The sequence below is a fragment of the Paenibacillus sp. FSL P2-0136 genome (assembly GCF_037975325.1).
Lineage (GTDB): Bacteria > Bacillota > Bacilli > Paenibacillales > Paenibacillaceae > Paenibacillus_AQ > Paenibacillus_AQ silagei.
Genome location: NZ_CP150244.1, coordinates 4,783,811 through 4,841,481 on the forward strand (window position 1 = coordinate 4,783,811; position 57,671 = coordinate 4,841,481).

General features: G+C 53.4%; 42 protein-coding genes (2 of these 42 running past the window's edge). 16 read left to right on the forward strand and 26 right to left on the reverse strand.

Annotated features, from left to right (window positions below; all coding sequences use genetic code 11):
- The 4 genes from NYE26_RS20485 to NYE26_RS20500 all read right to left on the reverse strand — a co-directional run.
- Window positions 1-840: the 5' portion of a carbohydrate ABC transporter permease gene (locus NYE26_RS20485; protein ID WP_036731709.1), read on the reverse strand. It extends 48 nt beyond the left edge of the window; 840 of the gene's 888 nt are visible here — the first part of the coding sequence; it begins with the start codon at window positions 838-840; the stop codon falls past the left edge of the window.
- Between the two features lie 13 nt (window positions 841-853).
- Window positions 854-1,849, reverse strand: a complete 996-nt coding sequence (locus NYE26_RS20490) for an ABC transporter permease subunit (RefSeq protein WP_339249682.1) — start codon at window positions 1,847-1,849, stop codon at window positions 854-856.
- A 125-nt stretch (window positions 1,850-1,974) separates the two neighbouring features.
- The gene (locus NYE26_RS20495; protein WP_339249683.1) at window positions 1,975-2,994 is read right to left on the reverse strand and encodes a LacI family DNA-binding transcriptional regulator; all 1,020 of its coding nucleotides are present in this window, start codon (window positions 2,992-2,994) and stop codon (window positions 1,975-1,977) included.
- A gap of 304 nt (window positions 2,995-3,298) precedes the next feature.
- Window positions 3,299-4,063, reverse strand: a complete 765-nt coding sequence (locus tag NYE26_RS20500) for a YheC/YheD family protein (protein WP_339249685.1) — start codon at window positions 4,061-4,063, stop codon at window positions 3,299-3,301.
- A gap of 217 nt (window positions 4,064-4,280) precedes the next feature.
- Between NYE26_RS20500 and NYE26_RS20505 the strand changes: the two genes are divergently transcribed.
- Window positions 4,281-5,096: a DUF6492 family protein gene (locus NYE26_RS20505; RefSeq protein WP_339257555.1), complete on the forward strand. Its 816-nt coding sequence runs from the start codon at window positions 4,281-4,283 to the stop codon at window positions 5,094-5,096.
- Window positions 5,097-5,112: 16 nt separating this feature from the next.
- Complete coding sequence (locus tag NYE26_RS20510; RefSeq protein WP_339257557.1) at window positions 5,113-6,438, forward strand: sugar phosphate nucleotidyltransferase; 1,326 nt, start codon at window positions 5,113-5,115, stop codon at window positions 6,436-6,438.
- 167 nt (window positions 6,439-6,605) lie between these two features.
- Here NYE26_RS20510 and NYE26_RS20515 read toward each other — a convergent pair whose 3' ends face one another.
- From NYE26_RS20515 to NYE26_RS20545, 7 genes are all read right to left on the reverse strand, one after another.
- Window positions 6,606-10,097, reverse strand: coding sequence for a sugar-binding domain-containing protein (locus NYE26_RS20515; protein ID WP_339249687.1), 3,492 nt, complete (start codon window positions 10,095-10,097; stop codon window positions 6,606-6,608).
- 24 nt (window positions 10,098-10,121) lie between these two features.
- Window positions 10,122-11,000: a carbohydrate ABC transporter permease gene (locus NYE26_RS20520; protein ID WP_339249689.1), complete on the reverse strand. Its 879-nt coding sequence runs from the start codon at window positions 10,998-11,000 to the stop codon at window positions 10,122-10,124.
- A gap of 12 nt (window positions 11,001-11,012) precedes the next feature.
- A complete protein-coding gene (locus tag NYE26_RS20525) occupies window positions 11,013-11,921 on the reverse strand; it encodes an ABC transporter permease subunit (protein WP_036731695.1) in 909 nt (302 codons plus the stop codon).
- A gap of 84 nt (window positions 11,922-12,005) precedes the next feature.
- Complete coding sequence (locus tag NYE26_RS20530; RefSeq protein WP_339249692.1) at window positions 12,006-13,616, reverse strand: extracellular solute-binding protein; 1,611 nt, start codon at window positions 13,614-13,616, stop codon at window positions 12,006-12,008.
- Window positions 13,617-13,789: 173 nt separating this feature from the next.
- Window positions 13,790-16,078 carry an AraC family transcriptional regulator gene (locus NYE26_RS20535; protein ID WP_339249694.1) on the reverse strand — a complete coding sequence of 763 codons (2,289 nt, stop codon included), beginning with the start codon at window positions 16,076-16,078 and terminating at the stop codon, window positions 13,790-13,792.
- 247 nt (window positions 16,079-16,325) lie between these two features.
- Window positions 16,326-17,120: a Nif3-like dinuclear metal center hexameric protein gene (locus NYE26_RS20540; RefSeq protein ID WP_339249697.1), complete on the reverse strand. Its 795-nt coding sequence runs from the start codon at window positions 17,118-17,120 to the stop codon at window positions 16,326-16,328.
- A 32-nt stretch (window positions 17,121-17,152) separates the two neighbouring features.
- Complete coding sequence (locus tag NYE26_RS20545) at window positions 17,153-19,237, reverse strand: alpha-glucuronidase family glycosyl hydrolase (RefSeq protein ID WP_339249699.1); 2,085 nt, start codon at window positions 19,235-19,237, stop codon at window positions 17,153-17,155.
- Window positions 19,238-19,539: 302 nt separating this feature from the next.
- Between NYE26_RS20545 and NYE26_RS20550 the strand changes: the two genes are divergently transcribed.
- Window positions 19,540-20,445 (forward strand): AraC family transcriptional regulator, encoded by a 906-nt coding sequence (locus NYE26_RS20550; protein WP_339249701.1) that lies wholly within the window; start codon window positions 19,540-19,542, stop codon window positions 20,443-20,445.
- A 207-nt stretch (window positions 20,446-20,652) separates the two neighbouring features.
- On the opposite strand, the gene NYE26_RS20555 is transcribed toward NYE26_RS20550, so the two are convergent.
- Window positions 20,653-21,306, reverse strand: a complete 654-nt coding sequence (locus NYE26_RS20555; protein ID WP_036731680.1) for a GntR family transcriptional regulator — start codon at window positions 21,304-21,306, stop codon at window positions 20,653-20,655.
- A gap of 227 nt (window positions 21,307-21,533) precedes the next feature.
- Between NYE26_RS20555 and uxuA the strand changes: the two genes are divergently transcribed.
- Entirely contained in the window at window positions 21,534-22,610 is a 1,077-nt protein-coding gene (gene uxuA, locus NYE26_RS20560) for a mannonate dehydratase (RefSeq protein ID WP_339249705.1), read from the forward strand.
- Entirely contained in the window at window positions 22,610-24,226 is a 1,617-nt protein-coding gene (locus NYE26_RS20565) for a mannitol dehydrogenase family protein (protein WP_339249707.1), read from the forward strand. The genes uxuA and NYE26_RS20565 overlap by 1 nt, the downstream gene beginning before the upstream one ends.
- 490 nt (window positions 24,227-24,716) lie before the next feature.
- Here the strand turns inward: NYE26_RS20565 and NYE26_RS20570 are convergent, their stop codons facing one another.
- From NYE26_RS20570 to NYE26_RS20585, 4 genes are all read right to left on the reverse strand, one after another.
- Window positions 24,717-26,039 carry an IS4 family transposase gene (locus NYE26_RS20570; RefSeq protein WP_339249709.1) on the reverse strand — a complete coding sequence of 441 codons (1,323 nt, stop codon included), beginning with the start codon at window positions 26,037-26,039 and terminating at the stop codon, window positions 24,717-24,719.
- A gap of 439 nt (window positions 26,040-26,478) precedes the next feature.
- Window positions 26,479-28,062, reverse strand: a complete 1,584-nt coding sequence (locus NYE26_RS20575) for a glycoside hydrolase family 43 protein (protein WP_339249711.1) — start codon at window positions 28,060-28,062, stop codon at window positions 26,479-26,481.
- A complete protein-coding gene (locus tag NYE26_RS20580; RefSeq protein WP_339257559.1) occupies window positions 28,059-30,014 on the reverse strand; it encodes a YjhG/YagF family D-xylonate dehydratase in 1,956 nt (651 codons plus the stop codon). The genes NYE26_RS20575 and NYE26_RS20580 overlap by 4 nt, the downstream gene beginning before the upstream one ends.
- A gap of 65 nt (window positions 30,015-30,079) precedes the next feature.
- Window positions 30,080-30,838 carry an IclR family transcriptional regulator gene (locus NYE26_RS20585; protein WP_339249713.1) on the reverse strand — a complete coding sequence of 253 codons (759 nt, stop codon included), beginning with the start codon at window positions 30,836-30,838 and terminating at the stop codon, window positions 30,080-30,082.
- A 96-nt stretch (window positions 30,839-30,934) separates the two neighbouring features.
- Between NYE26_RS20585 and NYE26_RS20590 the strand changes: the two genes are divergently transcribed.
- Both NYE26_RS20590 and NYE26_RS20595 read left to right on the forward strand, forming a co-directional pair.
- Window positions 30,935-31,849, forward strand: a complete 915-nt coding sequence (locus NYE26_RS20590) for a dihydrodipicolinate synthase family protein (RefSeq protein WP_339249715.1) — start codon at window positions 30,935-30,937, stop codon at window positions 31,847-31,849.
- Between the two features lie 296 nt (window positions 31,850-32,145).
- Window positions 32,146-33,174 (forward strand): sugar diacid recognition domain-containing protein, encoded by a 1,029-nt coding sequence (locus tag NYE26_RS20595; RefSeq protein ID WP_339249717.1) that lies wholly within the window; start codon window positions 32,146-32,148, stop codon window positions 33,172-33,174.
- 668 nt (window positions 33,175-33,842) lie between these two features.
- Here NYE26_RS20595 and NYE26_RS20600 read toward each other — a convergent pair.
- The 4 genes from NYE26_RS20600 to NYE26_RS20615 all read right to left on the reverse strand — a co-directional run bounded on the left by NYE26_RS20600 (window position 33,843) and on the right by NYE26_RS20615 (window position 39,239).
- Window positions 33,843-34,985 (reverse strand): glycerate kinase, encoded by a 1,143-nt coding sequence (locus NYE26_RS20600; protein ID WP_339249719.1) that lies wholly within the window; start codon window positions 34,983-34,985, stop codon window positions 33,843-33,845.
- 27 nt (window positions 34,986-35,012) lie between these two features.
- Entirely contained in the window at window positions 35,013-36,314 is a 1,302-nt protein-coding gene (locus NYE26_RS20605; RefSeq protein WP_339249721.1) for an SLC13 family permease, read from the reverse strand.
- 535 nt (window positions 36,315-36,849) lie between these two features.
- Window positions 36,850-37,182, reverse strand: coding sequence for a hypothetical protein (locus tag NYE26_RS20610; RefSeq protein WP_076081231.1), 333 nt, complete (start codon window positions 37,180-37,182; stop codon window positions 36,850-36,852).
- Window positions 37,182-39,239, reverse strand: coding sequence for a hypothetical protein (locus NYE26_RS20615; RefSeq protein ID WP_339249725.1), 2,058 nt, complete (start codon window positions 39,237-39,239; stop codon window positions 37,182-37,184). The genes NYE26_RS20610 and NYE26_RS20615 overlap by 1 nt, the downstream gene beginning before the upstream one ends.
- 850 nt (window positions 39,240-40,089) lie before the next feature.
- Here NYE26_RS20615 and NYE26_RS20620 point away from each other — a divergent pair.
- The 5 genes from NYE26_RS20620 to NYE26_RS20640 all read left to right on the forward strand — a co-directional run bounded on the left by NYE26_RS20620 (window position 40,090) and on the right by NYE26_RS20640 (window position 47,253).
- Window positions 40,090-41,880 carry a sensor histidine kinase gene (locus NYE26_RS20620; RefSeq protein ID WP_081751385.1) on the forward strand — a complete coding sequence of 597 codons (1,791 nt, stop codon included), beginning with the start codon at window positions 40,090-40,092 and terminating at the stop codon, window positions 41,878-41,880.
- A complete protein-coding gene (locus NYE26_RS20625) occupies window positions 41,873-43,465 on the forward strand; it encodes a response regulator (RefSeq protein ID WP_339249729.1) in 1,593 nt (530 codons plus the stop codon). Before NYE26_RS20620 ends, NYE26_RS20625 begins: the two co-directional genes overlap by 8 nt.
- Before the next feature lie 87 nt (window positions 43,466-43,552).
- Window positions 43,553-44,509, forward strand: a complete 957-nt coding sequence (locus tag NYE26_RS20630) for an ABC transporter permease subunit (protein ID WP_036731659.1) — start codon at window positions 43,553-43,555, stop codon at window positions 44,507-44,509.
- 12 nt (window positions 44,510-44,521) lie between these two features.
- Window positions 44,522-45,421: a carbohydrate ABC transporter permease gene (locus NYE26_RS20635; RefSeq protein ID WP_076081237.1), complete on the forward strand. Its 900-nt coding sequence runs from the start codon at window positions 44,522-44,524 to the stop codon at window positions 45,419-45,421.
- A gap of 77 nt (window positions 45,422-45,498) precedes the next feature.
- The gene (locus NYE26_RS20640) at window positions 45,499-47,253 is read left to right on the forward strand and encodes an ABC transporter substrate-binding protein (RefSeq protein ID WP_339249732.1); all 1,755 of its coding nucleotides are present in this window, start codon (window positions 45,499-45,501) and stop codon (window positions 47,251-47,253) included.
- 646 nt (window positions 47,254-47,899) lie between these two features.
- Here the strand turns inward: NYE26_RS20640 and NYE26_RS20645 are convergent.
- Window positions 47,900-49,105 carry a helix-turn-helix transcriptional regulator gene (locus tag NYE26_RS20645; RefSeq protein WP_339249734.1) on the reverse strand — a complete coding sequence of 402 codons (1,206 nt, stop codon included), beginning with the start codon at window positions 49,103-49,105 and terminating at the stop codon, window positions 47,900-47,902.
- Window positions 49,106-49,281: 176 nt separating this feature from the next.
- Between NYE26_RS20645 and NYE26_RS20650 the strand changes: the two genes are divergently transcribed.
- Together NYE26_RS20650 and NYE26_RS20655 are read left to right on the forward strand one after the other, a co-directional pair.
- Window positions 49,282-50,628 (forward strand): MFS transporter, encoded by a 1,347-nt coding sequence (locus NYE26_RS20650; RefSeq protein ID WP_339249737.1) that lies wholly within the window; start codon window positions 49,282-49,284, stop codon window positions 50,626-50,628.
- An 83-nt stretch (window positions 50,629-50,711) separates the two neighbouring features.
- A complete protein-coding gene (locus tag NYE26_RS20655) occupies window positions 50,712-51,500 on the forward strand; it encodes a nucleotidyltransferase domain-containing protein (RefSeq protein ID WP_339249739.1) in 789 nt (262 codons plus the stop codon).
- A 146-nt stretch (window positions 51,501-51,646) separates the two neighbouring features.
- On the opposite strand, the gene NYE26_RS20660 is transcribed toward NYE26_RS20655, so the two are convergent.
- Genes NYE26_RS20660 through NYE26_RS20680 form a run of 5 tightly spaced genes read right to left on the reverse strand, consistent with a single transcriptional unit; the run spans window position 51,647 to window position 56,579 of the window.
- Complete coding sequence (locus NYE26_RS20660; RefSeq protein ID WP_339249741.1) at window positions 51,647-52,672, reverse strand: Gfo/Idh/MocA family oxidoreductase; 1,026 nt, start codon at window positions 52,670-52,672, stop codon at window positions 51,647-51,649.
- A complete protein-coding gene (locus NYE26_RS20665) occupies window positions 52,669-53,862 on the reverse strand; it encodes a radical SAM protein (RefSeq protein WP_339249743.1) in 1,194 nt (397 codons plus the stop codon). The genes NYE26_RS20660 and NYE26_RS20665 overlap by 4 nt, the downstream gene beginning before the upstream one ends.
- Window positions 53,862-54,983: a UDP-glucuronosyltransferase gene (locus NYE26_RS20670; RefSeq protein WP_339249745.1), complete on the reverse strand. Its 1,122-nt coding sequence runs from the start codon at window positions 54,981-54,983 to the stop codon at window positions 53,862-53,864. The genes NYE26_RS20665 and NYE26_RS20670 overlap by 1 nt, the downstream gene beginning before the upstream one ends.
- Before the next feature lie 16 nt (window positions 54,984-54,999).
- The gene (locus tag NYE26_RS20675; RefSeq protein ID WP_339249747.1) at window positions 55,000-56,343 is read right to left on the reverse strand and encodes a hypothetical protein; all 1,344 of its coding nucleotides are present in this window, start codon (window positions 56,341-56,343) and stop codon (window positions 55,000-55,002) included.
- Window positions 56,340-56,579: an acyl carrier protein gene (locus tag NYE26_RS20680; RefSeq protein ID WP_339249749.1), complete on the reverse strand. Its 240-nt coding sequence runs from the start codon at window positions 56,577-56,579 to the stop codon at window positions 56,340-56,342. The genes NYE26_RS20675 and NYE26_RS20680 overlap by 4 nt, the downstream gene beginning before the upstream one ends.
- Before the next feature lie 156 nt (window positions 56,580-56,735).
- Here NYE26_RS20680 and NYE26_RS20685 point away from each other — a divergent pair, with 156 nt between their 5' ends.
- On the forward strand, window positions 56,736-57,656 hold the full coding sequence (locus NYE26_RS20685; protein ID WP_339249751.1) for an AraC family transcriptional regulator: 921 nt from the start codon (window positions 56,736-56,738) through the stop codon (window positions 57,654-57,656).
- Window positions 57,634-57,671: the 5' end (the start) of a hypothetical protein gene (locus NYE26_RS20690; RefSeq protein ID WP_339249753.1), read on the forward strand. It continues 949 nt past the right edge of the window; only the first 38 of its 987 coding nucleotides appear in the window; the start codon lies at window positions 57,634-57,636; its stop codon lies off the right edge, out of view. Before NYE26_RS20685 ends, NYE26_RS20690 begins: the two co-directional genes overlap by 23 nt.

Genomic DNA, 57,671 nt, shown 5'->3' on the forward strand with positions numbered 1-57,671 from the left:
AAGAATGGGATACATCGCAACAATCGGCAGTGTGGTAATGACAATGGTTGCCAGCTGAACTCCTTTGGTGGTGGTCTCAATGACGACGGAGCCGCCGATATTCTGCATGGACTGGGTCTGCGACTGCACAATAATCTCATACAGCTTCATCTGCAGCGGGTAGAGCGCCTGATCGGTAATGTACAGCTTCGTGGTCATGAAGTCGTTCCATTGTCCCACCCCGTTGAACAGGGCGATGGTGGCCATCGCGGGCATGGACAGCGGAATGAAGATTTTGAGGAAAATATGCCAGTCGCCTGCGCCGTCAATCTTGGCCGACTCCTCCAGCGAATCCGGCACGTTCCGGAAAAAGTTCATCAGAATCACCACATCGTAATAACTGAATAATGCGGGGATAATGTAGACCCAGAAGCTGTTCAGCAGCCCGAGCGATTTGATCAGCAGATACGTCGGAATCATTCCGCCGGAGAAAAACATCGTGATGACGCCCATCGCCACATACAGCTTGCGGCCGCGGATGTATCTTTTGCTGAGACCGTAGCCGATCATTGCGCAAAAGAACACGTGGGTGATCACCCCGAGAAACGTCTTGGCGACCGAGACAATGAAGGATTGACCGATCGTGCTGTCATTGAAGACCGCCCGGTAATTCTCCAGCGAGAATTCTTTGGACCAGAAGATGAATCCGCCCTCGGCAAGCGCCCTGCCCGAACTAAGGGAGGAGATAATTACGTTCCATAGGGGAACGAGGATAATAACCATGAAGCAGACCAACAGCACCTTATTCACCGCATCAAAGATCCGGCTGTCGAGATCTTCCCGTATGACCTTCCGATTCACTCTAACGCCCCCTCTACAACACGGATTGATTATCGTTCAATTTACTGGTGACCTTGTTGGCCATAAGCAGCAGGATTACCGACACAATGGAGACACCGAGGCCGACAGCCGTAGCATAAGAGAAATCGCCCTGCGTCATCCCCATGCGGTAGACATAAGAGTTGATAACCTCTGCTTTCTCCCGGTTCTGCGAGTTCATCAAGACCAGCGTCTGATCCAGATTCGAGCCGAGTAGGCCGCTTACCGTCAAAATCAAATTCAGGCTGATGATCGCCTTCATGTTCGGAAGGGTGATATTCCAGATCTGACGCAGCCGGCCGGCTCCATCAATCCGGGCCGCTTCGTAGTAGGTGGGGTCAATCTTGGCCATAATTGCCAGATACAGAATGGTGCCCCAGCCGGCTTCCTTCCAGATATCGGACAACGTAGCAATCCACCAGTACTTGCCTGCATCCAGCAGGATGTTGGAAGGCTTCGAGATCAGCCCGAGATTCAGCAGCAGCTCATTGAACAGCCCCGAGGTGGAAAACCAGGTGATCAGCATCCCGCCCAGGACGATCCACGACAGAAAATGCGGCAGATAGGAGATCGTTTGGACGAATTTTTTGAAGCGGCCCATGTTCAGCTCATAGATCATAATGGCCAGAATAATCGGAATGATGAACCCGATCCCAAGCTTCAGGAAGCTGATGCCCAGCGTATTGATGACAGCATCCCAGAAATATTCGTCCGACAGAATAATCCTGAAGTTGTCCAGACCCACCCAAGGTGCCGTGGACAGGGTATCAATGACCGTGTAATTCTTGAAGGCAATGGTCAGCCCGTAGATCGGTATGTAGCAGAAAATAATCATAAAAATAATGCCCGGAAGCACCATCGACTGAATCTCCCACTGCCTCTTGTAATCGGTTACAAATTCTTTGATCCGCTGCCCCTTGGGCTTCTTGGCGGACGGCGGAACAGCTGGCGGGATGGAAGCTGATGCAGTAGACGCTGATGGTTTATTCATGATCTTGTCCCCCTCTCCATTGAGATATCACGTTGGTGCTCAAATTGTTGCTCAAAGGAATAAAAACGTTTTTATTTTGGCGCAAAAAATCCCCCTCCTGCTAAATCAGTTTCATTCGCTGCCCTCTATCTGCGGTCCTTCCGCTCCAGCTTCACATGACTTGAGCCTCTTACGACCAGCTCGCCCTGCAGCTTCTGTGCTGCGCCCTGCTCCTTGTCTTGAATCATGCGGACCAGATGATCGATCGCCAGCATGCCCTGTCTTGCAATCTGATTCCTTACCGTCGTGAGCGGCGGCGAATAATAAGGAGCGATATCAATATCATCGAAGCCCATCACGCTGACATCCTGCGGCACTTCATACCCGTAGCTCTTGAGCGCTTGAATACAGCCCATTGCACTGATATCATTGCCGGCCAGGAAGGCGTCGGGTACTCTCGCGGGATGCAGGCGGAGGTAAGACTTCACGGCATTATAGGTGCTGTCCTCCTCAAAATACCCCTGAAGGATAAAATCCTCCTCCACCGGAAGCTGGTATTCACGCAGCGCGGCCAGATAGCCTTCCTTCCGCTGCACGCTGTCGAACATCGTATCCACGCCGGAGATATAGGCAATCCGCTTATGCCCCAGGCTGATTAAATACTTCGTTGCCTCATAGCCTGATTCGTAGGAATCAAAGATAATGCTGCCCATCCCTTCATCCTCCAGCACCCGGTCCAGAAACACCGCCTTGATCTTGTCTTTCTTCATAGCGGCAATATCCTGCTCGTCGATGCCCAGCTCCTCATAGATAATGACACCATCCACCCGCCGTCCGAGGATATTGCTCATAATGACTTGTTTGTCCTTGGTGACGAATACATTCAGGCCATAGCCCAGCCGGTCGCACTGACGGGACATGGATTCAACCAGCTTGTAGAAGTATGGACCGGATACACTTGTTGTGAAAAAACCCAGCATCTTCGTGGTACCCGATTTCAGCAGCTTACCGTTCAGATTTGGCACGTAATTCAGGCGCTGGGCCACCTTCAGAATATGCGCTTTGGTCTCCGGGCTCAGCACATCCACATCATTCAGGGCGTTGGAGACCGTGGAGATGGAGACCCCGGCTTCCCGTGCGACATCTTTGATCGTTATCTTAGCCATATCAATGTTCCTTTTTGATAAAAACGTTTTTATTGACTATAAAGTAACATGAAACCGCTTTAAATACAACACTTTTTCTCATGGGCTTGTCCTGCCACCTTTATATGCTTAATGATTACCTTTAATATCCGCCCTTCCGGGGGGAGGTACGTGGTTAAATTTATCTTATTTTACTATAAAGTACCGGGAGTTCGCTATGTCTTCTCAGGCAGGCGGCCAGGAGAAGACATAGCGGCGGCTCAGCAGTTGGGCGAACTTTCCCCGGTATTGATGTATTTGCTTTGCAGCATGAGTACTACGCAGCCTAACGGCATTTCCGCTTCAGACCCAGCCCACGGTATCTCATGACCCTGCGGTACATGGATTTATCCTTCAGCTGATTAAAAATGTAGGGATCGGGATTCATATTCACTTCAATGATCCACGGCTTCAGTGAGTGATCTAGTCCGACATCTACACCGAATTGCCGGTGGTGCGGATAAGTCTTTTTCAGTTGCCGCGCTATGCGTGTGCCCAGCCGGTTCATTTCCCCCTTAAGCTGCACAAGCTGCTGCGCAGACAGATGGGTGGAGAGCAAATGCTCCACTGCGGTCGGTTTGCCGCCGCTGTGGTAATTGGTCACAATTTTGCGCGGATGCCCCAGGCGCCCGATAATCCCGGTAGCTTCCCATACGCCCTTGGGACTGAGCTGCACCATCACCCGGATATCGAAACGTCGCCCGTGATGCTTCAGCAGGTGGATACCTTTTTGCAGCAGATAGCTCCTCTTCCCGATTCTTGTCGCCAGACTGTGATGAAAAGCCTCAAACGTAGCGAAACGGCGCACGGTCTCTTCATACTGATACATATATCCCTGCCGGTCCTTCCGCTCCGCGCGGATCACGCCCATGCCATACGTTCCCCGTTCCGGCTTGATATAGATCATTCCATAGCCGTGCATCATCTGCTCCAGATTACGCCTGTTAAATCTCCGGGTATCGGGGATGAACCCCTTAATGGTCTCGTTCTTAAGCAGCAGTTGTGTCTTATACCATTTGCTCAGTCCTGAATGAATTGGTTTGGCTGTCACTTATGCACTCTCCTGTCCGGGCTGGGAGCCAACGCTCCGTTTTAACATAAAATTACATATTCACTGCATCCTATGCCGCCGCAGGTGCCGTGGAATATATCATTTGCCCCGTATAGAAAGATTAACTTGTGCAGGATAATTGCCCTCTCCATAGCAGCTCAGCAGGCATACGCTAGTGAAGACGATCAAATGTCAATATATGTATGGAGATGAATCTATGTCCCTTGCAGCTGTAAGTGTAACCTCAAGCGCTCCACCGATCGACGTCCTGATTCCTGCTATCGAAAAGGATCTCGCCACCCTCCCTTATGTGATTGATAGTCTTCGCCGTTATGTCCAGCACTCTATCAGCAATATCTACATTGTCTCGCCGGAGAATAGTAGAATCAGACAGCTGTGCTCCCGGAAAGCTTGCGTCTTTGTCAATGAAACCACCGTCCTCCCATTCACCAAAAAAGCGATCCGCTATTCCTCCTCCCGCTGGAACCGGTCAGGCTGGCTGTATCAGCAGCTGCTCAAGATGAACGGGGATCAGGTGTGCCGTGAGAAGTATTTCCTGGTCATTGATGCAGATACGGTGCTCATCCGTCCCCATCGCTTCCGTGCCGGCGGGAAAAGCATCTTCTATTGCCGCAACTGGAGCCAGCCGGAGTATTTCCGCACCTACCGCAAGCTGCTCGGTGCCCCTGCGCCTTCACCCAAGTCGTTCGTGACCCACTACATGCTGTTTGATTCCGCAAAGCTGGCCAGTCTCAAACGAAAAATTGCAGCCCGCCACGGCATGTCCTGGCACGCGGCTATTCTGCACTCTATCAACAAGAAGCGTCAGTTCGGCTTCTCCGAATTCGAGACTTATGCCAACTACGTGTACAGCGCAGACCGCACCTCTGTGCTGCTCAAGAATGCCAATAATAAAGCGCTGAAGACCCCGGCGGGCTCGCTGACTGAGGCGCAAATCCGGAAGTACGCCGGGTCTTACCGTTCGCTCTCCTTCCATCAGCGCAAGGGATACTCCACTCCGGGCAAGCCTTAAGGAGGCAAGAAACGTGATGCATACTATTCTTCTGTGCGGCGGCTCCGGCCAGCGGCTGTGGCCCCTGTCCGGCAGCATCCGCTCCAAGATGTTCCTGCAGCTGCTGCCTGCACCGGGCGGGGGCACAGAATCCATGATCGGGCGGGTATGCCGTCAGCTCAGTCAGGCCGGACTGGATGAATCCCTGTTGCTCGTGGCCCATCAGGAGCAGGTAGCCCTCATACAGCGGTATACCGGGAGTAAATATCCGGTGATCGGTGAGCCTTGCAAGCGCGGCACCTTCACTGCTGCCGCGTTCGGCGCGCTGCACTTGCTTGCCACCGGAAAGGCACAGCCGGAGGACATCATCTGTATCGCTCCGGCCGACATGTATGCGGATGATGATTTCTTCCGCCAGTTCCATCAATTCGAGGCACTTCTGGCCGATTCTGGGGCCGAACTCCTCCTGCTTGGAACGAGGCCTTCCTATCCCTCAGAGCAATACGGCTATATCGTCCCGGCACAGGAGGAGGATGGCGGATATGCTCGGGTACTATCTTTTGCAGAGAAGCCGGATAAAGTTAAAGCCCTGGAGTTGATGCAGGAGAAGGCTTTATGGAATTGCGGGGTATTCGCTTCGCGGCTGAGCTTCCTGCTGGAGAATCTGGAGAGGCTGGGGCTGCCCGTGGAATTCGCAGCATTAACCGCACTGTATCCAGAGCTCCCGGTCCGCAGCTTCGACAAGGAAGTGGCAGAACGCAGCACTAAGGCTGTTGTCTTACGGCATGATGGGGAATGGTCCGACCTGGGAAGCTGGGATACACTGACGGCCCGGCTGCCATCGCAGGTTATTGGAGTAGGCGGGCTATGGGGAGAATGCGGAGACAGTCACCTTATTAACGAGCTGGAGGTGCCGCTGCATGTCATTGGGGTCTCCGGTATAGTCGCCATAGCCGGTCCCGAAGGCATCCTGATCGCAGATAAGAAGGACGCTAACACCATCAAGGATATTCTGGCGGAGAATTCAGTAACGGAGCCGAGGTATGGTGAAACGGGCTGGGGCAGCTATACCGTACTGGACCGGGAATCAGACGGCTCCCGGCTTGTCCTTACGGCAATGCTTACCCTGCTGCCGGGCCATAACATACCTGAGATGACCTGTGAGCATTGTGCCAAGTCCTGGATGATTGTGTCCGGCCACGGAGAGGTACGGGTGGATGGGTGCGCAGCTGAAGCAGCGGCAGGCGGGATCTATACCATAGCCCGGGGGCAACAGCATACGCTCAGAGCTTTCAGTGCAATGAAGCTGATCGAGGTACGGACTGGCGAAGGCGGAGACGACGGGCGGGTGTACGGCTGCTGATATGAAGCTCCAGGGCTTCTTCGCAGATCCCGCTGCCACAGGCAAAAGGAATATCGCAAACGACAGAATAGCTGGCCGTTTACGATATCCCTTATTAGTGGTGAAGGCTGTTGCCCACTATGTTAGGAGCAGGAGTGCTGCGGACGGATCACTGTATTGCGCAGATTCTAGACGGACGGCGGCAGGAACTGGAACCATTTGAAGTCAAACCGGCTGCCCGGCAGGAACAGGAAGGTAACCGTCCCGCTGCCGCTGACCGGCGGCTCCAGGGTGAATTCACGCTCAGTGTAGCTGCCGCTTCCGGCGAATTCTATCAGCTGCTTCGTTTCGCCGCCGGAACCGCTGAACAGGATCTGCAGTGTATTGTTCGCAAGCGCTGAGCGTCCGCAGATTACCACCCGTGAGCCTTCCGCTCCGCCGAAGTCCATTCCGGCAAATATAAGCGACACATTGTTGCCGATTCCCTCGACGGCATCCTCAGTTAGGGTGAAGGTATCCCCGTAGACCGCAGTGTTGGCCAGGGCATTCAGACGCTCGAACGCCTTAGGCTTACTGACAAAGTAGAAGCCCTTCAGATGAATCTTCTTGCGCAGCACGAAGGACAGAGAGGTGATACCCGTCAGCCGTCTGGGAAGCGTATAACGTTCTTCCTGATATACATTCCAGCGGGATGGCTTCTGGTAAGTCATGGTGGTGAGCCGCTCGGCACCAGGCTGCCCGGGCACGCCTTCCCATATCTCAATCGGGAATTCCTGATCATCAAGCGAGAAGATTGGCAGAATAATCTCATCAGCCCCATACTCCCCGAAGTCAATCCGTTCGAAGCAGATCCGGCTCTCCCCTTCGCGGGCAGTGGCAACACCCCGTTCATTGCCGTTGGTCAGATTCCGGCTGTGGCTGCTGCTGAACCCGGAGGAGACAAATTCATACGGATTCAGATAAGCTTGACCAAAGCCTGTCAGCCTGAATTCCATTTGTGAATAGAGCCGTATTCCGTCAGCGCCATTGGCTGTTCCGCAGCGGATATATACATCTCCGTCACCGAGAGCCGTAATGACCGCCTCATGCCCATCCGTCTCCATGGCAGCAATATTGGCATCAATCCCGGCAGCGTTCGTAAGCCGCCACTCGACATCCCGCCAGGAGGCACCCTGTGGATGAAGCTTGACGCGGACCGGAAGCGACGGCTGCTCCGGTGTCAGAACATTGCCTTCGGGACAGATAATCTCCAGCTTGCGGACCGGGATCTCTCCATCCCGGCCACTCTCCGGATATCCGGATGCCGCATCTGCCTCCAGCGGATTGTGCGCATACAGATACAGCTCATCCCCGGCAGCCGTTCCCGGTGCCGGCAGCACCGATTGCAGCGTAAGCTCGGCGGAAGCTAGTCCCCCCGAAGCTGCCCGCAGCGTAATTGTTCCAGCCTCCAGTGTACCGGCAATCACTGCCAGCAGCTTACCGCTGAACAACCGGCGGCTGACGCCTTTGTAGGAATCATAGTCCGTGCTGTCCCCGTTATCCAGACCGATCAGCCGTCCGGGGCCTTCAATACGGAGACGGACCCGGTTATTGGCATTCGCTACCGGACGCCCCTCCTGATCCAGGGTGCTGATCGTTACAAAGATAAGATCCGTACCGTCTGCCGTAATTATCTGTTTGTCGGGAGTAAGGACAATCGACGCTGCATCTCCGAAAGAGGAAATCTGATCTGTGGCAATAACCTCCCCCTGCTCATCATAAGCTACAGCCCGCAGAACACCTTCCGCATAAGGTAGCTGCCATTCTCCAAGCAGCTTATGCCCGTGAACATGATCAATCTCCACAATGCCCTGCGGGATTTCATTCATGAACAGCTCGATGCGCGGAGCATTGGAGCAGACACGCACATCAATCAGCTGACCCTGAGAGAAGTCCCAGTACGGGAAGATATGAACCATCGGATGTGTACGGTAATCCGTCCATTCCGCCTGATAAATATAATAGGAGTCTTTAGGGAAGCCTGCGGTATCCAGCTGCCCGAAATACGAATTCTTGGTGTGATACGGGGTAGGCTCCCCGATATAGTCAAAGCCGGTCCAGAGAAACTGCCCCAGCGAGAAGGCGGCATCCCGGTCTTCGGTGATGCAGACCTCCGTGCTCTTGGCTCCCCAGCTGGTAGAGCTGTTCCCGAGGGAGGAGCACTGCTGGTCATCATCGGCCAACACGGACTGGGCCAGCGGGAAATGGTAGACTCCCCGGCTCTGTACGGTCGAGCAGGTCTCGCTGCCGTAGATGATCCAGTCCGGATGCTCACGGTGATGCTGCTCATAATATTTCTCCGCATAATTGTAGCCCGCCACCTTAACGATATCGGCGCATTTCTGCGCATTCTCCCAGGGCATATAGTTCGAGCCGATGGTGACGAACGCATTGCGCCGCGGATCATGGATCAGCACCTCAGCCTGCAGCTCGCGGGTAAGCTCCTGGCCCCGGCTGTCCGCATGGGTATCATAAATCTCGTTGCCGATGCTCCACATCAGCAGGCTTGGACGGTTCCGGTCACGCCGCACCCAGCTGGCCACATCGCGCTTCCACCACTGCAGGTAGAAGCGTGCGTAATCATAAGGCGTTTTGCTGCGCTCCCACATGTCGAAGGCTTCTGATACGATCAGCAGCCCCATTTCATCGGCCAGCTCCATGAGCTCTACCGCCGGCATATTATGCGCGGTACGGATGGCGTTAACCCCCATCTCCTGCAGCAGGACGAGCTGGCGGCGCTGCGCCGCCTTGTTCACAGCAGCCCCCAGAGCGCCCAGGTCGTGATGCTGGCAGACTCCGTATATTTTGACATGACGGCCGTTGAGGAAGAGGCCCTTGTCACTGTCCAGCTCCAGGGTCCGGAAGCCGAAGCGCTCCTTCTCCGTTTCAATGACTTCACCCTCAGCCAGCAGCTCGGATTGCAGGCTATAGCAATTGGGACTGGCAATATCCCACAGCAAGGGCTGATCAACAGTCAGGCGGCTGTGGTTATGTACGGTTAATTCACCCTGTACCGTCACCTCAGTAACTAGCCCTGCAACTAAGGTTCCTGCTGCATCCAGAATGCTGTGCCGCAGCTTCAGCTTCGTTCTCTGTGCCGCAGCTTCGTCTGCGATACGCAGCTCCACATCGACATCCACCGTCCAGGTATCACCTTCCGCTGCTCTGGCTGCAATATAGATCCCGTCAGCGGCAATATGCGTCTTCGGTGTCGTCTTCAGCCAGACCGGACGGTAGATTCCAGCCCCGGAGTACCAGCGGGAATTGGGAGATTCGTGGATCACACGCATATATATTTCATTCTCTCCCTCTATCAGGTACGGGGTAATATCGAATTCAAAGGTAGAATATCCGTATTTCCACTCCCCCGCCTCCTGCCCGTTCACGTATAATGTGGAGTTCATATACACTCCTTCAAAACGCAGGGAAACGAGCTCATGGGCAGGCACTTTATCGAACTTAAGGCTGGTGCGGTACCAGCCCTCTCCGTTCTCATAGAGATTATGAGTATCATAGATCAGCCAGTCATGCGGCAGCGTAACCGGCATCCATTCCTTATCTGCGGCTACCTTGGCGAGCTCCGAATAAAGCGGTCGCTTGCTGAATTGCCACCCCTTGCTGAGTTTCCTTTTTAGACTCATTGCTGCACTTCCCCCTTAATAGTCCTACCCCTTTAATGCCCCTACCATCACGCCTTTAACAAAATACTTCTGCAGGAACGGATACAGCACCAGGATTGGGGCTGTACTCACGATAATTGCTGCATACTTCAGCGTCTCGGTCACATCCCGGCTATGGAGCAGTGTTGTGGTGCCCAGCATGCTGGCATTATCGTTCTCAAGAATGATATTTCTGACCACAAGCTGGATCGGGAACAGGCTCTGGTCCCGCAGGAAGATCATCGCGTTAAACCAACTGTTCCAGTGGCCTACGCCATAATACAGGATCAGCACAGCGACAACTGGCATAGACAGCGGAATGAAGATGCGGAACAGGATCGTGAAGTGACCTGCACCGTCCAGGAAAGCGGACTCCTCCAGCTCCCTCGGAATCGCCATGAAATAAGTGCGCATGATGATTAGGTTGAACGTACTAACTGCCGTAGGCAGAATCAGCGCCCAGAGGCTGTCGAGCAGGCCATAGGATTTCACGATCAGATAGAAAGGCACCAGTCCCCCTTGGAAAAACATGGTGAATACAATGAAAAACATGATCGGCTTTTGCAGCATGACCCCTTCCCGTGACAGGAAATAAGCGCCCAGGGAGGTAAGCGTCATGTTAATGCCAAGTCCCACCACCAGGATGAACAGTGTATTTTTGAAGCCGGTCAGAATGACTGGGTTGTTAAGCACCGCCTTGTAAGCTGCCAGCGAGAAGCCTTGCGGCCAGAGCAGAATGCCATCGAAGGAGATCAGGCGGTTCCCGTCACTTAACGAGGAGAACAAAATATACAGCATAGGATAAAGTGTCAGAATAATCATAAGCACCATAATAATCGAATTGCAAATATCAAAGATTCGTTCACCGAGCGATGCTTTAATCATAGTTGTCCCCCCTTACCAAAGACTGTTTTTACTTGCACGTTTACTGAAAGAGTTAGCGAGCAGCAGAATGGTGAAGTTGATGACGGAGTTGAACAGACCTACCGCCGCACTGTAGCTGTAGCTGAATTCCAGAATCCCTTTACGGTAAACAAAAGTGGATATGACATCAGCCGTCTCGTAAATACTGGCGCTGTATAACAGAATGATTTTCTCAAATCCGACATTCATAATATTTCCGAGTGCCAGGATCAGCATAATCATAATCGTAGGCAGAATGCCGGGCAGGGTAACGTGGCGGATCTGTTGAACCTTGGTCGCTCCGTCGATTTTTGCAGCCTCATACTGCTGCTGGTCAATGCCGGTGATGGCTGCCAGATAGATGATTGTTCCCCAGCCGATTTGCTGCCAGATCTCACTGATTATGTAGATGGGGCGGAAGGACTCGGGCTGTTGCAGAAATGAGATCCGGGTGCCGCCAAAATAGGCAATGACATCGTTAATCAAACCATCCGATAAGGTGAAGTAGCGCACAATTCCCGCCACAACTACAAGTGTAATAAAATGCGGCATGTAGGTAATAGTCTGAGTGATCCGGCGGAAAAGCGGGCTTTTCAATTCATTTAGCAGCAAGGCCAGAATGATCGGTGCCGGAAATCCGATGAGCAGATTGAAGAAGCTTAACAGAACGGTGTTCTTAATTACGCGGAAAAAGTAAATACTCGAAAAAAAAGCTTCAAAGTGCTTGAACCCCACCCATTCACTGCCCCATATTCCTTGGGAAGGCACAAATTGCTTGAAGGCAATAATCGTTCCGTAAAGCGGAACATAGTGGAACAAAACATAATACAGGATGACAGGCAGCATCATCAGATACAGCCATTTATTGCGCAGTAAGTCTTTTCCCAGTCTGGTTTTCAGCATATTTCCCTCTCCTTTGCTGCAATGTTTAACGCAGGGACTGCCCGTATCTGTTCTCTGTAGCAGCCCCTGCCGTTATAAGTTTAGTTAGCGGTTCAAATAACGTTCGTAGGCCGCTTGTTGAATTTCCAGTGCGCGCTCGATGCCCAGATCCTTCATTTGCTGAACAGCTTGATCGTATTTATCAACAGATTCGGTACCCAGGATGATCTTAATCTCCGTTTCTTTCACAAAGGCGTTGATATCGTTCATAATACTGCTCATTTCATCCGCTTCTTCGGCAGTTGGTGTTACCGGAGGAAGCAGGTGGCTCTCATGATTGGTCTGTTTCCAAATGCCGATGGATTCAGTAGTTGCCGGATATTTTGCCGGCAGGTTGTTGTCCTGCTGAATCATCGGGAAGTTGGTACCGTGAGAATATTTGGACATGACCTGATCACTGCCGAGGCCCTCCGGATTCTTAACTACAAGATCGGTATATACGGGCTTTCCGTCTTTGAGCGTGTAAGTAGTGCCTTCAACCCCATAGGTATTCAGCATTCTGCCTTCTTCGGTAAAAGCGTAATCCAGCCAGCGCATGGCAGCTTCGACATTCTTGGTGGTGGCAGAGATGGCCGCCGAGCTTGTCCCCGCATAGGCATTATCCAGCTGTCCGAACTCCGGAAGTCCACCTTTGACAGCAGACGGGTATGGAGCGGCTACGAAGTCAGCCTTCGGATCAGTTTGCTGTACGGCTGAATTATATTTCTCAATATAGTACTGCCAGCCAATCGTTGCACCGCTTACATTTGAAGTCATTTTTTTATCGACTGTAGCTGCATCAATAGAGGCGAAATCCTTGTCGATCAGCCCTTCTTTGTACCACTGGCTCATCGTAGTCAGGTAATCCTTGTAGCCCGGCTCCAGATAGCCGTACACTACTTTTCCATCATTGACATAGAAGTTCCCCATCACGCCGAAGGCTCCGGCGAATCCGCCTGTCCGTTCACCCAAAAACATCGTGCGAAAGGTTACAGGGGAGGCAGCATTCTTTTTCTCTTTAAAAGCAGTCAATACGGTGTGCCACTCTTCAATCGTTTCCGGGATGCTGAGATTCAGCTCTTTCAGCCAATCCTGACGGATAATCGGCCCGCCATAGACACGTCCGGCTTCCGAGCGGATGAACGGGAAGGCATAGTAGGTGCCGTCATCCGTTTTGATCATTTTGTCAATTTCCGGGTGCTCCTGGAGGGTCTTTTTCAGGTTAGGCGCGTATTGCTCAATCAGATCATTAAGCTTCAGAATATATCCCTGCTCTACAGCCTTGTCAGGACCGCCCGGATATTGCAGCCATGTATTCAGGAAGATATCCGGCAGTTCACCTGATGCCAGCAGCAGACTGAACTTCTGATCAGTCATGGGTGTTCCGCCCAGCTGTTTGATGATGATTCCTGTGCGTTTCTCGTATTCGTTATCGACCGGCAGACGTTCCGGCGTGCCTCCCAGCTGTTCGTTCATATAAGTCAGCTCTATTCCGCCCGTCATCGGATAAGTGAAATCTGCAGCGGCTTCATTTGAAGCAGGGGCGTTCCCTGCAGATGTGTTTGGAGCGCTCTCATTGTTCACATTCCTAGAACTGCTGCAGCCTGAAGCCAGCAATGTGAGACCTAACAAAACGACAACCGGTTTATGAAGCTTGTTCGTTCCAAATAATTTCATCGCTAATTCGACCTCCGTTATATGTTTAGTTAACGACTTGATGCCTCTACAATGTAAGCTGAATCTTGTATACAAACAATATTCAAAATGCGGAATCCATTGTTAAAAACGCAAAAGAGGATAGAATCAGCCTGCTTCTATCCTCCTGTAGAGAAATTGGGTATCCGGTTTGTTTATTGCAGAGTTTTGAACCTCCCAGGTGTGATGCCTTCATATTTTTTGAATACCCGGATGAACGCACTGCTGCTGGAGAAGCCCACACGGGAAGAAACCTCCTCAATGGTGACTCCTTCCTGAAGCAATTTTTTGGCCTCGGCAGTACGAACCTGACTGATGTAATCATGCAGCCCCTGACCCGTCTGTTCCTTGAACAACCGGGACACATATTGCGGAGTGATGCCGAAGTTGGCACCAATCATGGACACACTAAGATTGATATCCGCATAATGATTCTGCACATAGGCAGATACCTCGTCTCCGATTCCCGAATTTGAGACCAGTGCAAGCTTCTCCGTGGCTTTGCTGCAAGCCATTTGGATCAGCTCTGTCAGCTCATGACGAAAATCTGCGCGGGTGGAGCAGGCCAAGAGCCTTTTCATCGGACGCCATTCCTCCCATAGCTTCGAGCGCTTCGGTTCATGCGGGACAGCCTTCATAATGGAGCTGGTTAAATCAATCATGGCATATCTCACAAGCTCTATGGACGCCTGGGAACCGAAGAAGCGGGCCAGAATCTCATCTGCCATCACCGCAGCCTTCTCAAATTCACCGCTTTTGACCAGATTAATAAATACAACTTCATCATTGATTGTCAGATAATAATCCGTCTCCTGTGGTTCAATATCCCCATACCAGATTGATATATTCTCTTCCAGCACCAGCCGGTATTCCTGAGCCTCCAACGCCTGCAGATATCCCTGATGCAACCTGCCCATCCCATGAAGCAGCCCGCTGCCGGCCATCGCAATCTGCAGACCGTATTTCTGCTGAATGAAATCCAGGGTTTGGCCCAGCGCCTCTTCAATATCCTCCTTCCAGTTGCCGGAGCGGCCGGTGTTAATATTCATCACCGCCGCCAGCATACCGTCCATTTCGATGAAGCTCAGGCCGTGATTCGGACCTGTGAAATCCATAATGATATTGGACACGATGAAATTGGAAAGGCTTGGCGACGGACTGCCTTCTCCGTTGGCCTGAATGTAGAATAGAAGTACCGCAAAGTCCTCCGAATCCCACTGGAAGTGATGGACTCTCGCCGCTTCCTCCAGTGATAATCCATCTTCCACCTGCCCTTTGAGCAGCCTTGATAAGTAGTAGGTCTGTAACACACGCAGCTGCCTGAATTGCTGGCTGTTAATGTCATCCCTCTCCCGAATAGTAGCCAAGGCGCTCTCCCGGATGAAGGAGAATTCATCCAGCACCCGCTGTGTCTGCTCATCTGTGGAGGGAGAGAACATATTAACCAGCTCGCGGACAGGATTATAATTCTTGCGGGCAAAGTAGGAGATGACCACCGTCCCGATCAAAAAGCTGATAAATAGTCCCAGCAGGTTCAAATTGCGGATATGCCGCGCTTTTTCCCAAAATACGCTTGAAGGAAACACACTGATATATTTCCACTTGGTGTTATCGGAATCGATGAAGGATACCATATTCTCCGTACCGGCGATATCCTGGAACGAAGTGCCTGCTGTCTCATCCCCAGCCCGGGCGTCCGGCACAGCTAGCTGCGGAGCAGCTTCGTTATTCTGAAATAAAATCTGATTATGATCATCGGCAATGTAGACCTCGCCGTTATTCACCCAGTCCACATTCTGCAGCATGCTCTGAATCTTGCTGCCGTTCAGCGGCAGAACCAGCATCCCCTTTAGTCCATTGTCAGCAACGCTGCTGGTGAACGGCTTCATCATTACAACCTTATTCTCCCAGCGCCTAAATTTGATAAACAGCATGGGGGCCTCGCTAATGTCACTCTCACCGTTCAGCTGCGCCAGCCATTCTTCATAGGTCAAGCCGATCATCGTGCTGTTCATCGCATAAAAGGCTTCACTGTCTGTATACGTCTCATCCGTCAGCACCCTGTCCAGACTGCTAGAATACAGATAGATTCCATCAATGAAATCATTGGCGGATTTGTACTCGCTCAGTTCCTGCCGGGTTTGATAGATCTGAAAGGCCCCTGCTCCCTCAGTCTCAGGTGTAAGTGTTAAGTATTTATTCACACTGCTATGAATGGATAATTGCATCGCCAGCTTCTCAGCCTGATTAATCTCGCTGTCTACTGTATTCTGCATCTGCTTAAGCATGGCGCTGCCTGCACGTTCAATCTCATACTCAACAATCTGTTTTGTCTGCAGATAGATGATAGCGCTAACAATAAGCGGGATAAGCATGATCACAGAATAGGAGACGATCCATTTAAAGGCTATACTCTTACTGAACCTAAAGCGCTTGTAATTCATCTGCTGTGCTCCCTTACTGTTGCTTATCTGGATTCTGGATGGATCGGACTGAGAATTCTACTATATGATAGTTGAGCCCGGCGGGCAATCCGCAATATGAAACACATCGACAATTTGTAAACAGACCGCTGTAGTGCGCAATCCGGCCGAACAATCCAGTTGAACACTAAAAACCCCTTTGCCGGCAGAAGACCTGAAGGGACAGCCATTGTCCCTTGGTCTTACACCTTCAAAGAGGTTTCTCCAGTTATACAATCTGAAATACGGGCTGCTCCTGAATGTAATGCACCGGCACATCCGGGAACTGCCGGGCCAGCCGCGCCGCCAGCAGCTTCATTCCCGGCGCTTCGCTCTCGGCATGGCCGAGCATGATGAGTGCCCTGTCCTTGCCCTGCTGGACCGCATCGCGGATATACTCAGGCACCTCCCATTCGGGCCCTTCACCGGCGATGACCAGATCAAGCGACTCCTGCTCATACATCGGGATGACCGAATGGCCATTCCCCCGGTAACCGACCAGTACCCCCACTCTGGAGCAGGTGGCGGAGAGGTTCCCGGCAACGCGGACATAAGGGATATTCAACTTCTGCTTCAGATACTCTGCAACCCCGGAAACGGTCATCTCAGGAATGGAGAGGATCGACACCTCGGGCAGATGCCGCTCCACATAGGCTTCCCATTCCAGCTCCTGCAGCAGTCCTTCCACGATCCCGTCCAGCGCATAGCGGTGTATCGTGTCATGGAAGCGGTAGATGCCTACCCCGCTACTTGAAATCAGTGCAGACTTCTCCTGGTAGACGGAATCCTGCTCCAGCGCGCTACCGTGACCTTGGTGGCTATAAAATACACCTTCATGCGTGATCACCAGGTTGGCGCCAAGCCGGGCCGCCTGCTCCACTACATATTGCGAAGCGGCGAAGGCAGTCACGATTCCCTGCACTTCTGTTCCCGCAGCGTCCGGCTCAAGCTTATCCACCGTATTCACGGGCAGCTGTATCCCTGCGGCTAAATGCTCCATCACATCACTGAACGTCAGTGCCATGAGATCTTCTCCTCCTTGATGTTACCTATAACTTAATAGATGGTCCGTCCCAATGCATCTGCAACCCCACTCTTACGGTAGAAATACGTATTGATCTGGTCACGCCATTCCTTGGCATGGGCTGCCTGGCCCTTAAGGCGTTCCTCCACCTGAGTATACAGTCCGTCCGCGATGCTGCCCTTCAGTCCGCCCCATGCGTCCAGCAGCCCCTCGGCACGCTCTGCACCTTCGAAATGTGTATCGTAGATATGCTGGATTACGGTTTTGCCGGAATGCAGCACATGAGTATACGGTACATGGTGGAAGAACAGCAGCAGCTCATCCGGGCATTCCTCCAGCGAATCATAACGCGCGGCGTTGCTGCCCATGTACTGCGAGCTGTAGCCGGTACCGGTCGCCACGGTACGGTCTACCCCGATGCCCTGGTGATCGGCATAGTGGTAGGTGCCCCACATTGAATATTCATAGCCGTCCACATTCGGGCCGTAGTGATGCTCGGGATTGATCATCCAGCCTACGCCAAGCGGGGATGTATAAGACTCATAGATCTCCCAGGAATCCAGCAGAATCCGGCTGATCACTCCGGCAACCGCTGTGTCCGTGCCGAATGTCAAGGCGATCCACTCCGCCGCAATCTCCTCCGCACTCAGCTCAGGATTCCAGGCCAGCCGGCCGAAGCCGTAGAGATTCGCCTGGGACAGCAGATGGCCGGTCCAGTTCTTGTCATTGCCCACATTGGATACCGCCGCAATCCCGCTCAGGCGGTTGCCCCACAGCGATCCGTCAACGATCCGCTTAACAGGGGCCGGGCCGCCCTTGGCCTGCGTATCGAATTCCATAATCTCCTTCCACTGTGGAACGAGATAACAGACATGGCGCTGCTGTCCGGTATATTCCTGGGCGATCTGGAATTCGATCACATGGTTCGTCCGTTCCAGGGCGCCGAAGAGCGGAGATACCGGCTCTCTGACCTGGAAGTCCATCGGGCCGTTCTTAATCTGCAGAATGACGTTATCATGGAACTGGCCGTCCAGCGGCTTGAAATGGTCATAAGCCGCTCTGGCCCGATCCGTCTTGCGGTCACGCCAGTCCTGCTTGCAGTTGTATACAAAGCAGCGCCAGATCACGATGCCGCCGTAAGGCTCCAGAGCTTCCGCGAGCATATTGGCTCCGTCTGCATGGTTCCGTCCGTAAGTGAACGGGCCGGGACGGTTCTCCGAATCGGCCTTGACCACGAAGCCGCCGAAATCGGGAATAGCAGCATAGATGTCGGCTGCTCTCGACTTCCACCATTCCCGCACCCCTGCATCCAGCGGATCTGCCGTACCCACTTCCCCTTCATGCATAGGTCCGGCAAAGTTCACGCACAGGAACAGCCGGATGCCATAGATGCGGAAGATATCGGCGATTCTTGCCACATCAGGCAAATAGGTGGAGATAAACAGCGTCTCCAGCGCATGAACGTTCACGTTGTTGATCGCTATTGCGTTAATGCCGGCGGTGGACATCAGCCGCGCATAGTCTGTAATTCTGTCCATATCCTTCGTGAACTGGTTATTCTCATACAGGAAGGATCTGCCGGAATAGCCGCGCTCCACACTGCCGTCGAAATTATCCCAGTGATTGATCATCCGCAGCGAATTCACAGGATTCACTATTTCATCCAGATTCTCAATGTCCTTGCCGCTGGCAATCAGGCGCAAAAGATGGAAGACGCCGTATAACACACCTGCCTGGGAGGAAGCCCCTACAGCGATGCATTTAAGGGACTGGCTGGTTCGGATGGCGAACCCTTCTGCTCCTACAGCTTGGACGGTCTTGTCCTCGAACAAGCCCTGGATCAGCGGATGATCACCCGTGAAGGTGCCGAAGGCCACACTGAAATCTTCCGGCTGCGGCTTGGAGACAGCCTCAAGGTCCAATAGCGAGGCAATGCCTCTTGTCCATTCCTGAAGTGCAGCCTGGATGGTCTCCCCGGCTTCTGTAACGGATACTGCTCCGCACCATTTCGCATATTGCTTATATAGGGGGCCTTGTTGAAGCTTAGGATAGCTTAACCACGCATTGTATCCGCTGTCATATTGTGCAGCATACTCATTCCCGGATTGTTGTCTCATGTCCATATCTCCTCTGCATACATCTTGTATACTAGATTTCATTCAGGTTCATCCTACCACGCAGCCGCAGCCCCGGAACATTGTCAAATCACGCTAATATTTACCCAAATCAAGCAGAATCCTGTATACTAATAACAAGTGGAAACGGCTTTGCCGTCCTTTTAAAGGACGGTACTGTTTCAGCGAGAAATAGAAGGATAAGTTATCGTGTGCAACATATAAACTCTTATATTTCGGATAAAACAGGCACACAGCCTGAACATCCCTATCATGAAAACGCAAAGTATCAGGGGGCGATCCTATTGGTTGCAGCTTTTGAACCGCCGGTCCCGGGGCAAAGCCTTAGTGAAACTATCATCCCGGATGTGAAAACCACGCTCAACCTGTTCGGCATGCATCTGCGCAAGGTGAGCGGGGAATGGGATTATCCGCAGCACGCCCATCCCCAATATGAATTCAATTATGTGCTTGAAGGAGAGCAGCTGCTCACCGTCAACAACCACAGCTACCTTCAGCACGCCGGGGATCTGGTCCTCTTGAGGCCGGGCGACATCCACTCCAGCCGCAGCGGAAACGGCGGGGCCTTCACCTATTTCTGCATCCATTTCGATATTGATGACAAGCTGTTCATTTCACTTCTCAGCCGGTTGAATCATGTATTATTCACCTCAGAGAGCAATGTTGCCCACAGATTAGGACCGCTCCTCAGCAGGCTGGTGGAGATTTCCACCTCCGGCTCCGGCAGCATCACGATCTCCCAGCGCATGAGGCTGCAGTCTGCCGTCTTCGAGCTGTTCGCCCAGCTCTGGGAGGTCTTCTCCCTGGAGGCTGACAATTCCTCCCCGGGCACTTATGAGCGGATCGAGCTGGCCCACCAGATCCGCAGCCGTCTCCAGGGGCTGGTCTATCAGCAGTTCAAGCACGAGGTGCCCTATGACAGCCATTATGGCGTTGACGACATCGCCGCTGAGCTGGGGATCAGCCCCTCGCACTGCTACCGGGTCTTCCGCCAGGTATTCGGCCTCTCCCCCCGCGTCTACCTGTCGGAGCAGATGCTGCATGAAGCCAAGGTGCTGCTGGATGACCACAGCCTGAGCGTCAGCCAGATCTCCGGCTTGCTCGGCTACCGCGATATCGCCCATTTCAGCAGACAGTTCAAGCGCTGGAGCGGCCAGTCGCCGCGGGAATACCGCGAGGGCAGGAGCTAGGCAGAGCGCGGAGCCTGTACAGCTGTATATCAAGTAGAAGCGGCTTCGCCGTCCTTTTAAAGGACGGTACCGTTTCAGCGAGAAATAGAAGGATAAGTTATCGTGTGCAACATATAAGTTCTTATATTTTTAGTAAAAGCCTGCCTTCATCGTTGATGAGGGCGGGCTTTTTGCGCTATTGCGGGCGGGGCTTGCTGAAGGCCAGCCCTATTTTTTGATATACGTGGCGAAATGCTCCTGGAGGTTCTTGGAGTCGATATCCGCCCGCAGATGGTGGTGCAGCAGCTCGTCGATCCCGGCGGTGTCCCCCTGCACGATATAATCCAGCAGCTGCTGGTGCTCCTGCCGGATGGCGGCCAGCTTCTCATCCTTCAGCATGTGCAGCTTCCGGTAGCGGATATAGTGCACATTGAACTGCTGGAGCACACCCCACAGGAATTCGCGCCCGGCCAGGCCGAACATGGTGCGGTGGAACTGGTCATCAAGCTGCAGGAACACCTCTGCTCCCTCCGCCTGCTCAATACACTTCTGCTGCTGCGCAAGGTTGTCCCTCAGCTCATGCAGCCCTTTAAGCGGGATATTCCCGGCCAGCGATTTCATAATCTCCTTCTCCAGCACATTGCGCAGGTAGATAATCTGTTCCACGGACTCCAGGTCTATGAAGGATACGAGATTGCCTTTTTTGGGATAAATATCGACGTATTGCTCCAGGGACAGCTGCTTCAGCACATCACGGATCGGCGTCCGCGACAGCTGGAAGCGCTCGGACAGAGCCGTCTCACTGATCATCGCCCCCGGCTTCAGCTCAAGGGAGAGAATCTCCTGCTTGAGGTAGGCCATTATTTCTTTTTTGGAAGTCATGGGATAGACCAACTTTCTGTTCGGGATTGTTCTTCCCCCCATTATATAGAAAAGGGATATGAATTTCATTGACAAAGATGAACGCATATTCTATGATCATTACGAATCCTATCTTGTATACAAGATCATGTCACATGTAACGCTGGTTCTGTAAGGTCAATTGTCACAAGGCTTCGAATGGTTATCATTTGTATTTATGCTTATCTTACTTAAGGAGGAAAATGACAATGAATATGACTTGGAGATGGTACGGCGAGGGCAATGACAACATCACTCTTGACCACATCCGTCAAATCCCGGGCGTTATGGGCATCGTCTGGTCACTGCACCACAAGGTGGCCGGTGAGGTCTGGGAGATGGAAGACATCCAGAAGGTTGCCGATCAGATTACAGCCAAGGGCCTCAGCACAGCAGTTGTTGAAAGCGTCAACGTTCATGATGATATCAAAATCGGACTGCCGTCCCGCGACAAATACATTGACATCTATATCGATACGATCCGCAAGCTCGCCAAGGTTGGCGTCAAGGTCATCTGCTACAACTTCATGCCGGTGTTCGACTGGACCCGTACCGAGCTGTACAAGGAGCTGCCGGACGGCTCGAACGCCCTCTTTTATGAAAAGGCTGCCATTACTGATAATCCGCGCGAGATGGTAGACCGCATCCTGAAGGGTGCCGGACAATTCACGATGCCTGGCTGGGAGCCGGAGCGGCTGGCCAAGCTGGATGAGCTGTTCGCGGCCTATGCTGACGTTACCGAAGATAAGCTGTTCAACAACCTGAAATATTTCCTGGAGCGCATCATTCCGGTGTGTGAAGAAGTGGATATCCGCATGGCGATTCACCCGGATGATCCGGCCTGGCCGATCTTCGGACTGCCGCGCATTATCCGCAGCCGCGATACGATCCGCCGCTTCCTGGACATGGTGGACAGCCCGTATAACGGCCTGACCTTCTGCACCGGCTCTCTCGGCACCAACCCGGAGAATGATCTTCCAGCGATGATCCGCGAGTTCCACGACCGGATTTATTTTGCCCATATCCGTAATGTGAAGGTGTTCGAGAACGGCGACTTCATTGAGGTATCCCACCGGGGCCGTGATGGCAGCGTAGATGTTGCGGAGGTTGTTAAGGCGTATCATGAGAGCGGCTTCACCGGTTATGTGCGTCCCGACCATGGCAGACATCTCTGGGGCGAGGAAAAGAACTGCCGTCCGGGGTATGGCCTCTACGACAGAGCGATGGGCATCATGTATCTGCTCGGCGTATGGGACAGCCTGGAGAATGTCAAGGGGGCCAAGTAATGCTGAGTCTGAGCAGAAGCAGCATCGCGGACCGGGAAGCCTGGGAAGCCGCAGGGGTAGAGCTGCCGCAGTTCGATTTCGCAGCGGTAGCGCAGAATACGTTAGAGAAGCCGGAGTGGGTTCACTTCGGGGCGGGGAATATTTTCAGAGGCTTCGTGGCGAATGCGCACCAGAAGCTGCTGGACAGCGGCAAGGCCGATACCGGCATCATCGCCGCCGAGACCTTCGACTTCGAGATGATTGACAAGGTCTATAAGCCTTACGATAATCTGACCCTGCTGGTGCTGATGAATGCAGCCGGCGACTTCCAGAAGCGGATCGTCAGCAGCATTGTCGAAGGCATCACCGCAGATAAGACGAGGGAAGCGGACTACAGCCGCCTGACTGAGATTTTCGAGAATCCCAGTCTGCAGATGGCGAGCTTCACGATTACAGAGAAGGGATATTCCCTGACCGGTCCTGATGGGCAGTACCTTGGCATTGTGCAGAAGGACATCGCCGGCGGGCCGGAGCATCCGGTTCATGCCATGAGCATCGTGGCTTCCTTCGCCTACAAGCGTTACCTGAAGGGCCAGTACCCGATGACCTTCGTCAGCATGGACAATTGCTCGCATAACGGCGACAAGCTGAAGAACGGCATGGTTACTATCGCCAAGGAATGGGCCGCCAAAGGTCTTGTAGAGGAAGGGTTCGTGGCTTACCTGGAGGATGAGCAGAAGATCACCTTCCCGCTGTCCATGATCGACAAAATCACCCCGCGCCCGTCCGAATCCGTCCAGGCAGCATTGCTGGAACAGGGAATCGGCGGCATGGATGTGATCGTCACCTCCAAGAACACGTACACTGCTCCCTTCGTTAACGCGGAGATCAGCGAGTATCTGGTCATTGAGGATAAGTTCACGAACGGACGTCCGGCGCTTGAAGAAGCCGGTATTATCTTCACGGACCGCGACACGGTTAACAACGTGGAGACGATGAAGGTAACCACCTGCCTCAACCCGCTGCATACGGCGCTGGCGGTAACCGGCTGTCTGCTCGGCTATACGCTCATTGCCGATGAGATGAAGGACGCCACGCTTCGCAAGCTCGTGGAGACCATCGGCTACAAGGAAGGCCTGCCGGTTGTGGTTGATCCCGGCATCCTGAGTCCGAAGCAATTCCTGGACGAGGTGCTGCAGGAACGGTTCGCCAACCCGTTCATCCCTGACACTCCGCAGCGGATTGCTACGGATACTTCACAGAAGGTCGGCATTCGCTTCGGCGAGACGATCAAGTCGTATATCCTGCGCGGGGATCTCGACCCTAGGGAGTTGACCGCTATACCGCTAGCGATTGCCGCCTGGTGCCGCTATCTGCTCGGCGTGAACGATGAAGGCGCTGCGTTCACACTCAGTTCCGATCCGCTGCTGGAATCGCTGCAAGCGCGGCTTGCAGGAATTACGCTGGGCGCGGATGCTGCGAAGGCCGCTGGCGTGCGCGCGGTGCTGGAGGACCAGGCCATCTTCGGCGTGGACCTGTACGCCGCCGGACTCGGCGGGACGATCGAGGGCATGTTCACCGAGATGCTGGCTGGTCCGGGCGCGGTAAGAGCTACGCTGGAGAAGTATACAGCCTGAGTGTGGGCGGGTGTGCGCGAACATAAGTAGAAAGGCTAGGCTCTCCTTGAAAAAGGAGGGCCTAGCCTTTCTTGTATGGTGAGCGTTGTAAGGATGTCGGTGGCAGGGTGATAATGTATAAACCGGTCTGCTTAGCTGAGTGTTGCGTTTCTGCTGCACCAAATCACACTAGACTGCGGAAGTTGGCCCGCGCTGGCGGTGGAAGCGGAGGCACTCTGCTCTTCATTTACTCACTTTGCCCGCTTCCGGAGGATTCAGGGGCACTTGTGCTCCTCATTTACTTGTTTAGCCAACTTTTCAGGGATTCAGGGGCACTTGTGCCAATGTCATTAAGATAAGTTCAAAGATAAGTTTGGAATTAATAAAGAGAATCCAAAACGGTATGGGGAAACGTCCTATGCCGTTTGTTTTTGGTGTAAGGAAGGAAAAAAGCGCATAGCAAACAAAGCGGATGGAAGATCCACTTAAAAAAATGTTCATGCGAACCGAATTATGCTACTCTGTAGACGAAGCTAATGGCGGATTTGCTACGTATTCTGCGTGTATTCCTTTGCCCAGGACGGGTGAGACGAATCGGCAAAATATTTTTGCGAATCAAAGCTTCCACATCAGGCGGGGGTCCATCGCCCTTGGAGCGCAGGAAATGTCTACAGACGTGAACGGCTACCGTGAAGTTGACTTGGTAGAGGTGCCGTTTATCCTTTTGGGAAATGACTACGTGCGAGGTAATCATTTCAGCGAAGTTGTAGAGGATCATTCTTGCGAATATCTCTTGGGTAATGGACTCTTGCTTTTTTGCGTGAAAATGGGTCAAACCAATGGTGTATTTCAAAGCCCGGAAAGAGGTCTCAATGCCCCATCGCAGATGATACAGATCCCGGAGTTCATCCGGTGAGAATTCAGCAGTAGACAGATTGGTAATGACGGTTTCATAATCGCCACTGGGCAGGAGGAAACGAACCACCCGAAAGGAAATGGGGTAAAACAAGTTCTCTTGCATGTCCAGAAAATCAAAGCTAGAGGTAGCCGGAAGAACTTTATAGATTTCGGGGCGATTCCTGAACTCTTTTGTTTGTTTTTTAGTCAGCGTCAGGTGAATCTCCTGATCAAACGCTCCGTCCAAGGTCAAGTGCAAACCCGAAAGAATACCATTCGAATGCAAATCCTTGACGCGTATGACGTAATTCCATCCTTTCCGTTCCAGATGTGCGAACGTATTATAGCTTTCAAATCCTCGATCCCCCGTCACAAGGACGTTACCCTGAATGGGGGAGCGATCCACCATTGTGGCCAGTGCCCTTCCTTCGTTGCGGAACTTTCGAGGTTGAACAATGGCATCCACATAAAGCCGGTTACAGAGGTCATAAGCAGCGTTCAAGTGCAGAAGGTTAAAGCCTTTCGAGTGGGGCTGACTTTGAGAATAGGTCAACGGGTCCGCAGGATCTGTTGCAATATGCAGATCGGAACCGTCAATGGCCAATAATCGATAGCCTCGATAATCCTTGAATTCCGTATGGGACGCGGTAAAGGTGTGAAACAAAGATTCGACCGCAGACGGCAAAATTTTATTTCTTTGCTGAACAAAAGCAGAAGAAGTTGCGGTGTTAACGTCATAGCCCTGCGATTCCAACAGTTCCTTATAGAGGCTATTGCCGCCCATAAAGATCAGGGTTTGCATAACCGTTTCAAAGGGTAGTTTTTTCGTTCGGGTAAAATCCTTTCCCGGGTTTCTGACGTAAGGCGCGGGGGCAGCCGCCATCTCTCGGATAAGAGAAGTCAGTCTGTCTTTCAGCGAATTTGCATAAGCATTCATTGGCGTAACCTCCTCGTTTTTTCAAGGGGCTTCGCCACACGTTTTCTACGGATTGTCAAGATTTTTTTTGTGCAAAAAAAGAGCAGGCTATCTTTTCGATAACCTGCCTTTTTCTTGTTTTGGCTCTATATCTTAACTTAATGACATTGGCACTTGTGCTCCTCATTTGCTAGATTAGCCAACTTTTCCGGGATTCAGGGGCACTTGTGCTCTTCATTTGCTAGATTAGCCAACTTTCCAGGGATTCAGGGGCACTTGTGCTCTTCATTCGCTCAATTGGCGCGCATCTGAGTAATCAAAGCGATTTATCCCTCTCATTTCCTCCTCACGCTCACTTTTGGCGAATTAAAAGGGGTTTTTCCTTTTCAGTTATGCTAGTTTCCCCTTCAGCCTTAGCCTCATGGGAGCATTATTTTCGAAGCTACAGCTATAGGCCGCCCTACTCCTGCTCCAGATACTCGAAGTAATCAAAATCCGCCGGATGCAGCGTGCCGCTGAGGTCCTGGGCGCATATACCGATGAAAGTTCCGGTAAAACGGATATAGGCCGGGAAGTCATCGGACAGATGATAGATTTCCAGGGCCGGGCCGATCTGCTCCCAAGTGGATTCGCTAACCTTGTAATAGAACTGGGCGAACTCGCCGTCGATGATGACCTTAAGCGACACGCTTACTCCGGCAGGCAACAGAATCTCAGGTGTCAGGGTGTCTTCATAGACCCCGTCCTTGGAGCGGATGAGTCCCAGGGTTCGACCAAGGACTTCATCGTGCGTGATCCGCAGATAGAGGTAATCCTTCGTGTCGTAATAGACGATCAGGCCGGCCATCTGCTGGAAATGCTCCGGCTCAAAGTCGACCGAGGTCTCGGCGCTGCAGCGGAAGGCCTGCTGACGCATGGCGACCAAGCTCTGGCGGTGCATGGAGCTCATCGACTCCCTGCCCTTCAGGCGCAGATAGCCGGGACGCTCCTGAAGCGAGAGCCAGGATTCATCCGCAGGCACCCGCAGGGTGCTCCAGCGGACATCCAGCTGCGGAGCCTCGAAGTCGTCACGCGGAGCCGCTGGCGCAAAAGGATGCGCCGGAAGATCCGGGCCCTCCACCGTCAGCGCCGGGGTATTGCCGCCCCCGGACAAGGCCAGCCAGCCGTCTGCTGTAAATTCAACCTGCTGAATCGCCGTCTCCCGGCCGAGGTTGCAGTAGTTGTCCTTCACAGGACGGCCGCACAGATGGACCATGTACCATTCGCCGGTCTGCGTCTCGACCAGGCTGGCATGGCCTGCTTTTTGCAGCGCAAGCTCGGGGTGGCCGGCAGAGGTCAGCAGCGGATTAACCGGAGCGGTCTCGTAAGGACCTTCAATCTGCTTAGCGCGGGCTACAGTCACCGCATGGTTATACTGCGTACCGCCCTCTGCGGTAATCAGATAATACCAGCCGTCCTTGCGGTACAGATGCGGGCCTTCGGTTAGGGCCAGCTCCGTTCCCTTATAGATCGGAGTAACCGGTCCGACCAGGCGCTGCTCTTCCACCGAATATTCCTGGAGCACAATACCGGCGAAGCTGTTGCGGCCAGTGCGGTGATCCCACAGCATATTGACCAGCCATTTGCGCCCGTCTTCATCATGGAACAGCGAAGGGTCGAAGCCGCTGCTGTTCAGGTACACAGGCTCTGACCAGGGGCCTTCGATATTCTCCGCAGTCACCAGATAGTTAGGTGTATCCTTGAAGGCACCCTGGCGGCTTTTGACATCGGTATAGATTAGATAAAAGAGTCCATTATCGTACGTGAGGCAGGGCGCCCATATTCCGCCGGAATCGGGGTCCCCTTCCATATTGAGCTGCGAGCTGCGGGTCAGCGCATACGTAAGCGGCCGCCAGTTCACCAGATCGCGCGAATGATGAATCCGCACGCCGGGGAACCATTCAAAGGTTGAAGTAGCAATGTAGTAGTCATCTCCAGCCCGGCAGATCGACGGGTCCGGATGAAATCCGCGCAGAATCGGATTATGAATCAGATTTCGGCTCATAGTTTCTCCTCCAATGCTTGCCGTCCTGCTTCCAGTAAGGCAATGATTTTGTCAGTGTCGTAAATGCAGCCCTTCCAGGTTCCGCCGCTGGCCGCCTGCAAAGCAGCCCACAGCCGGGTGTCCTCCGGCAGACCCGGGTCTACCGCCAGGCCCGGATGCGGCGTCCGCGAAGCCAGAATCAGCGTCCCCGCTTCCTTGGTCAGCGGCTCATCTCCCTCACCGACCAGATTCACGCTTCCTTCAAGAGTCACCGTATCAATCCGCACTTCCACCCAGTCATTATCGCGCAGCTTGCCGAGCGGGCCGCCAGCCAGCGCTTCAGGGCCCATGTGGCCGATGCAGGCGCCGGTGGATACGCCGGAAAAGCGGGCATCCGTGATCAGCGTGACATATTTGCCGTAAGGCAGATGCTTGAGCGCCGAGGTGAGCTGATAAGTCTCCTCCATCCCCGTTCCACTCGGTCCGCGGCCGATAACGGCCAGAATATCCCCGGCATGAACCATACCCAGCTTGATACTGCGGATGGCGGCTCTCTCTGTGGTGAACACCTTCACTCGTCCGGTATGGCGATAGACACCCTCGCTGTCCAGAACGGCAGGATCGATCGCGGCCGATTTGATGACTGCGCCTTCCGGGCAGAGATTCCCGACCGGGAACGTCATGGTGGACGCCATGCCCTGGCGCTTGGCCTCTTCCGGGCTCATGATTACAGAATCCGGGTCTACGCCGTCCGCTTTCAGCAGCCGCTGGCGCAGCTCCGTCCGGCGCTCTGAGCTCTCCCACCAATCCAGATTCTCGCCCAGTGTCCGCCCGGTCACCGTCAGCACGGACTCGTCAATCAGTCCCAGCTTGCGCAGATGGAGCATCACCTCAGGAACGCCCCCTGCCAGGAACACCCGGATGGTCGGATGCGGTACCGGACCATTCGGCAGTACGCTGACGAGGCGCGGAACCATCCGGTTCACCCGGTTCCAGTCCTCGACGGTCGGAACCTTCAGCCCGGCGGCATGAGCGATGGCCGGCAGATGCAGCAGCAGATTCGTGGAGCCGCCGAAGGCAGCGTGCAGCACCATCGCATTCTGGATCGACTGATCTGTCAGAATGTCGCTCATGACGATTCCGTTCTGATCCAGATGCTGAAGGGCCCGGGCCGACTGGCGGCCGATGTTCTTCCAGATCGGCTGCCCCGATGGGGACAGGGCCGAGTGCGGCAGCGCCATGCCCAGCGCCTCTGCGATCACCTGTGCGGTTGCGGCGGTGCCGAGGAATTGACAGCCGCCGCCCGGCGTCGCGCAGGCCCGGCAGCCGAGATCCGCCGCTTCTTCGAGGGACAACTCTCCGTTGCTGTACCGTGCCCCGATGCTCTGTACCTTACCTGCGTCTTCCCCCTCCACCGGCGGAAGGGTTACGCCGCCGGGGACGATAACTCCGGGCAGCTTATGCATACCGGCAAGAGCCAGCAGCATGGCGGGCAGGCCTTTGTCGCAGGTAGCTACGCCAAGCACACCCTTGCGGGTAGGGAGTGAACGAATCAGCCGCCGCAGCACGATGGCCGCATCATTGCGGTAAGGCAGGGAATCGAACATGCCTGTGGTTCCCTGGGAACGGCCGTCACAGGGATCGCTGACATAACCGGCGAACGGAATCCCCTCATTCGCGGTAAGCTCCTCCGCAATCTCTTCCATCATCACGCCGATCTCCCAGTGTCCGGTATGGTATCCGAGCGCCAGCGGAGTGCCGTCCTCACGCCGGATGCCGCCCATCGTTCCGAGAATCAGGTACTGGGGCCGGTTCAGCAGCAAAGGATTCCAGCCCATCCCGGCATTCTGTGTCATGCCAAAAATCTCTCCGCTCGGCGCATTCCGCAGCACCTCCCCGGTGATCGGCAGCTGGCCTGCCGGACCTTCCGCAGCGGTATGTACCGGAACAGCTTCGATGATGTCTTCCTTCATAATCTCTTGTACGGTCAATTTCATATGAATCCCTTCTCTCCCTCAGAATGAATGTGCCCGGATGTCTATGACAACGAGAGCTTCGCCGCAAGCAGGGTTACCTCCCGGACCGCAGCTTCCTGCTTCGCGGTGAAGGCATGCTGAAGCATCGAAGTACTGACAGCGGCAACAGCCTTGCCTGAGGCATCCAGTACCGGTGCAGCGGCGCAGCTGATGCCTTGGATAATCTCTTCGCGGTCCATGGCATAGCCAGTTCTGCGAATATCGGCCAAGGCCGCTGTGAATTCAGCCCAATCCGTCAGCGTATGTGAGGTGACTGCGGATAAGCTTTTGCCGGAATATCGCCGTTCCAGTTCTCCCTCCGGCAGCAGCGCCAGCATCATCTTGCCCATCGCCGTCGCATGTGCCGGAAACCGCATCCCGGGGCTGGACTCCAGCCTTACCAGGGATTGCCCCTCCTGCTTGGCCAGATAAATAATCTCATCGCGGTCCAGCACCGACAGCTGAAAGGTCTCCCCCACCGCCCCGACACTCTGCACCGACTCTGCCAGAAACCGCTCTACCAGATTCATATTCTGCTTAAGCGAATCATTATAGACGGTATTATAATAGGAGATCCCGGCGCCAAGCACATACCTCTCGCCCGCATCCTTCACCACCCACCCCAGAGTCTCCATTGTGCGCAGCAGCGAGAACATCGAGCTTTTGTTAATGCCGGTCTCCTCGCAGAGATCTGTCATTTTGAGCGCTCCGGTCTGTCTTGAGATGGCCTTAAGAATCAGATCAGCCCGTTCCAATGCCGGAACCCAGTACTTCTGGTCCACACCTTCATTCCCCTCTCATAAATCCATTGATTAAGCCTTCCAAGTTCACTATAATAATCATATGTTTATAATACCAAACCAGGAGGCAAAAATAAAATGAAACTTAGCCACCCGAATGCAGGTGTCATTCCTCCCGTCCCGACCATTCTGGATTCCGCCGGAAAATTCGACCGTGACGGAATGAAGCTGCTGATCGACAGCCTGATCGCCAAAGGGGTTCACGGTCTGTTTTTCCTTGGAACGGCCGGAGAATTCACCCTGTTCACCGCAGAGCAGCGTGAGGAGATCGCAGAGCTATGCCTGGAGTATACGAATGGCCGTCTTCCGGCCTGGATCGGCACCGGCAGCAATACCGTTGCTGAGACCCTCCGGCTCTCCCGGCATGCCGCTGAGCATGGAGCTACCGGCATCGTCATTATGAATCCGTATTACTACAAGCTGAGCGGGGACGCCCTGTTCGCCCATTATGCCGCTGTGCTGGAAGCGGTCGATGTGCCGCTCATGCTGTACAACTTCCCGGCCATGACCGGCCAGGATCTGACTCCGGCGTTCGTTGCCCGCCTGGCCGCACATTATCCGAATGTACTCGGCATCAAGGATACCGTGGACCAGCTTAGCCACATCCGCCAGATGATCATGCAGGTTAAGGCGGTTAGTCCGGACTTCTCTGTCTTTTGCGGCTTCGACGAATATTTGCTGCCCACGCTGGCTGCCGGAGGAGACGGGGCGATTGCTGCCAGTGCGAACTTCGCTCCAGAGCTGATGCTCGGCGTGTATGACAGCTTCAAGCAGGGGGACTTAGCCGGAGTGCTGTCCTTCCAGCAGCGGCTGATTGAGATTCCGGCGCTGTATGCCATCGATGACCCGTTCATCGCTTCGATCAAGGAAGCCGTCCGCTTGTCCGGCGTACCGGTATCCACCTTCAGTCTGGCTTCGCCTGGGATATGGAGTGCGGAGCATGAAGAGAAGCTGAAGTTGATTTTCAGCCGGGCGGGTATTGCCCAAGGGTAAGCGATATTTATAGCGCGGACTCATCCATTCTTATTTTTCACAATTACCCCTTCTATTAAGGTCAGCCCGTATTGGGGCTGGCTTTTTTTGGTGCTGGGCGGTGCTATGTACTGTTCCTAGTACGGCTTCTTGCACGGTTCCTTGTAAGGTGCCTAGTGAGGCTTCTTGCAAGGCTCTTAGTGAGGTTCCTCCTTTCTTCGCGGTGAAGGTTGGTCTATAATTTTGTTCAGATGCACAATGAGTGAAGTAGAGGCAATATTGGCGGTTACCCGCTCAAGACGAGGAGGGCGTTCCGGTTGTTTCAGCTATCGGAGAAGCAGGCGCAGGAGATTGTAGACAAGATGATGATGGACATCCCTTATAACATCAACATCATGAATCATGAGGGGATCATCATCGGCAGCGGACATAAGGCAAGGGTCGGCACCGTTCATCAGGGGGCTGTCGAGGCGCTGTCCACCGGGCAGAGGGTCGAAGTCATGGAGGACGGGCGATATGAGAAAAAGGGCACCAACGAACCGATTGTCATCGGCAACACCCGCGTAGGTGTAATCGGGATCTCCGGCAGCCCGGAAGAGGTCCGGCCCTTCTGCAATATCGTAAGAACCACGGTATCGCTGCTCATTGAACAAAGAAATACGCTGGAGCATCTGGCCAGCGAAGCCAGTCGCAAGAAGGCTCTGCTGGAGATGCTCCTTGACCATCAGGGAGCATATTCCCAGAAGCTGCGGAAAGAAGCCGCAGCCTATCAGATAGATCTTCTGCTGAAGACCACCGTGCTGTATCTCAAGCATGTGCAGCCGGAGCTGGATGAGGCGAAGCTTCTGTTCCTTCACCCGTCCTTCCAGCTCGACGGGGATACATGGGTAATCCTAGTCCAGAACCGGCCGGACTGCAGCCGATTAATTGCGGAGCTGATGCATAATCAGCCGCAACTCCTGCTGTCTTCGGGCCGGCTGGAGGCCAGTATCGCGGAGGGCTACCGTCAGGCCAAAGCTGCCCTGGGTGTTCTTCTGGCACTCCGCCCTGCTGTGCAATCGATCCGCTACGAGGATGCGGAATTTCTGGTGAAGCTCAGTCAGGCAAAGCTGTCAGACAAGCCCGGAACGGTGATCAAGCTGGAGGATACCGCCGATCTGCTGGAGACGCTCCGCAGCTTCATCAATCACAATTGCAGCGTCTCGCAGACGGCTGAGCAGCTGAACATCCACCGCAATACGCTGCAATACCGCCTAAAGCGGATCGAGAGCATCACCGGCAAGGACCCGAGGAATCTGCTGCAGCTCTTCGAGCTTACGCATGAGCTGCTGGCGCTGTATAAGTAGATACTATAAAAGAAGCACTTGCGATTAGAACCCAAAGCCTGGTCGTCGCTGCGGTGAACATTTGGACTTCCGGCCACATCTCATATAGTTGAAATTTCAGCACGATCATAGGTGGATTAAGTACATCTAATTTCCGGCTAAATGACAAGCTGGGGAGTTTAATTGGAAAAAAGGCATTTAGTTCAGCCCAACTCCCGCCAAACGCAGGTTTCCGGCTAAGCAGTTGTACTTTTCCATTTAAAATGCCCCAATGTACGGATTAGCGAGAATTACTTTAACTAATGGCTTGCTCAGGGGTTACCTCACCCGATTAGGGGCGAGGGGTAGGCCTAACTGCAATTCGTACAACTAAATCGTCCGATGTGCCTCCAAATCTCCGTTTAGATGTAGTTCGTGCAATTAAAATGCCCCTATACCTGGATTTTCGCCCATCCGGGCAAATGTAGTTGCACAAAATACAATTAGAAAAGGAAATCCATCCGTTACACTGTTTTTAGTTGCACAGAATACACTTATCCCTGTTTTTCACTACGGACGCAACTTCATACCTTACCGCTTTTATGGAATGAAATCACTTGTTTAATTCTGATGGTCTATTAGGCAGCCTTCAGCCGCTCAACCACAAAACAGTGGCCCCGGGGAAATTTTATTCCCGGGGCCACAAGTTTCTATTCGGCTAGCTTCAGCAGCCTGGCGATATTCTCGCAGGTCCGCTCGACATTGGCGGGGCCGTCAGCCAACAGCTTCTCCAGGCTCGAAGCGCCGGGAACGATGCCGAAGACGGCGTCGATCCCTTCGGCGTAGAGCGTCTCGATTCCCTCACCGATATAACCGGCCAGGGCGATGACTTTTTTGCCGCCGGCTTTGGCGGTGCGGGCTACGCCGTACGGCGTTTTGCCGAATTTGGTCTGGAAGTCAATCCCGCCTTCTCCGGTGAAGACGAAGTCCGCCTGCTCCAGCTTCTGCTGAAGCCCTGTGTATTCAATCACGATCTCGATTCCCTTCTGCAGCGTGGCCTGCGTGAAAATCATCAGACCAGCGCCCAGTCCCCCCGCTGCACCAGCTCCGGGAAGGTCGCGGACATCCTTGTGAAGCTGCTGCTTCACCACCGCCGCATAATGGGCCAGATTGGCGTCAAGCTGCTGCACCATATCGGGCGTGGCCCCTTTTTGCGGACCGAATACGGCTGAAGCCCCCTGCTCCCCGCAGAGCGGATTAGTCACATCACAGGCAACGATGAGCTGAACCTGCTGCAGTCTCGCATCTAGCCCGCTAACATCTACATTCGCCAGCCGTCCCAGGCTGCCGCCGCCGCGCGGAAGTAAGTCCCCCGCTTCATCCAGGAATCGGGCGCCGAGCGCCTCCGCCATTCCTGCACCCCCGTCATTGGTGGCGCTGCCGCCGATGCCGATGATGATTTTGCGGATACCACGGTTCAGACATTCCAGAATCAGCTCGCCCGTGCCATAGGTAGTGGTGATCAGCGGATTCCGCTCTGCCTTGTCCACCCGCTGAATGCCGCTGGCCGAAGCCATCTCGATTGCCGCCGTCTGGCCGTCACCGAGAATGCCGAATTGTGCCGTCACCGGCTGTCCCAGCGGTCCTGCAACTTCCAGATAATGAATCTCTCCGCCGGATGCGTCGACAAGGGACTGTACGGTCCCCTCCCCGCCGTCCGCCATCGGAACATGGATATAGGTTGCTTCAGGGTATATTTTGCGGAGCCCGGCCTCCATCGCTGTACATACTTCCTTCGCAGTCATGCTCTCCTTGAAGGAATCCGGCGCCAGTACAAAGGTTCTCTCTCTCATGTCCACACCTCATCTATATTATTGATCTTAGAGTAAAAATCCGTAAACCAGCGTAGCCACAATCGTCATTGTACCGCCAACTATGGCCTCATACGGGATGAGTCCCATGCGCTGCTTGATCGACATTTTCATACTGTCCGCTGTTACATGGAAGTAAGTGCCCTGCGGCAGCGAGTCGATGACCGTAGCTCCGGTATGAACCATCACAGCAGCAGCCAGCGGAGCCGTGCCCATATTCAGAATGGCCTGCCCGAAGGAGCCGGTAGCAACAATAACACCTGTGGATGTTGAAGCGGTAGCCGCAGCCATCAGTATCCCTGAGATCGGTGCAAGGAACGTCCCGGAAATCCCGGACAGCTCAATCAGATGCACCACCTGGGCGGACAGATCGGAAGCGGAGATCAGACCGGCGATGCCGCCTGCCCCGATTAGAATCAGGACTGTTGCAGTCATTTTGCTAAGGCCGGAGGATGTATATTGCAACACCTTGTTGCCTTGTCCCATCGCCAGCATCCCGATAGTCCCCGCCAGCGGCAGAATGTAGAGTGCATCCACCTTAAGCTTGGTCAACGCTTCGATCCCGGAGATGGATCCAATCGGATTAATCATGAGCAGGACGATGGCCACGAGTGGAGCCACAATCGCTCTGCTGAGCGGCGGATAAGCGTCCGTATTCGCGTTGTCTGCACCGTTTGCAGCTTCTGCCGTGGTAACCATGACGCCTTTTTTCTTCAGCAGGGTTGCTAAGATAACGGTTACAATTAATCCGCAGATTGCCGGAATCACGCCTGCCAGCATGACATTGCTCAGATCAAGATCAAAGCCGCGCGCAGCAGCAATCGTATTCGGATTCGGTGAGATAATGTTACCTGCCTTCCCTCCGCCTGACAAGGCCAGCAGCAGCGCCAGCTTCGAGATCTCCATTTTGTTGCCTACAGATAAAGCAATTGGAGCCACAATCAGCACCGCTACCGGGATGAATACGCCCATTGCCGTAATGACCATAGTTGCCAGCGCGAGGGCCAGAATGGCCTTGCTTCCGCCGAACTTTCGGACAATAGCCTGGGCTATGGCTTCAGCCGCACCCGACTCCATCATCACACCAGCGAGCACACCGGCGGCCAGCACCCGCAGCACCGTGCCCATTACACTTTGTGTACCGCTTACAAGAACACTTACGGTCTGTTCGAGATTGGCTCCGCCGATCAGCGCTCCTACAATGGCACCCAGGAACAGAGCGTAGACCGGATTCAATTTTCTAAGGATCAGAATAATGGCAATTGCCAGTCCTGCGAGCGCTCCATACCAACCAATGATTAATCCTTCCATTTCAAATATCCCCCTAACAACTTGTTGAACACGCTCTCATTATAAGGTCTGGGAGGAGGAAAAGAATATTGATGAACGGACGAAATGCATTGTGCAAGTGACCAACGGATTAGGGGGTATATCTCAATTTTGGAATAGGTGCTCTGCAAAGAAATACGGACGGTTCTCTTTAATGATGTCATCAACCGTATCCTGATAGAAGTCAGCAAACCCACTTTTCAACTTCCCTGCCGAGCTCCTGGTGCTGGCCATCTCCAGCCCTCTTCTCCTCCAACTGTCCTAATATCATCATTATATTTCATTACTTCCCTCATCATAAGGCTTTAAAGTTCAGTCAGGGTTGCAGGAGTTTAGGTATATTGCTTATACAAACTGAGTGAGAATGATTACTTAAGAAGGTACAGCCAATATATACTCAGACATATAGTTCAAAATCTAAAGAAAAGTATTCAGTTCTTCTTCAGTTACGAGACCTTGAACATGCAAAAAAAGCTCATTCCTACTCATCGTTCAAGTGGAAAAGAGCTTTTAAAGTTTACCCAATAAAAATTATTATTCCATCTCGATGGCTAAAAGCAATAGGCACTTCAGTCTCAATCAATTCGATTCTTTCAATAATTTTTATCTTCTTTTCGTCAGGTAAGTTCTCCTTCGCCCATTCTTTTATTTTTGATAATTCTTCTAAAACAAATGGAAAATCTTCTTCAACTAAATCGATCCCAACGGAAAATACTTTAGTCCACTTTAATCCTAATTGTTCGATTGCTGGTTCCCAACATTCATTGAAGAAAGACTCAGCAGCAACAGGAATAAGAAATTTCTCTTCAAACTCATCTTTTGCATCTAAAACCATAACACTAATTGACATTACTTTTTCCCTCCAAACAATGCATCAAAAGTGTAACCAGGAAATTCTTTTCTTAATTGTTCCAAGCTATTCTTAACAGCTTGCCTTAATTCAGGAGTATCTCCATCTAATCTGAAGATGAATTTCCGGATGTCTTTTATTTGATCTAACAAAGGCACATCTGGAGTCCCATTCTTAGTAGCTCGTGTAGCTGTAGCTTCTGCAATATTATTTATTCTTTTTCTAGTTTTATCCAGTATTTGTTTATCTGTAAATTGCTGAGGTGTTTGAGCAGGTAATCCAGTTTTAGGATTGATGACATCAAGCCCCTTCGCTGCTTTATCCTCATAGAAAACACCATTTTTCAAGTCAATCTCGTCAAATTCGCCAATCGGTTTTCCAGTGCGATCAACAATTTCAACTTCTTTTATTGGTCCAGCTTTTGGCGTCCCCTCAACCCTATCACTCTTCCCCTCCAAACCATCCATATACCGCTGCTGCACCGGCGTCTTCGGCAAGGCTGGAGTATCGGGAATCTCTCCTATCTTGAAAATAAACCCTTCCGGCGTCTGCACTGCCCGTCCCAGATCCGGGAGCTTTTGCTTAATCCCTTGCAGGGCATCCTTCGCCGCTTGGCTGACGGCGTCTTCTACCTCACCCAACACTTTCCCCACTTTGCCTGCTTTGGTGACCTGGAATCCGGGGACCAGAATCGACGCGACCGAGCCCAGCATTTTCGCCTTCTCTTCGGGTGTACCTTCGTCAAACTGATGATACGCCATCTTTGCCGCTTCCACCAGTACTTCCGGATGCTCCATGAGATATTGAGCTTGCTGCTTTATTTCTGTGGTGGTTTTGACCGGGTCTACCACTAGCTTGAAGGCAAAGGTTGCCGTATCCGCCACGCCCATGACGACCTCTTTCACCAAGCCTTCGGTAAAAGCCAGCACTACATCTCCCGACTGACGGACCTTGCTCTCCCATTTCGTGAGGCCGTACGTCTTATCCAGCCACCCCAGATAACTGGTGTACATGGGGGTGAGATATTCATTCGGCACATAGACTTTCGCCTGATAAAAGTCCCAGGTGGTCTCATTTTCCTTGTTGTCTGCGGTAATTGGCGTGCCGTCCGGCAGCGTAAGCGGCGGCCCGTTCAACCGCCGCTCCGCTTCGATCTGCTCCTGAACCTGCTTAAGAGCCGCTGCGATCTGAATTTCCTGCCGCTTGGCTGCAAGCTGACCCCGCGCATACGCTCCGGCGGCAGTCTTCTCCATCGCCAGCCGCAGCAGCAACAGATATTCTTCGTTATGTAGTAAGGGGACCTTGTCCGCCGTAATGGACGGATCATACTCGCAGGCTGTAACCGCTGGTTGTCTGTAGTGGGCGCTTAGATCCTTGCCGGATTCATAGTAGATCTTGGCTACGCCTAGAGAAACCAGCTTCTGCCGGGCTTCTTCGGCCTGCGCGTGGACAGCCTCCATCTGGGCTTGATTGCCGAACGCCTGATACACTTTGAAGGCCATCTGGGCCTTGGCGATCTGATTCCGCGCCGCGAAGATATCGTTCAGCTTACTTTGTGCAGCGATACTTTCTACGGTCAAGAGGCCGGAGGTTTGAATAACATTCCTGAGCTGCTGCACCACGGGGTCCCTGCTCAGCTCATCTTTTCCCGAAAGAGCGGCAATGGAAGTGATGAGATTCGTCGCACTTCGCTGCACGGATTCGGGGATGGAGAACCGTCCTGTGGCTAATTGCAGCCCGAAGCTGCCGAAGGCTGCGAGCAAAAGACTAAACTGCCCCGCCAGCTTGTCCGCCTGCCGCTTATTCTCTTCCTGCAAGTCCGAGACGCCTCTCAGGGCGACCCGGATAATATCCTCTAATTTCTCCGCTTCTACGGTTAATTCATTGATCAGGACCTGGGCCTTGATCATATGATCGCCCATCGGAATCCCGCCCCAGCCGCTGGACTGGCCCTTCAATTGAAGATATAGCCGATTGGTGTCCTGACTCACTTGGCCGATCTTCGTTTGCAGGCGCCTGACTTCATCTTCGTTAAATACTAGCTTTGTTGATGCCATCTTCACCCTCCCGTCGTACACCATACTTACCTGTATGTTATGTACACAAATTCATAGAATCATGGACTTGCAACTTCTTGCAAATATACGGAGTTCTAAGATAATTCATTAACTCGCTTGAAAGATACTTTTTCTGGTATTGATCCAAGGTTGTATTTATGATTACGTTACCATCCAAGTAGAAGTCACCGGGCCAAATGTATGTGGAAAACCGAATACAATGTGCTTCCGCGAAGGGATTCGGGCCAATGTATGCCAAAAACAGCATACATTGCGCTGGTGAGCAGGTGTGTGGCCCATATGTATGACAAAAACAGCATACATTTGCTTGCACACAGGCGCTCGGGCCGAATGTATGCCAAAAACAGCATACATTCGGTGCTGGTGCGTAGTTGTGGCCCGTATGTATGTGGAAAACAGCATACATTTGCTTGCGCACAGGCGCTCGGGCCGAATGTATGACAAAAACAGCATACATTTGGTTCTGGTGCGCAGGTGTGGCCCGTATGTATGTGGAAAACAGCATACATCTGCTAGCGCACAGGCGCTCGATCCGAATGTATGCCAAATACAGCACACATTGTGCCGGTGCGCAGGTGCATAGGCCAAATGTATGCGATAAACCGAACACAATAGATGGTCCCGCGTACTTCTTCAGAATGGAGTTCCAGTATTCCATCTAAGTATTCAATAATTATCCAATATTGATGTTCAGATCCCTTTATTATCGGAATTCGTTTCCATAAAGTTTATCAAAAAAATATTTTCATGACATATATTGGCTGACGGTTTCGCGCTATACTCTATTGTAAGCGTTATTATATTTGTGCTTACGGAGGCGATTTCATTCGTGTATACCCGTATCATCACCTTCATGAACAACCTGAAGCTCAGGACCAAGCTCTTTCTCTCTTTCGGCAGCGTCGTCCTGATTCCGGTGCTCATTGTGGGAGTGTTCCTGACCAGTGAGCTGCGGAATATGGCGATGAACAATGCGCTGAAGCAGATTACGGCGAATGTCGACCGTGTGAAAAAACGGACCAGTGAGATGCTGAACGTTCCGGTGGATATCGTCTACCGCCTGTCCAATGACAGCCGGCTGGAGGAGGCTGCGAATCACCGGTACGAATCAGTCTATGATGTGGTGCAGGCCTATTGGGATTATCCCGACTTCCGGGATTTCGTCCGCCTGTACAAAGAAATCTCCAGCATCCGGCTGTATATCGACAACCCAACGGTGCTTAACAACTGGGAATTCCTCCAGGCTGATGCCGCGGTTACCCGGGAGCCCTGGTACCAGCTCGCCCTCGCCCAGAAGGGACTCGCGTTCTGGAGTTATATCCCCGACAGCCGCAACGGCCAGTATTATCTCAGCCTGATCCGCAAGGTGGACTTCCTCAAGCAGCGCACAACCGGTGTGCTGGTCGTGAATGTCAATTCGGATCAGCTCAGCAGCATCCTGAAGCAGGAGACCTTCGAGACCTTTATCGTCGATGAGAACGATCATATTGTCGCCTCCAACCGGGCAGGTACCCTCGGCAAGTCGCTGCACGAAATCAACCTGAAGCCGCTGTCCACCCTTGCCGGGCACGGGCCTGCGGATATCACGATCGACGGGCAGTCCTTCAAAATGCTGATCGACGATTGGCATCCTGTGGGCAGCCTGAACAGCCTGCGGATCATCTCTATTTTCTCCGTAGAGAGTATTGTAAGTGAGCCTAACCGGATTATTTCCCTGGCTTCTTCCGTCATTATCTCCTCCCTATTCCTTGCAATCATCCTAATCTACTACTTCTCCCGCCTGCTCACCGGACGCATGCTGCATCTCAGCAAGCATATCTCCAAGGTTGCCTCCGGCAATCTGGAAGCCCGGCTCGTGATCGACGGCAAAGATGAGATCGGCCAGCTGGCCCGGCAGTTCAACCACATGGTCCGCAATGTCAACGAGCTGATGAGCGAGGTGCAGGAGTCCAACCAGCAGAAGAATGCTATCCTGCTGAAGCAGAATGAGATCAAATTCAAAATGATGGCCAGCCAGATCAACCCCCATTTCCTGTTCAATGCCCTGGAGTCGATCCGGATGAAGGCCCACACCCGCGGCCAGACCGATATTGCACAGGTCGTCCGGCTGCTGGGCAAGATGATGCGCAAGAATCTGGAGGTCGGCGGGGGCAGAATTACCCTGCAAAGTGAGCTGGAGACCGTAAACTGTTACCTGGTCATCCAGAAATTCCGCTACAATGACCGGCTCGCCTACGAGCTGTATGTTGATCCGGCAGCGAATACCTTAAAAATTCCGCCGCTTATTATTCAGCCGCTGGTGGAGAATTGTGTCATACACGGCCTGGAGGACCGGATGGACGGCGGAATGGTCCGGGTGGATATCCGGGTGGAGGATGCCCTGCTTAAGGTTCAGGTCTCCGATAACGGAACCGGAATCCCGCCGGCCCGGCTCGCAGAGCTGCGGCAGATGCTGGACAATAACGATGACTATGAGACCCACAGTATCGGAATGCGTAACATCCATCTGCGGCTGAAGCTGACCTACGGCCCGGAATGCGGCCTGGTTCTGTCCAGCCAGAGCGGATACGGCACACAGATCAGCTTCGCCATCCCTATAAGGAGTGATTCCTATGTATAGTGTGTTAATTGTTGATGATGAATTGTCTATCCGCGAAGGGCTTGTTACTCTGTTGGATTGGGAGAGTCTGGGCTACCGGGTAGTGGATACAGCTGCCAACGCGGTTGAAGCCAGGCATAAGGCTATGCTGTATTCTCCGGACCTGATGATTGTCGATATCCGTATGCCCGGGAAGGACGGGCTGGAGCTGATCGGCGAGCTGCGGGAGGATCATGAGGAGCTGCATATTCTCATCCTGAGCGGCTATGCCGACTTCAGCTATGCCAAGCGTGCACTGTCTTACAATATCGATAACTATCTGCTTAAGCCAGTCGATGAAGAGGAATTGCAGCTGTATCTTACGGGCCTATCCACCGTACTGAATGCGCGGCTGACGCACCGCAAGAATCATGAGGCTGTTAAGGTCTGGAGCCGGGAGATGCTGGTTCAGTCCCTGCTGATGGAGAGCAGTCTGCATCCCGCCCCGGCGCTGATGGAGTCGGCGCTGGAAGCAGGGCTGCTCTGGGATGCCTACCAGATCGTGCTGATCCGGCTGCTGCTCCAGGATCATGCGGACAACGGACCTTCCAGCAGCGTCAAGTCCCGGCTGACGTCAAGCTTCGAGGACAATAGCCGGGGCATCGTATTCGCGCTTGATTCTTATCTCGGGGTGCTGCTTCAGCCCTCTTATCAGAAGGAGCTGGTAAGCAAACGGATGGCCCGGCAGATCCGTGAGGCCGCTGCCGCTGAAGGACTGGAGTGCATCATCACCGCCGGGGATATGGTGGACAGTCTGGCGGAGCTGCAGCTCTCCCATCAGTCGGCGCTGGCGCGGATGAAGGATCACTTCTTCTATGATGAGCCGGGGATGATCGGCCCGGATTCGCTCAAGCTGAAGCAGGGGCTGCCTGCGAACCCCCAGGATACGGAGAGCAGGCTCGCCCCTGTGATGGACCGGCTCTATTTCGCCATGGATACCGGCAATCTCAGCGTAATCTCTGACCTGATCCAGGAAGCAGGGGACCTTATGGCTGCTGCGGGATTATCCGAGATGGCGGTGAAATCCTACTATGTCCGGGCCGTTACTACTATGTCCGGCAAGCTCTCCGTTCATTATAAGGAGCTTAGCGCTGCGCAGAGCCTGATGGAGGAGCAGATTCAGCAGATCTACAGGCATACCTCCCTCCCCCAGCTCCAGCGTTATATCTCAGGTCTGCTGGAGGAATACGCTGGCGGGATTATACGCGACGATATGGATGTCCTGATGAAACGGATGGTCGATCTGATCCACCGGCACTATGACGAGAATCTGAAGCTGGAGACGCTGGCCGATGTGTTCACCTATAGCAGTGCCTATCTGGGTAAGCTGTTCAAGAACACCATGGGCTGCTCCTTCAACACTTATCTGGATACGATCCGCATTGAGAAGGCCAAGGAGCTGCTGGATCAAGGCTGCAAAATCCATCAGGCTGCCAGCAGTGTCGGCTTCAGCGATGTCGATTATTTCCGCGAGAAATTCAAAAAAATCGCAGGCATCTCCCCTTCCGCTTACCGGAGAAAGGAGCCGGAGAATGTTTTTTCAGAAAGCGCTTACGAAAAAGACTGATTTTCCCCTGTTTTTACACTCAAATCTTCGGGTGTTTCCCGTCCTGGCGGCAGATTATGATAAAGCTATATCGAAGGAGGGACATAAATGAAAGCGATTACCACCACGATGAAGCCGGAGCCGAAGAAATCTGCTGCAAGCTTCTGGGGGAAATTCCGGCAGCAGAAATACCTCTATATGATGGCTGTTCCTTTTGTCCTCTGGGCCTTTGTCTTCAGCTATCTTCCGTTATGGGGGTGGATGATGGCCTTCCAGAAGTATAAGCCGGGCAAATCCTTTTTCGAGCAAAAATGGGTCGGCCTCCAGTACTTCCGGGAGCTGTTCCAGGATGAGCAATTCTTCAACGCCCTGCGCAATACGCTGGCCATGAGTATTATGGGACTGCTGGCAGGCTTTATCATTCCGATTATCTTCGCCATTCTGCTGAATGAGGTACGGCTGCAGGTGCTGAAGCGCTTTGTTCAGACGGTGTCGTATCTGCCACACTTTGTGTCCTGGGTGGTTGCCGCCGGGATCATTACCAAGATGCTCTCCACGGACAACGGCGCAGTCAATGACCTGCTGATGGGTCTTCATATCATCAGTGAGCCGATCCAGTTCATGGCGAAGGGCAATCTGTTCTGGGGCATTGTTACCGCCTCGGATGTCTGGAAGGAGACGGGCTGGAACACCATTATCTATCTGGCCGCCATCTCGGGCATCGGGCCGGAGCTGTACGAAGCAGCCAGGGTGGACGGAGCCAGCCGGCTCCAGCAGGTGCGTCATATTACTTTTCCGGGCATCCGGGGTACCATCGTGATCCTGCTAATCATGTCCATCGGCCATCTGATCAGCATCGGGTTCGAGAAGCAGTTCCTGCTCGGCAACAATCTGGTGCGTGATTACTCGCAGACTCTCGACCTGTATGCCCTGAATTACGGGCTGGGGATGGGACGGTTCTCCTTCGGGACGGCGATTAATATTTTCAATTCTGTGGTGAGTGTAATTCTGCTCTTTACAGCCAACGGCATCTTCAAAAAAATAACCAAGGAAAGCATCATATAGGAGGCCCTGCTCATGATTAAAAAACTGGCTGCGGCATCCTGGTCGGACCGCATCTTCGATTTGGTTGTCTATCTCGCGATTACGGTGGTTACCGTTGCTACGCTGTACCCTTTTCTGAATGTACTGGCGATCTCCTTCAATGACTCGACGGACAGCATCAAGGGCGGGATTACGATCTATCCCCGGGTGTTCACCTTCAAGAATTATGAGACGATCTTCGCCTTCTCCGGCCTGATTACCGGCTTCAAAATCTCGGTGCTGCGCACGGTTATCGGGACTCTGCTCGGACTGGTCAGTGCCTCCATGCTGGCCTTCACCTTAAGCCGGGTGGACTTCCAGGCCCGCAAGTTCGTCTCTACCTTCCTGGCGCTGACGATGTATGTATCGGGAGGCCTGATCCCCTTTTACATTCTGATTAAAGATCTGCATATGATGGGCACCTTCGGCGTGTATGTTCTGCCCGGTCTGGTGAGCGCCTTCAATGTGTTCGTGATCCGCTCCTTCATCGACGGTCTGCCTTACGCTCTTCAGGAATCCGCTAAGCTGGACGGAGCCAATGACTTCACCATCTACTGGCGAGTTATTCTACCGCTGACCAAGCCTGCGCTGGCAACCATCGCCCTGTTCCTGGCCGTCGGCCAGTGGAATGCGTGGATTGACACCTATCTGTATAACGGCTCGAAGGACTCGCTGACCACGCTGCAATTCGAGCTGATGAAGGTCATTCAGAGCACCACGACCAACGCGGATAATTTCCGCGGACGCAATATGACAGAGGTCATGGCCCAGATCTCCCCGGAATCGGTCAAAATGGCAATCACCATTGTCGTCACCGTTCCCATTCTGATTGTCTATCCGTTCCTGCAGCGCTATTTCGTCAAAGGCATGACGCTGGGTTCGGTCAAAAGCTAATCGGCTTAAGCGGTATCTTCAGGCTGCTGCCTGTGAATACAATATGTTTCTACCAGACAAAGGGAGGGTTTCTATTCATGACAAGAAAGACGGCGAAACCGGTTGTGGCGCTGATGGTGCTAACCTTGCTGCTTAGTGTGCTGGCAGGCTGCGGCGGAGGCAATAATAACGGCAACAAGAATACGGCTGAGAATACCGGGGCCAAGGCTACGAACAGCGGCAATGCCACGGCAACAGCTGAGGCTACGGCGGCGGCTGAGGACCTAAGTCCCCTGACACTATCCTTCTTCGCGGAAGACCCTAATCCGAACTGGAACAATATGAAGGATGAGGTCAGCACTGTCATTACGCAAAAGACCGGTGTCACCCTCGATGCCGAATTCGCTGTCGGTGATCCGCAGCAGAAGATTGCCCTCATTGCAGCGGGCGGGGATTATCCCGACATTATCTCGGCTAAAGGCGACATTGGTAAGCTGGTGGATGCCGGCGCGGTCCTTGATCTGACTGATCTAATCGATAAGCATGCCCCTAACATTAAGCGCGTGCTCGGCGATAATCTGGCCCGGGCCAAGTACACGAATGAAGACCAGTCGATCTACGCTATTCCAACTTGGGCAGCAGTGGATGAGAAGAAATTCGTAGCGGGCGGCGGCTTCGAGCTGCAGCACCGGGTATTGAAGGAAGCCGGGTATCCGGAGATCCGCACGGTGAAGGATTATGAGAACGTAATCAAAGCCTATCTGGAGAAGCACCCTACGGATGAGAACGGCAACAAAAACATCGGCGTCTCCCTCAACGCGGATGACTGGCATATGTACATTTCCGTTACCAACCCTGCGGTAGCTACAACCGGCGGCTCCGATGACGGAGAATATTACGTCGATCAGGAGACGCATGAAGCGATCTACCACTTCCGCCGCCCGGAAGAGAAGGAGTATTTCCGCTGGCTGAACCACATGAACGATATCGGCCTGCTTGACAAGGAGAGCTTCGTGCAGAAATACGACCAGTACAAAGCCAAAGTAGCGACTGGACGCGTGCTTGGCCTAATTGACCAGGACTGGGACTACAACGACGCACAGCAGGCGCTCAAAGCCGCCGGCAAATTCGATCAGACTTACGGACATTATCCGGTCACCTTAACTGAAGAATACAAGGAAACCAGCTTCTGGCCTACCGGCTTCATGGGCGGCTACGGCATCTCTATCTCCACCACTAACCCCGACCCGGTGCGGACGATCAAGTTCCTGGATTACCTGGCCTCCGATGAAGGACAGATCCTGAACAACTGGGGTATTGAAGGCAAGCACTATAAAGTGGAGAACGGCAAACGCGTAGTTCCGCAGGAAGTCCAGGACCGCATCAACAACGACAACACCGCCTTCACGAAGGAAACCGGCATTGGCTTCTACTGGAATATGATGGTCCACTACGGCGACGGGGCCAAGGATTCCACCGGCAACTACTACACCAAGAACTTCCCTGAGCAGCTCGTGCTGGGCTATAGCGATGTAGAGAAGGAGACGCTGGCAGCTTACAAAGCTACTACCTGGAAGGACCTGTTCCCGAAAGAAGAGGAATTCAAGGAGAAAGCCTACGGTGCAGCCTGGAACATTTCCATTCCCGGTGAGGATGAAGTCTCCATTCTGGGCAATAAAATGAAGGATATTACCTGGAAGCGCATCCCGCAGGCCATTCTGGCCAAACCGGCTGAATTCGATAAAATCTGGGATGATTACATGGCCGATCTGGAAAAAGCCGGCGTTAAGAAAATGGAAGCTGGATATACCAAGTATGTGCAGGACCGTGTGGAGCTGTGGAGCAGCAAATAGAGTTTTATGTTGGGTGAGCTCAAATACACAGATCAAAGGAGTAGTCGCCACTGCAGAGATTTTGGACTTCCGGCCGCTGTTGTTTCCAGATTTGCTGATTAGAACCGCTGTTCGCGGTAGAAATCCGGAAACAAAGGCGGACGCTAACACTCCTACAGTTCCAAAATCTCCTCCGTCGCTCCCTCCTTTATCTGAAGATTTATAGTCCAACCTATATTTCACATTAGCAAAGAACACCCGTGCGGGGAAATAGCACGGGTGTTCTTTGCTGCGCTAGAAGGGTAGTTAGTAGCTCATCAGATCTAAACATGTGAAAAATACTATAACTAACGGCTTGCTGAGGGGTTACCTCACCCCGAATCAGGTGCAAGGGGAAGTCTTAATTGTAATTCGTACAACTAAATCGTCCGATGTGCCGCCAAATCTCCGTTTAGATGTAGTTCGTACAATTAAAATGCCCCTATATCTGGATTTTCGCCCATCCGGGCAAATTTAGTTGTACAGACTACAATTAGAAGAGAATGTCCATCCGTTTCACAGTTTTTAGTTGCACAGAATACACTTATCCCTGTTTTTTTGCTATGAACATAGCTTCACTCCTTACTGCACTTATGGAATAAATCACTTGTTTAATTCTGATGGTCTACTAGCTATGCAGCTCGTGGTAAGTTTTGTTAATCATTTCGGTGTATATGGAAGGCGGGTATTCCTTCACCTGATCGTAGGCGTATTGGGACAACCGCAGTGCTTCCTCCTTCATGCCCCGGCGCATACAGATCTGTGCGCGGTAAGCATAAGCTGTCAGCAGGTTGGCGCGGTCAAGCGGGTGGTAGACCTGATCACCCGGCTCGGCCTTGGACAGGCTGATCAGCGCTTCATCGTCCTGGCCGAGATGATACCTGGCGATGCCGGACATGAGCTGGACGCTGGATGCGTAATGCTCATCCTCCTGCGGATACTGCTCCGCCAGCGCAAGAACCTTGCTGTACTCTCCCTTAGCTACCGCAAGTCTGATCTCTCCGATCACCACCAGCTTCAGTGAATCCTCAGATTCGGTGAATTCTGCGAATGCTCTGGCCTTCTTCATGGCCTCCTCTGCCGCCAAGGTCTCTCCTTCGGTCAGCGCCAGGATACCGAGCACCCGGTACAGATGATCCGTCATATAGTAGATTCCCTCTTCCCGTGAAACCTGCAGCGCCGCCAATGCAGCTTCACGGCTTCCCGCATAATCCCCCAGGGCAGACAGACTAATACTCTCAGCATAATGAAGATCGATTTCAAAGATAAAATCATTCCCCACCTTGTTATCCTCATACTCCTTGCGGACCCGGCGGATCAGCTCCAGCCCGTCCGCGTATCTGTTCTGTGCGAAATTCAGGGCATAGGAAATATACTGCACCTTCGCCCGTTCCACGAATAAGCCGAAGCGTTCATAGATCAGCGCTGCCCGCGCAAGCTCCGCTTCCCCGCCTCCGGCACCTGTATAGAAAAGGGAGCTTACATAGAACTCCAGCAGACGCGCAGCATCAATCGTCATCGGAAGCGTACGCTCCGTGAGCGGCTGAAGCCGCTGGATGACCTCCCTGTAATTCTTCGCCTTGAACTCAGCCTCCATCTCCCGGACAAGCGGAGCAAGCTCCGCCTCCTCCTCGCCTTCGAGGAAGTAGCCCGGATCAACTCCCAGCCTGCCGGCCAGAACCTGCAAGCTGTTCATCGAGGGCAAGGCGCGTCCATTCTCGATTTGACTCAGCATGCTCTTGGTCATATGGTCTCCGGCAAGGTCCGTCTGCGTAAGCCCCTTAGCCTTGCGCAATTGCTTGACTTTCTCTCCGATGGTTTGTTTGGTGGTCATCTGCTTGCCAACTTTCCAGGTAGCTTTTCTTTTCAGTATAGCTTACCTATACCCTAAGAGAAAGCTGGAAATACGCTAAAGTTAAATTATATTAAACTTTTTGTTGTATTCTTCAACTTTTACTCATATAATAAGTTTAATTAAACTTAACTTTTTTGATCAAAGGGAGTGCTATTATGTCTCAAATAACATCCGCAGCCCATGATAAGGCAGCGACTAACCGTAACATATTTCTCTTCTTCAGCAGCAAGCTGGTCTCTGTTCTCGGCTCCAGTATGTACACCTTCGTAGCTGGTCTGTTCATTCTGAATGAGACTGGGTCAGGGAGCAGCTTCGCCGTTACACTGCTGTGCGGGCTGCTGCCCGGTATCCTGCTGGCCCCCTTCGCCGGTGTGCTCGCCGACAGAGTTAACCGCCGCAGGCTGCTGATCGGCTCGGACCTGGCCAGTGCCCTGATTATGTCCCTGGCCTTTCTATTCGTCTCGCTGGAGGGAATGTCCCTATGGACTATCTATCTGTCGCTCATTCTATTATCTATCTGCTCTACCTTCTATAGTATCTCAGTCTCCTCCTCGATGATGATGCTTGTAGACAGCGGCTCCGTCCAGCGGGCCGGATCACTGAATCAGATTGCCGGATCGGCTGGGCACCTGCTGGCTCCGATTCTCGCCGGTCTTCTGTATGCCTTCCTTCCCCTTCAGGATTTCATGCTGCTGAACGCGGCAGGCTTCACCGTTTCGACCGTGATGGGCTGCATGCTGAGATACAAGCCGATTCCACGGCTTCATGCTGCCCTTGAACCTGCCGAAGCCGCTGGCCCCCAGCCGCTCCGCGAACGTCTGGGCACTGCTGTTAACGGGGTACGCACGAATCTGAAGGAAGGCTTCGCTTATGTGATCCGCCGTCCGGTCCTCCGCTCCCTGATGGGGATTGTGTTCTGGATTAATTTCTTCGTCGTCGCCCTGAATGTTGTGCTGCCCTACGTTGCAGTACAGACACTCGGACTCTCCTCGAAGCAATATGGAGTCCTCGAAGCGATGCTGGCGGCAGGCGTACTGCTGATGTCGCTGCTGCTTGCTATACTTCCCCAGAGCAAGAGTCCGGTGAGGCCGATCCTCGGAGGCTTAAGCGCGCTGGGAGTGTTATTCCTCGCACTGGCGGTTCCGCTGCTGCTGCATTTCACTCCGAAGGCCACCTTCCTTCTCTTCCTGCCGCTGCTCCTGCTTGTCGGTATCATGATTATGGTCATCAATATTCCGATCCAGGTATATCTGCAGCAGACCACCGAGGAGGAGTATCGTGGACGCGTATTCGGGCTGGTGGAGGGCATCGCCGGTTCCATCGCTCCGCTCGGAATGCTGCTCTATGGAGTCCTCCTCGACCGGATTCCCGGCTCGTTCATTCTGCTCGTCTCCGGTGCAGCTATTCTGGCGGTCACGCTGGCCGGACAGAGAGGTCTTGTCCGCAGCAGTGCCGCTGATCAACAGGCCGCTCAGGGGAAGACAGAGCAGGCGGGGGCCTGAATGTCTGAATTGACCATAGCTGGCAAGCTGTCCAATTGATACGCTTAACGCAGCAGAATCTAATCAAGGAGGCGGAACGTTATATGTACGCGCACCACAGGCAGACGCTGGAGAAGCTGGCGGAGAAGCTGGAGCAAGACCCTGCTTGTCTGGCGGCAATCACCAGCGGATCTGTAGCCAAGGGAACCGCCAGCGAGTCCTCGGATGTGGATGTTCATCTGGTCTTCACCGATGAAGCCTATGCGGAATATGAGCAGAACGGCAGGCTCTCCTACGTGGACCGGGAAGTCAGCACCTATGAAGGCGGATATGCCGATATCAAGGTGATCAACCGCCGGTTTCTGGAGCTTGCCGCCCGGCGCGGCAATGAGCCGACGAGGTATGCTTTTACCGGTGCAGAGGTATTATTCTCCAGAATCCCGGAGCTGAATGAGCTCGTGGCCCGGATTCCCGTCTATCCCGAGGAGAACCGCGAGCGTAATTTGCGGGAATTCTGCGCCCAGATCTACCTGTACGGGCTGTATTTCGCCAAGGAAGCGGGCCAAAAAAATGACGCCTACCTGCTCGCTCATACGGCGGTCCAACTGGTGTTTTTTAGCGGACGGATGATTCTGGCGTATAACCGCCTGCTTTTTCCAAGCCCTAAAGGTCTGCTGGATGCTGTCGATGCTGCGGAAGCCCAGCCGAAGAATTTCCGTACACTGGCAACAGAGCTGCTGCAATCGCCCAGTGCACATAAGAGTGTGCGCTTCGCCGCGAAGATGCTGACTTTCTATAATCATGGCTTGTCCTTCGAGCAGGCACTCGGGATCTATGTGCTGAACAACGAGCGTGCCTGGATGGAGCAGCCTCCTTCCTTACAGGACCGCTAGTGTAGACAGACATTCATATTCGGCATACTTACTGGAACCTCCAGCGGAATAGTGGAACAGCAAAAAGCGTCCCCCACAAAGGGAGTCGCTGTTTGCTGTTGCTGGAAGCAGCTGCTGTCAATGGTCTCACTCTGCTAGCACAATCGCTATAGTGGAAGCACCTCAGAGACCCGGCGCCGCTGTGCCTCAGCCATGATCCGGGCTTGCAGCTGCACCCGTTCCCAGGTAGCACTCAGGCCCTCGGCCTGCTGCCCGCTCATGATCGCTGCAAAAGCCTCCAGCTGGCCCACATAATAGTTCAGCGGTTCGAATTCGCATAGGGTGGTACGGTTGTCCGGCAGATCATGCCGGATTTTGAGCTTATAGAACCCCTTGATCGGCCGGAAGAAATCGGGGACCGTCAGCACGGTATGGTCGAAATACAGGATATGCGAGGCCCGGAATGGCAGCTCAAAGGAAGTGAGACACTCGGCCCTCAGCCCGTTCTTGTATTGCAACGCCGCCTGAAAGGTCCAATCGCAGCCATCCGGCCCGTCAAAGGCCGACTGCGCCAGGATCTCCTCCGGCTGTAGACCAGCAAGGGTCTGCACGAACTGCAACCAATAGCAGCCAAGATCGGCAAAAGCACCTCCGCCCTTCCCCCTGACACTCCGGTAATTGCCGGCATGCCTGTTCTTGGCAGGAACGGAGATTCGGGTGCTGATCCTGCGCAGCGCGCCGAATTCGCCCGAATCGACGATGCCCTTCAGCGCCTGCTGCCAGGGGTGACAGGCAATCATCAGCCCCTCGGTGAGCTTCGGGGCTGCAGGGTTGTCCTTCGCCAGCCTTAACTGTTCCGCTTCTTCAGGATGGAGACAGATCGGCTTTTCCACCAAGACATGCTTGCCCGCATTCAAGGCCCGGATCGCCCACTGCGTATGAAGCTCATTGCTGAGCGCAATATATACTCCATCCAGATCGTCCAGCTCCAGCAACTCGTCCAGACTAGCCGCCACATAGGGAATTTGGTACGCCTCGGCCATAGCCTCCGCTTTCGCCAAGGTACGGTTGGCAATCGCATTGATCTTCACCTTGTCCACTATCCGTGCCGGCTCCAGCATCGCTGGAACCGCAATACTCGAGGCGCCCAGAATGCCGAGCTTATAGCTTGGCTCCTCTACCACACTGCTCATATCTGAGCCAGCGCAGCATAGGTGTTGAGGTACAGCACATTACATTTGGAGCAGGCCGGGGACAGGCCTTCGTCCAGAATCCGCCGCAGCCGGTCATAGCGCGCTGAATTCCATATTTCGGTGAGCGAGTATTCATTCACATTGCCAATCGCCAGCTCGCCAAAAAATTTACAGGCACTCACCATCCCGTTCGGGGCAATATCCACCCGGGTGCTGAGTGCCAGACATTTGGAGGTACTGCGGGATGCCATCGGCTTCCCGGCCACGAAATCCTCAATCTCATCAAAATCGAGACCCGGCTGGTAGCGGATTCGGGTATTGTGCCAGGTATTGCTGTTAATCCGCCGCAGATCTTCGGTCAGCCTGGTGATATTCTCCGGCTTGATATGGTATTTGAACGCATGCCAGCTGCTCCGGTGATCCGGCGGAAGCTCGGCCAGCCACTGGAAGTGTTCATTGTAGAAGCGGTCCATCGCAAAACTGGTGTCTTCCGAGATATACCATGGGAAGCAGAGCAGGACCAGATCGACGCCTTTTTGCTCAAAAAACTCCACCAGCTCATATAATCTCCCGATCATATTGTCGTTGATCACATTATGCACTGAGATCCGGCCGCGGAAGCGGCCCTGCTCGCGCAGCTCCAGCAAACGGTCAACGGCGTCGATGACCTTCTGGAACGAATTCTTGCCGCGCAGGAAATCATGCTCCTCCTGGAACCCCTCGATCGGGATCAGCAGCTCCAGATTGTCCGAGATTGCACACAGTTCCTCCTCGAACTTAGGGATCATGTAGGCATTGGTACAGATCGTAGTATCGCGGGGATGCTCCTTAAGAAGGTCCAGAATCTCCTTGGCCTGCCGGTGAAACAGCGGCTCGCCTCCCCATAAATACAGGCGGGACTGCGCTTCATCCGTCTCCTCCAGCAGCCTCTGGATCATTCCCAGATCCATATCCAGATTCTGCTCAGCGGTATCCATATCATGATGGTAGCCGGATTCATTCCATTGATAGCAATGCTTGCAGCGCAGATTGCAGCGGTTGGTCAGCTTGAGGGACATAATCTCTGGCATCACTGTCTTGAAGCCGGGATCATGCTTGCGTTCCCTGTGCGGAACCACCACATTCTTGATCGTACGTTTCAATGCCTCGAAGGACTGCTCGTCCAGGCTCACTCTGCTGGTTGGTTGCATTAGCTTCTCCCTCCTGCTGTGGATAATTGTTCGGCATAGCTTGCCGCATAATCCGGGTATTGACCTCTAGCGGCTCTGAGATTATTCGCCAGCTTGCGAAGTACATCATCATCATATCCTGACTCGGCCCACTCCCCGTAAGTAATACCGTAACCAAGCCCGACCCACAGATCACTGTTGATCTTCTCATGCGGGCCGAAGGGGTCGAGCAGCACCAGCGGTGTGCCCGAAGCCAGGGAATCTATCAAAGCGCCGCCGCCCGGCTTGCTGATGACTGCGGACGCCTGCCGGATGACTCCGTACATCCCTTCCCCGTAGCTCTGACAGGGCGGGAAACGCTCTGTCCGGTTACCGGTTACCTCTGCAAACGGCGGGAAGGTATACTGCCCGCTGTCATCCTTCGTCCAGGTCCGCCACTGCGGATCATTCATATAATAACGTCTGCCGCGGACAGGCCCGCCGATCTCCTCAATGCTGTAAGCGGCAATATCCAGCTCGTACCCCGCCGACTCCAGCGCGTCAAATTTCTCGCGGAAGGTTCCGATTCCCCAGCCGCCCCCATGAACGACCAGCCGCCCGTTCCTCGCCGCAGCAGGCAGTGCTTTCCCAGATCCGGCATCGATGCTGCACAGAATCTCCTGCATCCCGGGATCATACATACTTACTTCATGGTAGCCTTCCGCGTAAGCCGGATTCAGCTTGCGCAGATTCTTCCACGATGGCGACAGGTCAGCGTCAATATACAGCAGGTCAGCATACACGCTTACCCCCGCCAGCTCACGGTACTGGTCCATAACATGCACCCAATGCCCGGACAAGACGATGAAGTGCTGCCGTTCCTCCTGCTTCCATTGCTGCAGCAAATGCTCAACGGCTGCGGGATCAAGGCTGTTTCTTATATCGGACGGTATTTTCTGTGAGGTCAGGGCGACAGCAAAGCTCTGCTGGTATGCCCTGCGGCTGTTGTCTGTCTGCTCCTTTTTGTGGTCAGGCATTAAGGCCTCAAACACTTCAACCTCTGCCTGAAGGCCCATCGCTGTGAACTTCCGTTCCAGCAGCAGACCAGGGACATAGAAGCCCAGGCCAAAGCCTGAGCATAGAATCGTCACGGTGTTATTCATTGGGGGGTTCCTTTCTTTATCGCAGGATAGTATAGCCTGTGCGCATGAGAGACTCATCCAGCGTACGGATGAGGCTCTGCTTGCTGTCTTCACTCCGGTAAGTCAAGGCTGCATACAGCTTGCCCTTCGTGGAACCGGCAGCACGGGAAGGGTCCAGCGGCTGGAGCGCGCTAGAGGTCAAGGGCATCACACCTTCACCTGCCCGCAGCGAGAATAAAATCCCCGTCTCCTCCATCCGCTCCAGCAGCTCCTCATAATGAACCTTGCCCATAGCCGCCAGCGGTACCTGTATCAGGCATGTGTGCATACCTTCCTGCTTGAACCGGCGGTCTACATGATGCTTGATCAGACTCATCGACTTGCGGGCATTGATCTCTACCAGAGGCGCCAGGCTTCCGTCACGCAGCAGCATGGAATCAACACACACCTCACCGTAATATCCGTCAGCGTGCAGCTCCCGGCCTATGCTGTGCATGGTCTCCCAGTAGCCTTCCTTGTCCAGCTTGTCCAGCAGAGACGGCTGCGGGGAGCGGGATTCTCCGAAGGCGAAGCCCTGGTTCACCAGCTGCTGGGCAGACAAAAGGGTGACCCGGCCTTCCGGATCAATCTGAAACTGGCAGGAGAAGTCTGTCTCCCGGTCCAGCAGAGGCTCAAGGACAAACCGGATTCTTTTCCCCTGATTGCGGCTCGATTCCAGATGCCCGGCCATCCGGCGCAGCATACGCTCTGAATCCACCAGCTGATTCCCTTTACCGGATACCCCATACTCATCCTTGATCAGAAAAGCTCCCTTCTCCAGCAGTGCTTGTCCCGATTGCAGCAGCTCCTCCAGACTATCGACCACTAACGCAATATTCGGCAGCCCCAGCCGGTCACGCATCGCTGTAGAATAGCTCTTGGTATTCACCGCCCGTACAATCTCTTCATCAGGCAACGTAGGCAAAAGCTTGTACCGGCTAACCGCCTCCTGTGTCCCGGGAAGCACGGCGAAGGGCTCCAGCAGCGCTCCTTCCGGTATTAAGCGGTCCGGTTCCTGCCCGGCGTCCATCCGGCCCAGCAATTCAAATATATTCAGCGCCGCCTGTGCGGGAACAGACTCCACTGTCTCCAGGCGGAGCGCATCCATATTGGTGCTGAAAGCATAACCGAGCGATTGAAGATAGTCATATTGTGCCCGGTTCATCCCCTGGCGGGTTAAGAGCACATCGCCGCTCCCGCAAAAGACAAACAGCATTTCATCCATCGCCTGCACGATAGCCAGCGCCTTCGCATCGGGAATGGCCGGCAAGGAGGCCAGATCCTCCTCCCGCCAGTACCGCTCCGACTCCAGGCTGCCGCAGTGCACAGCATTCCTCATCATACGGCAAGCCCGGCGACATAAGCGGAGAACCGGTCCACTGATTTCAGATGCTCCAGATCAAAGGTGTCGAAATCTACCTCTATATTGAATTCATCCTCGATTCTCAGAATAAAATTAATGATCTGCAGGGAGTCAAGTGCGGCGTCCAGGGTCAGGTCAGAAGCTCCGCTGAGCGTCTGAAGCAAACCTGGTTCCTCCTTGATTTCGGCAATAATCTCAATGACTTTTTGCTGCATGTGTCTACCCCTTTCAGGTTGCGGAATTGGAATGAATAGCATGAATATACCAAATTTTAAGTTGTTAATATATGGTTGAATGCGCCAAAATATTGAGATATACTAGGGTGGATTCCAGTCATCCAACATAAGGAAGCAGGAAACGGAGGTTTGTTTATGGAAGCTTTTCCGGTATTTACGGGGGATTATTTATTCGACTCCTCTTCACCCGTACAAATGCTCCTGACTCAAAATACGGTCACTTCCGTACGTCATCAGCACGATTTCGTAGAGCTGGCCTACGTGGTTCAAGGGACAGGCATTCATCTGGCAGGTGAGGATAAAATGCAGGTGGTGCAGGGGGATGTTCTAGTGATTCCGCCGGGGATATCCCATGTCTTTCATCCGCAGGATCTGAGCGGTACCGAGCCGCTGCTGATCCTGAATTGTATGCTCAGGCCCGGGCTAGACAGTGTGCTCAGAGAGCTGCCGGGTCCCTTATCCGAAGAGGTCCTCTTGCCGCTGCTTAAGCTTCTGGAGGTGCGGCAATGGTTCGGATACAGGGAGAAGAATAAGGAAATCCTTTTCCTGCTCGGGCGGCTGCAGGGGATGCTGAACTCTGGCCCGCTTATGGATGAGCAGCGGCTATACCCGCCGCTGCTGGAGCTGGCCAAGCTGATTATGCCCGCAGCAGACACTCCCTTCGCCGAACGCCCGGGACCGCAGTATGACCCGCTGCATGATGTCCTCCTATATATGATCAGTAACTATAGTGAGCGGATCACGCTGAATGAGATGAGCCGCCAGCTTGCGGTGAGCTCCCGCCAGTTCCAGCGGCTGCTTAAGAATAAGACCGGCAGGTCCTACATCCAGATCTTCCAGGAGATCCGGATGAAATACAGCTGTATCCTGCTCCTGTTCACGAAGCTTGGCGTCCAGTCCGTGGCCCTTGAGGTCGGCATTTACGACATGAAATACTTCTACCGGCTCTTCCGCCAATTCAGCGGCATGACTCCCGCTTCTTATCGCGACCGGCTGCACAGCCACTTCTGCTCGGCGAAGGAGATGATGAGCAGTGTTGAACATTGCTCCTGTTAAAAGTACCCACTACCC

Excerpts from the sequence above, each read along its gene's own strand:
- NYE26_RS20490 (WP_339249682.1), bottom strand. The coding sequence starts at position 1,849 with ATGAATAAACCATCAGCGTCTACTGCATCAGCTTCCATCCCGCCAGCT.
- NYE26_RS20495 (WP_339249683.1), bottom strand. The coding sequence starts at position 2,994 with ATGGCTAAGATAACGATCAAAGATGTCGCACGGGAAGCCGGGGTCTCC.
- NYE26_RS20505 (WP_339257555.1), top strand. The coding sequence starts at position 4,281 with ATGTCCCTTGCAGCTGTAAGTGTAACCTCAAGCGCTCCACCGATCGAC.
- NYE26_RS20510 (WP_339257557.1), top strand. The coding sequence starts at position 5,113 with ATGCATACTATTCTTCTGTGCGGCGGCTCCGGCCAGCGGCTGTGGCCC.
- NYE26_RS20515 (WP_339249687.1), bottom strand. The coding sequence starts at position 10,097 with ATGAGTCTAAAAAGGAAACTCAGCAAGGGGTGGCAATTCAGCAAGCGA.
- NYE26_RS20520 (WP_339249689.1), bottom strand. The coding sequence starts at position 11,000 with ATGATTAAAGCATCGCTCGGTGAACGAATCTTTGATATTTGCAATTCG.
- NYE26_RS20525 (WP_036731695.1), bottom strand. The coding sequence starts at position 11,921 with ATGCTGAAAACCAGACTGGGAAAAGACTTACTGCGCAATAAATGGCTG.
- NYE26_RS20530 (WP_339249692.1), bottom strand. The coding sequence starts at position 13,616 with ATGAAATTATTTGGAACGAACAAGCTTCATAAACCGGTTGTCGTTTTG.
- NYE26_RS20535 (WP_339249694.1), bottom strand. The coding sequence starts at position 16,078 with ATGAATTACAAGCGCTTTAGGTTCAGTAAGAGTATAGCCTTTAAATGG.
- NYE26_RS20540 (WP_339249697.1), bottom strand. The coding sequence starts at position 17,120 with ATGGCACTGACGTTCAGTGATGTGATGGAGCATTTAGCCGCAGGGATA.
- NYE26_RS20545 (WP_339249699.1), bottom strand. The coding sequence starts at position 19,237 with ATGAGACAACAATCCGGGAATGAGTATGCTGCACAATATGACAGCGGA.
- NYE26_RS20555 (WP_036731680.1), bottom strand. The coding sequence starts at position 21,306 with ATGACTTCCAAAAAAGAAATAATGGCCTACCTCAAGCAGGAGATTCTC.
- uxuA (WP_339249705.1), top strand. The coding sequence starts at position 21,534 with ATGAATATGACTTGGAGATGGTACGGCGAGGGCAATGACAACATCACT.
- NYE26_RS20565 (WP_339249707.1), top strand. The coding sequence starts at position 22,610 with ATGCTGAGTCTGAGCAGAAGCAGCATCGCGGACCGGGAAGCCTGGGAA.
- NYE26_RS20570 (WP_339249709.1), bottom strand. The coding sequence starts at position 26,039 with ATGAATGCTTATGCAAATTCGCTGAAAGACAGACTGACTTCTCTTATC.
- NYE26_RS20575 (WP_339249711.1), bottom strand. The coding sequence starts at position 28,062 with ATGAGCCGAAATCTGATTCATAATCCGATTCTGCGCGGATTTCATCCG.
- NYE26_RS20580 (WP_339257559.1), bottom strand. The coding sequence starts at position 30,014 with ATGAAGGAAGACATCATCGAAGCTGTTCCGGTACATACCGCTGCGGAA.
- NYE26_RS20590 (WP_339249715.1), top strand. The coding sequence starts at position 30,935 with ATGAAACTTAGCCACCCGAATGCAGGTGTCATTCCTCCCGTCCCGACC.
- NYE26_RS20600 (WP_339249719.1), bottom strand. The coding sequence starts at position 34,985 with ATGAGAGAGAGAACCTTTGTACTGGCGCCGGATTCCTTCAAGGAGAGC.
- NYE26_RS20605 (WP_339249721.1), bottom strand. The coding sequence starts at position 36,314 with ATGGAAGGATTAATCATTGGTTGGTATGGAGCGCTCGCAGGACTGGCA.
- NYE26_RS20610 (WP_076081231.1), bottom strand. The coding sequence starts at position 37,182 with ATGTCAATTAGTGTTATGGTTTTAGATGCAAAAGATGAGTTTGAAGAG.
- NYE26_RS20615 (WP_339249725.1), bottom strand. The coding sequence starts at position 39,239 with ATGGCATCAACAAAGCTAGTATTTAACGAAGATGAAGTCAGGCGCCTG.
- NYE26_RS20625 (WP_339249729.1), top strand. The coding sequence starts at position 41,873 with ATGTATAGTGTGTTAATTGTTGATGATGAATTGTCTATCCGCGAAGGG.
- NYE26_RS20630 (WP_036731659.1), top strand. The coding sequence starts at position 43,553 with ATGAAAGCGATTACCACCACGATGAAGCCGGAGCCGAAGAAATCTGCT.
- NYE26_RS20635 (WP_076081237.1), top strand. The coding sequence starts at position 44,522 with ATGATTAAAAAACTGGCTGCGGCATCCTGGTCGGACCGCATCTTCGAT.
- NYE26_RS20640 (WP_339249732.1), top strand. The coding sequence starts at position 45,499 with ATGACAAGAAAGACGGCGAAACCGGTTGTGGCGCTGATGGTGCTAACC.
- NYE26_RS20645 (WP_339249734.1), bottom strand. The coding sequence starts at position 49,105 with ATGACCACCAAACAAACCATCGGAGAGAAAGTCAAGCAATTGCGCAAG.
- NYE26_RS20650 (WP_339249737.1), top strand. The coding sequence starts at position 49,282 with ATGTCTCAAATAACATCCGCAGCCCATGATAAGGCAGCGACTAACCGT.
- NYE26_RS20655 (WP_339249739.1), top strand. The coding sequence starts at position 50,712 with ATGTACGCGCACCACAGGCAGACGCTGGAGAAGCTGGCGGAGAAGCTG.
- NYE26_RS20660 (WP_339249741.1), bottom strand. The coding sequence starts at position 52,672 with ATGAGCAGTGTGGTAGAGGAGCCAAGCTATAAGCTCGGCATTCTGGGC.
- NYE26_RS20665 (WP_339249743.1), bottom strand. The coding sequence starts at position 53,862 with ATGCAACCAACCAGCAGAGTGAGCCTGGACGAGCAGTCCTTCGAGGCA.
- NYE26_RS20670 (WP_339249745.1), bottom strand. The coding sequence starts at position 54,983 with ATGAATAACACCGTGACGATTCTATGCTCAGGCTTTGGCCTGGGCTTC.
- NYE26_RS20675 (WP_339249747.1), bottom strand. The coding sequence starts at position 56,343 with ATGATGAGGAATGCTGTGCACTGCGGCAGCCTGGAGTCGGAGCGGTAC.
- NYE26_RS20680 (WP_339249749.1), bottom strand. The coding sequence starts at position 56,579 with ATGCAGCAAAAAGTCATTGAGATTATTGCCGAAATCAAGGAGGAACCA.
- NYE26_RS20685 (WP_339249751.1), top strand. The coding sequence starts at position 56,736 with ATGGAAGCTTTTCCGGTATTTACGGGGGATTATTTATTCGACTCCTCT.